39 protein-coding genes, 1 tRNA gene and 1 pseudogene (1 of these 41 running past the window's edge) are annotated in these 40,639 nt (G+C 67.6%); 25 read left to right on the top strand and 16 right to left on the bottom strand.

What is annotated here, in order from left to right; genetic code table 11:
* Window positions 1-832: 832 nt before the first annotated feature.
* Both ACH35V_RS17350 and ACH35V_RS17345 read right to left on the bottom strand, forming a co-directional pair.
* Complete coding sequence (locus ACH35V_RS17350; RefSeq protein ID WP_395973416.1) at window positions 833-1,450, bottom strand: pentapeptide repeat-containing protein; 618 nt, start codon at window positions 1,448-1,450, stop codon at window positions 833-835.
* A 31-nt stretch (window positions 1,451-1,481) separates the two neighbouring features.
* Window positions 1,482-2,273, bottom strand: coding sequence for a Fic family protein (locus ACH35V_RS17345; protein WP_395973414.1), 792 nt, complete (start codon window positions 2,271-2,273; stop codon window positions 1,482-1,484).
* Window positions 2,274-2,491: 218 nt separating this feature from the next.
* Here ACH35V_RS17345 and acs point away from each other — a divergent pair, with 218 nt between their 5' ends.
* From acs to ACH35V_RS17320, 5 genes are all read left to right on the top strand, one after another.
* On the top strand, window positions 2,492-4,459 hold the full coding sequence (acs, locus tag ACH35V_RS17340; RefSeq protein ID WP_395973413.1) for an acetate--CoA ligase: 1,968 nt from the start codon (window positions 2,492-2,494) through the stop codon (window positions 4,457-4,459).
* Window positions 4,460-4,723: 264 nt separating this feature from the next.
* Complete coding sequence (gene nhaA / locus ACH35V_RS17335; RefSeq protein WP_395973412.1) at window positions 4,724-5,962, top strand: Na+/H+ antiporter NhaA; 1,239 nt, start codon at window positions 4,724-4,726, stop codon at window positions 5,960-5,962.
* A gap of 15 nt (window positions 5,963-5,977) precedes the next feature.
* Window positions 5,978-6,409: a phage holin family protein gene (locus ACH35V_RS17330; RefSeq protein ID WP_131969717.1), complete on the top strand. Its 432-nt coding sequence runs from the start codon at window positions 5,978-5,980 to the stop codon at window positions 6,407-6,409.
* Between the two features lie 9 nt (window positions 6,410-6,418).
* Window positions 6,419-7,342 (top strand): alpha/beta fold hydrolase, encoded by a 924-nt coding sequence (locus ACH35V_RS17325; protein ID WP_395973411.1) that lies wholly within the window; start codon window positions 6,419-6,421, stop codon window positions 7,340-7,342.
* 108 nt (window positions 7,343-7,450) lie between these two features.
* Window positions 7,451-7,900, top strand: a complete 450-nt coding sequence (locus tag ACH35V_RS17320) for a DUF309 domain-containing protein (RefSeq protein ID WP_395973410.1) — start codon at window positions 7,451-7,453, stop codon at window positions 7,898-7,900.
* Here ACH35V_RS17320 and ACH35V_RS17315 read toward each other — a convergent pair.
* The 3 genes from ACH35V_RS17315 to nth form a co-directional block, all read right to left on the bottom strand.
* A complete protein-coding gene (locus ACH35V_RS17315; protein WP_395973408.1) occupies window positions 7,897-9,093 on the bottom strand; it encodes a MarP family serine protease in 1,197 nt (398 codons plus the stop codon). The two genes, ACH35V_RS17320 and ACH35V_RS17315, sit on opposite strands and share 4 nt — an antisense overlap.
* 147 nt (window positions 9,094-9,240) lie before the next feature.
* Window positions 9,241-9,855, bottom strand: coding sequence for an NUDIX hydrolase (locus ACH35V_RS17310; protein WP_395973447.1), 615 nt, complete (start codon window positions 9,853-9,855; stop codon window positions 9,241-9,243).
* A 115-nt stretch (window positions 9,856-9,970) separates the two neighbouring features.
* Window positions 9,971-10,711, bottom strand: a complete 741-nt coding sequence (nth, locus tag ACH35V_RS17305; protein WP_395973407.1) for an endonuclease III — start codon at window positions 10,709-10,711, stop codon at window positions 9,971-9,973.
* A gap of 103 nt (window positions 10,712-10,814) precedes the next feature.
* Here nth and ACH35V_RS17300 point away from each other — a divergent pair, with 103 nt between their 5' ends.
* Complete coding sequence (locus tag ACH35V_RS17300; protein ID WP_395973406.1) at window positions 10,815-11,741, top strand: SDR family NAD(P)-dependent oxidoreductase; 927 nt, start codon at window positions 10,815-10,817, stop codon at window positions 11,739-11,741.
* Window positions 11,742-11,806: 65 nt separating this feature from the next.
* Entirely contained in the window at window positions 11,807-12,292 is a 486-nt protein-coding gene (locus ACH35V_RS17295; protein ID WP_395973404.1) for a carboxymuconolactone decarboxylase family protein, read from the top strand.
* 35 nt (window positions 12,293-12,327) lie between these two features.
* Here ACH35V_RS17295 and ACH35V_RS17290 read toward each other — a convergent pair whose 3' ends face one another.
* On the bottom strand, window positions 12,328-12,954 hold the full coding sequence (locus tag ACH35V_RS17290) for a TetR/AcrR family transcriptional regulator (protein WP_395973402.1): 627 nt from the start codon (window positions 12,952-12,954) through the stop codon (window positions 12,328-12,330).
* 229 nt (window positions 12,955-13,183) lie between these two features.
* On the opposite strand from ACH35V_RS17290, the gene ACH35V_RS17285 reads away from it, so the two are divergent.
* Window positions 13,184-13,870, top strand: a complete 687-nt coding sequence (locus tag ACH35V_RS17285; RefSeq protein WP_067483689.1) for a Crp/Fnr family transcriptional regulator — start codon at window positions 13,184-13,186, stop codon at window positions 13,868-13,870.
* Window positions 13,871-13,973: 103 nt separating this feature from the next.
* On the opposite strand, the gene ACH35V_RS17280 is transcribed toward ACH35V_RS17285, so the two are convergent.
* The 5 genes from ACH35V_RS17280 to ACH35V_RS17260 form a co-directional block, all read right to left on the bottom strand.
* Window positions 13,974-14,756: an MBL fold metallo-hydrolase gene (locus ACH35V_RS17280; protein ID WP_395973445.1), complete on the bottom strand. Its 783-nt coding sequence runs from the start codon at window positions 14,754-14,756 to the stop codon at window positions 13,974-13,976.
* Between the two features lie 154 nt (window positions 14,757-14,910).
* Window positions 14,911-15,804: an NUDIX hydrolase gene (locus tag ACH35V_RS17275; RefSeq protein ID WP_395973401.1), complete on the bottom strand. Its 894-nt coding sequence runs from the start codon at window positions 15,802-15,804 to the stop codon at window positions 14,911-14,913.
* A gap of 77 nt (window positions 15,805-15,881) precedes the next feature.
* A complete protein-coding gene (locus tag ACH35V_RS17270; RefSeq protein ID WP_395973398.1) occupies window positions 15,882-16,343 on the bottom strand; it encodes a RidA family protein in 462 nt (153 codons plus the stop codon).
* 10 nt (window positions 16,344-16,353) lie between these two features.
* Window positions 16,354-16,512 (bottom strand): DUF4177 domain-containing protein, encoded by a 159-nt coding sequence (locus tag ACH35V_RS17265; protein WP_021591512.1) that lies wholly within the window; start codon window positions 16,510-16,512, stop codon window positions 16,354-16,356.
* 85 nt (window positions 16,513-16,597) lie between these two features.
* The gene (locus ACH35V_RS17260; RefSeq protein ID WP_395973397.1) at window positions 16,598-17,098 is read right to left on the bottom strand and encodes a MarR family winged helix-turn-helix transcriptional regulator; all 501 of its coding nucleotides are present in this window, start codon (window positions 17,096-17,098) and stop codon (window positions 16,598-16,600) included.
* An 87-nt stretch (window positions 17,099-17,185) separates the two neighbouring features.
* On the opposite strand from ACH35V_RS17260, the gene ACH35V_RS17255 reads away from it, so the two are divergent.
* Window positions 17,186-18,553: an MFS transporter gene (locus ACH35V_RS17255; RefSeq protein ID WP_395973395.1), complete on the top strand. Its 1,368-nt coding sequence runs from the start codon at window positions 17,186-17,188 to the stop codon at window positions 18,551-18,553.
* 45 nt (window positions 18,554-18,598) lie between these two features.
* Here the strand turns inward: ACH35V_RS17255 and ACH35V_RS17250 are convergent, their stop codons facing one another.
* A complete protein-coding gene (locus tag ACH35V_RS17250; RefSeq protein ID WP_395973393.1) occupies window positions 18,599-19,675 on the bottom strand; it encodes a slipin family protein in 1,077 nt (358 codons plus the stop codon).
* Between the two features lie 244 nt (window positions 19,676-19,919).
* Between ACH35V_RS17250 and ACH35V_RS17245 the strand changes: the two genes are divergently transcribed.
* Window positions 19,920-20,915: an ArsA-related P-loop ATPase gene (locus tag ACH35V_RS17245; RefSeq protein WP_395973391.1), complete on the top strand. Its 996-nt coding sequence runs from the start codon at window positions 19,920-19,922 to the stop codon at window positions 20,913-20,915.
* A 145-nt stretch (window positions 20,916-21,060) separates the two neighbouring features.
* Window positions 21,061-22,221, top strand: a complete 1,161-nt coding sequence (locus ACH35V_RS17240; RefSeq protein WP_395973389.1) for an ArsA family ATPase — start codon at window positions 21,061-21,063, stop codon at window positions 22,219-22,221.
* Here ACH35V_RS17240 and ACH35V_RS17235 read toward each other — a convergent pair.
* Window positions 22,198-23,178 (bottom strand): DUF418 domain-containing protein, encoded by a 981-nt coding sequence (locus ACH35V_RS17235; RefSeq protein WP_395973387.1) that lies wholly within the window; start codon window positions 23,176-23,178, stop codon window positions 22,198-22,200. The genes ACH35V_RS17240 and ACH35V_RS17235 overlap by 24 nt on opposite strands.
* Before the next feature lie 186 nt (window positions 23,179-23,364).
* On the opposite strand from ACH35V_RS17235, the pseudogene ACH35V_RS17230 reads away from it, so the two are divergent.
* Window positions 23,365-23,521 (top strand): annotated as a pseudogene (locus ACH35V_RS17230) (IS256 family transposase); the annotation flags it as partial.
* 50 nt (window positions 23,522-23,571) lie between these two features.
* On the top strand, window positions 23,572-23,883 hold the full coding sequence (locus ACH35V_RS17225; protein ID WP_395973385.1) for an antibiotic biosynthesis monooxygenase family protein: 312 nt from the start codon (window positions 23,572-23,574) through the stop codon (window positions 23,881-23,883).
* Between the two features lie 1,614 nt (window positions 23,884-25,497).
* Here ACH35V_RS17225 and ACH35V_RS17220 read toward each other — a convergent pair.
* Window positions 25,498-25,809 carry a WhiB family transcriptional regulator gene (locus tag ACH35V_RS17220; RefSeq protein ID WP_131969361.1) on the bottom strand — a complete coding sequence of 104 codons (312 nt, stop codon included), beginning with the start codon at window positions 25,807-25,809 and terminating at the stop codon, window positions 25,498-25,500.
* Window positions 25,810-26,139: 330 nt separating this feature from the next.
* On the opposite strand from ACH35V_RS17220, the gene ACH35V_RS17215 reads away from it, so the two are divergent.
* Window positions 26,140-28,464 carry a penicillin-binding protein gene (locus ACH35V_RS17215; RefSeq protein ID WP_395973383.1) on the top strand — a complete coding sequence of 775 codons (2,325 nt, stop codon included), beginning with the start codon at window positions 26,140-26,142 and terminating at the stop codon, window positions 28,462-28,464.
* A 656-nt stretch (window positions 28,465-29,120) separates the two neighbouring features.
* Here ACH35V_RS17215 and ACH35V_RS17210 read toward each other — a convergent pair.
* Window positions 29,121-29,573, bottom strand: coding sequence for a GatB/YqeY domain-containing protein (locus tag ACH35V_RS17210; protein ID WP_395973381.1), 453 nt, complete (start codon window positions 29,571-29,573; stop codon window positions 29,121-29,123).
* Window positions 29,574-29,643: 70 nt separating this feature from the next.
* On the opposite strand from ACH35V_RS17210, the gene ACH35V_RS17205 reads away from it, so the two are divergent.
* The 11 genes from ACH35V_RS17205 to dbpB (ACH35V_RS17155) all read left to right on the top strand — a co-directional run bounded on the left by ACH35V_RS17205 (window position 29,644) and on the right by dbpB (ACH35V_RS17155) (window position 38,904).
* Complete coding sequence (locus ACH35V_RS17205; RefSeq protein WP_395973380.1) at window positions 29,644-30,549, top strand: metallophosphoesterase; 906 nt, start codon at window positions 29,644-29,646, stop codon at window positions 30,547-30,549.
* On the top strand, window positions 30,549-31,148 hold the full coding sequence (locus ACH35V_RS17200) for a class I SAM-dependent methyltransferase (RefSeq protein WP_395973379.1): 600 nt from the start codon (window positions 30,549-30,551) through the stop codon (window positions 31,146-31,148). Before ACH35V_RS17205 ends, ACH35V_RS17200 begins: the two co-directional genes overlap by 1 nt.
* Window positions 31,149-31,223: 75 nt before the next feature.
* Window positions 31,224-31,297: transfer RNA gene (locus tag ACH35V_RS17195), tRNA-Pro, on the top strand.
* A 600-nt stretch (window positions 31,298-31,897) separates the two neighbouring features.
* On the top strand, window positions 31,898-32,602 hold the full coding sequence (queC, locus tag ACH35V_RS17190) for a 7-cyano-7-deazaguanine synthase QueC (RefSeq protein WP_395973377.1): 705 nt from the start codon (window positions 31,898-31,900) through the stop codon (window positions 32,600-32,602).
* 7 nt (window positions 32,603-32,609) lie between these two features.
* On the top strand, window positions 32,610-33,248 hold the full coding sequence (gene queE / locus ACH35V_RS17185) for a 7-carboxy-7-deazaguanine synthase (protein WP_395973375.1): 639 nt from the start codon (window positions 32,610-32,612) through the stop codon (window positions 33,246-33,248).
* A complete protein-coding gene (queD, locus tag ACH35V_RS17180) occupies window positions 33,248-33,604 on the top strand; it encodes a 6-carboxytetrahydropterin synthase QueD (protein WP_395973374.1) in 357 nt (118 codons plus the stop codon). Before queE ends, queD begins: the two co-directional genes overlap by 1 nt.
* On the top strand, window positions 33,601-34,401 hold the full coding sequence (gene folE2 / locus ACH35V_RS17175; protein ID WP_395973372.1) for a GTP cyclohydrolase FolE2: 801 nt from the start codon (window positions 33,601-33,603) through the stop codon (window positions 34,399-34,401). The genes queD and folE2 overlap by 4 nt, the downstream gene beginning before the upstream one ends.
* 3 nt (window positions 34,402-34,404) lie before the next feature.
* The gene (locus ACH35V_RS17170; protein ID WP_395973370.1) at window positions 34,405-35,385 is read left to right on the top strand and encodes a hypothetical protein; all 981 of its coding nucleotides are present in this window, start codon (window positions 34,405-34,407) and stop codon (window positions 35,383-35,385) included.
* Window positions 35,385-36,533: a DGQHR domain-containing protein DpdB gene (dbpB, locus tag ACH35V_RS17165; protein ID WP_395973369.1), complete on the top strand. Its 1,149-nt coding sequence runs from the start codon at window positions 35,385-35,387 to the stop codon at window positions 36,531-36,533. Before ACH35V_RS17170 ends, dbpB (ACH35V_RS17165) begins: the two co-directional genes overlap by 1 nt.
* The gene (gene dpdA / locus ACH35V_RS17160) at window positions 36,530-37,795 is read left to right on the top strand and encodes a tRNA-guanine transglycosylase DpdA (protein WP_395973368.1); all 1,266 of its coding nucleotides are present in this window, start codon (window positions 36,530-36,532) and stop codon (window positions 37,793-37,795) included. Before dbpB (ACH35V_RS17165) ends, dpdA begins: the two co-directional genes overlap by 4 nt.
* Window positions 37,792-38,904 (top strand): DGQHR domain-containing protein DpdB, encoded by a 1,113-nt coding sequence (gene dbpB / locus ACH35V_RS17155; RefSeq protein WP_395973367.1) that lies wholly within the window; start codon window positions 37,792-37,794, stop codon window positions 38,902-38,904. Before dpdA ends, dbpB (ACH35V_RS17155) begins: the two co-directional genes overlap by 4 nt.
* 203 nt (window positions 38,905-39,107) lie before the next feature.
* Here dbpB (ACH35V_RS17155) and dpdD read toward each other — a convergent pair whose 3' ends face one another.
* Window positions 39,108-40,639 carry the 3' portion of a protein DpdD gene (gene dpdD / locus ACH35V_RS17150; protein ID WP_395973366.1) on the bottom strand. Its footprint extends 511 nt past the window's final position, so the window shows 1,532 of its 2,043 coding nt (coding positions 512-2,043); its start codon lies off the right edge, out of view; it ends in the stop codon at window positions 39,108-39,110.

Raw genomic sequence — 40,639 nt, 5'->3', positions numbered from 1 at the left:
TGGGTGGGGGGGGGGGGGGGGGGGGGGGCCCCCCCCCCCCCCCCCGCCGCTAACGACTGGGCGACCCCCGCCGGGGGGGAGAGCGGGGGTCGCCGGGCGGTCCGGCTCCGGGGGGGTAGAGCCGGCCCGCTTTCCCAAGAAAGTCTCGGGGGAGTTCGGGCTAAGCCGTACGCAAGTTCGCTCTATAGGAGAGGCAAACTCACTGACTCCAGTCTAGGCAGATACAACATATGCTGCCCGATCGTTCAGAGTTCCGTCGAGGCGCAAACTCGTCCGACAGGTGACGATTTTTCTCACCTGGTTGGGACGATCCGCTCGACGTGTGACGGTGCGGTGCCGCAAGGCGCCGTGCCGCCCCTCGACAGGGCACCCGAACCCCCGCACAAGGAGTGCATCGGGACGGGAGTGGGAGCGTACAGGAGAACTAAAGATCTTTCCGGCCGCACCGCCGGATCGACTGTTCACAATGGAAATAATCACGGTGAGTGATCAATTTCGGAACCGTCTCTGAGTTCCGGTTAGTCCGAAATAGGGGCGTCCATCCCAAGTTGGCCTCATGTGACACCCGCGTCCCCGCCGGCACCGCTCTCCCCGGCCCTGCGAGTTTCCCGAAGAGGGGCTTGTCAACTGGGCAAATGAGGCGTACACAGGTCCTACGGACCACGTGTCCGCGCACGGCAGCCGGGCACCCACGCGCGACCAGCCGCGGGAGGCGCGTCGAGACGGGCTTGACCCGGTCCGACGGATATGAGGTGCACGCTTGGTAACCCGGTGTGACGTGCTTGGCGGCGGCGTCCCCTAGAGGGGCGCCGTTCGCTTTGCGAGTAAGGCGTTAGTCGCGGACGTCCAGCCCTAGTGCGGTTGCCAGGACGACCGCCTGAAACGGATCGATCACCGCGCGCCGAAGTTCGACGGTGAAGGGGTCTATCGCCGAGATGTCGCTTCCGCGTAGATCGCAGCCGGAAAAGTCCGCCTTGTGCACCACCGAACCCGACAAGTCGACGTCACGAAACTCGGCACCGGCGCACCTCGCACCAGTGAGATCGGTCTCACGCATGCGCACCTCTGTGAACGACGCACGGCGCAGGTCTGCTCCTGGGAGACCCGTGAATGACCAGTCGCCGCCCTTCACCTTCAACAGGTCATAGGTGCATCCATCGAACATGCTGCCGACGAGCTTGCATCCCGTGAAGGTGGTGTCGAAGAATCCGCAGCGGACGAACGTGCAGTTCACGAACGCGGCGTCGGTGTGGGTGGACGCGTTGAACCGCGCACCGCGGAACGTGCAGTCGGTGAACACGGCGCCGACGCCGCTGGCCTCGGTCATGTCGGCATCCACGAAGAGGACGTTGGCGTGGTTCTCGCCGGTCAGGTCCCGGGAGTCCCAGTCCGCTGACGAGATGGTGGTGTCGGTGGGAGCCGCGGGTCGTCCGTACATGCGCTCGGCCATAGGCCAAGCATGGACCACCCCACCGACAGCGTCAGCCGCGCATGAACGCTTCGCAGATGGCCTGCGAGTCCCGGGCCGCGGCGGCCACGGCGGCGGAGCAGTGTCCGATCCACTGGGCGACACCTTCGGGGGTGCCGGACGAGTAGGCGCGGAGTGCGTCGGCGTAGTCGGACGCGAGTTCCAGGTGCCCGACCTCTGGCGCGACTAGCGATTTGGGGTCGAGTCCGCGGGCCACGAGGGTGAGTCGCTGGGCGGCGCGGGCGACGACCCCGTCTCCCCAGCCGAACGGTCGCAGAGTCAGCAGTTCGCCGTGCACGATAGCCGCTACCACCAGGGCCGGCGCTTTGGTTGTCTCGGTCAGCAGGCCGCTGAGTGCGTCCAGGCGAAGGGCCACCTCGGACGGCGACGGCGCGGCACCTAGGCCCGACGCGTCGTTGACAAATCCGTCGGTTGAGCGCGGGCGTCCTAGATCGGCGCTTTCGACTGCGTCCGCTGCAGCCAGGACGTGGAGCCGGGCGAGGGCCTGCCGGGGCGCCTTCCGCCATGTCTCCGTCAGAGTTCCCAGTTCGGCCGACACACGGAGAGACCCCTGGACGACGGGATCGGACGGGTTCTCAGTGGTGCGGAGTTCGTCCAATGTGACGGTGGCCCCATCAAGGACGGCCGAAGCTCGGGCACCACGCAACGCGGACTCGGTGGAAACCTCCGCACTGCGGCGCCGCAAGATGCGGTGGCCTAGCAGCCGGTCTACGGCGGAACGCGCGTCGTCTACCGCACCGGCGACGCCGGGCAGATTCGCTACATCAGCAAGGGCATCGGTCACGGCCCGACCTTATGCGGCTACCAGTAGCGCCTATGCCCAGCCCCCGATGCACACAGCGATTCTCTGACCGCAGACTGGGAAGGGCTGGTGTGTTGGGTGTCACACGACACCATCCGGATCCACGACATCCAAGAACGCGGCCTTGTGGGACCGAGGACCTTCCTGGTGAAGTGGGGATACCGGGCGACCCCCAGCTTCAGCTAGCAAGGAGTTTCGCGTTGAGCCAGAGCCAAGAGACACTGTCGAACCTTCTGCAGGAGACGCGCCGCTTCTCCCCGCCCGCAGAGCTCGCCGCGTCGGCCAATGTCAAGGCCGAGGCGTACGAGCAGGCGGCCGAGGACCGCCTGGGGTTCTGGGCGGAGCAGGCGGATCGGCTGTCCTGGACGAAGCGCTGGGACGACGTCCTCGACTGGAGCAATCCCCCGTTCGCGAAGTGGTTCGTGGGCGGCGAGCTGAACGTCGCCTACAACTGCGTCGACCGCCATGTGGAGGCCGGTCGTGGAGCCAAGGTCGCGTTCCATTGGGAAGGCGAACCGGGCGACAGCCGTACCCTCACCTACGCCGACCTCCAGCGCGAGGTGAACAGGGCAGCCAACGCCCTACTGGAACTGGGCGTCCGCAAGGGCGACCGGGTCGCGATCTACCTGCCGATGATTCCCGAGCTGCCGATCTCGATGCTGGCGTGCGCGCGCATCGGCGCTACCCATTCGGTCGTGTTCGGCGGGTTCTCGGCGGAGGCGCTGCGGACCCGCATCGACGACGCGCAGGCCAAGCTGGTCATCACGGCGGACGGCGGGTTCCGCCGCGGTAAGCCGTCCGACCTGAAGGGCATCGTCGACGAGGCCGTCGCGCAGACGCCGACGATCGAGAACGTGCTCGTGGTGCGCCGCACTGGGGAGCAGGTCGCCGAGAACGAGCGCGACCTGTGGTGGCATGACGTCGTCGAACGGCAGAGTGAGCAGCACACTGCCGAGCCCATGGACTCGGAGCACCCGCTGTACATTCTGTACACGTCCGGTACGACGGGTAAGCCGAAGGGCATCCTGCACACCACTGGCGGGTACCTGACGCAGTGCGCGTACACGCATTACGCGGTTTTCGACCTGAAGCCGGAGACGGACGTCTACTGGTGTTCGGCCGACATCGGCTGGGTGACCGGTCACTCGTACATCGTGTACGGGCCGCTCGCCAACGGCGCGACCAGCGTCATCTACGAGGGAACCCCCGACACCCCCAATCAGGGCCGCTGGTGGGACGTCATCCAGAAGTACAAGGTGACCATCTTCTACACCGCGCCTACAGCGATCCGTACTTTTATGAAGTGGGGCGACGACATCCCTGCGCGGTACGACCTGTCGTCCCTGCGCGTCCTGGGGTCGGTGGGTGAGCCGATCAACCCGGAGGCGTACGTCTGGTACCGCAAGCACATCGGCGCCGACCGGACCCCGGTCGTCGACACGTGGTGGCAGACGGAGACCGGCGCCATCATGATCAGCCCGCTGCCAGGGGTGACGCACGGGAAGCCGGGCGCGGCGATGCGCCCGCTGCCCGGCATCGCCGCGGACGTGGTGGACGACCAGGGCCAGTCCGTGCCGGACGGCGGCGGCGGGTTCATGGTGGTCAGGGAGCCGTGGCCGAGCATGCTCCGGACGATCTGGGGCGACGACGAGCGCTACGTCAAGACGTACTGGTCGCGTTTCGAGGGCCTGTACTTCGCAGGCGACGGCGCGAAGAAGGACGCGGACGGCGACATGTGGCTGCTCGGCCGCGTGGACGACGTCATGCTCGTGTCCGGCCACAACATCTCCACGACGGAGGTGGAGTCGGCGCTGGTCTCGCACCCGAAGGTCGCCGAGTCGGCGGTCGTCGGCGCGACGGACCCGGTCACCGGGCAGGCCATCGTCGCGTTCGTCATCCCGCGCGGGGACGCCGGCGGGGACGTGGAGGGCGAGGAGTTCCTGCGGGAGCTGCGCGACCACGTGTCCAAGGTGCTCGGCCCGATCGCCAAGCCCCGGCAGATCATGATGGTGCCGGAGCTGCCGAAGACCCGCTCCGGCAAGATCATGCGGCGGCTGCTGCGGGACGTCGCCGAGAACCGCAGCATCGGCGACGTGACGACGCTCGCCGACAGCACGGTCATGGACCTGATCTCGGAGAAGCTTCCGAGCGCCAAGTCCGAGGACTGACCACCCGCAAGGACGACCCGCAAGGACCCGCAAGGACCCGCAAGGACCCGCGAGGACGGCTCGCGACACGGCCCGCGCCCGGTGCATGCCATCGGGCGCGGGCCGTCGCATGACCGTTGTGCACCCGCCCGCAGGCGCAGCGGCGGTGATCGTGCAGGTAAGGTCGTTCGTGGTGCGCCGGGAAGTCTGGTCGGCAGCGTCGCGGCCCGTTGTGTAGCGGGCCGGGGCCAGTCCAGACGTTCGCCACCTTCCCGGGGGTTTTCCATGGCGCGCCCAACCGTGCGGCGTCGCGTTGCTGCGACGTGGCCGTTCCGTCCCACCGTCCGCTACGGGACGCAGGTCGCAGTGGCCTTGCGGACGGAGACGATCGGCGGCGTGGTCATGCTGCTCGCGGCGGTCGCCGCGCTGGTGTGGGCCAACACGCCGTGGGCGGACGCCTACAAGAGCCTGCAGACTTTCGAGATCAGCCCCCACTGGCTGCACATCGGGCACATGGACGTGCAGCATTGGGCGTCCAGCGGGTTGCTCGCCGTGTTCTTCTTCATCGCCGGCCTAGAGCTGCGTGAGGAATTGACCCACGGAGAGCTGCGCAATCCAAGGGACGCGGCACTGCCCGTTCTCGCCGCCGTGGCCGGCGTGGCCGTGCCGGCACTGATTTTCCTGGCGGTGAGCGTGGGCGAACCAGGGGCGTCCAGCGGATGGGCTGTTCCAACGGCGACGGACATCGCGTTCGCGCTCGCCGTGCTCGCCGTGACGTTCACGGCATGCCCAGCGCCTCTGCGCGCTTTCCTGCTGACCCTGGCCGTGGTGGACGACCTCATCGCCATCACCATCATCGCGTTGTTCTACACCCACGAGATGCATTGGACGCCGCTCGGCCTCGGAGCGGTTCTGATCGGCGCGTACGGGTGGCTGCAGCACAGGAGCGTCCGATCGCCGTGGGTGTACGTGCCTCTAGCTGTCCTCGCCTGGTACTGCCTGCAGCGGAGTGGTGTGCACGCCACCGTCGCCGGTGTCGCCCTGGGAATGCTCACCAGCCCGAAGGAAACACCGGACGGACGGCCGACGAACGCGGAACGCGCCGACCATGCGCTGCGTCCGTTCTCGGCAGGAGTGTGCGTGCCGGTTTTCGCGTTCGTGTCGGCGGGCGTAGGGCTCGGCGCGTCTCAACTCGGTGCGGTGTTCACCGACCGGGTGGCCCTCGGTGTGGTCGCCGGTCTGGTGATCGGTAAGTTCGTGGGCGTCTTCGGTGGGGCCTGGGCGGCCGTCCGGCTCGGCTGGGCGAGCCTCAGCGAGGATCTGCACTGGCATGAGATCGCCGGGGTCGCTTTGCTCGCCGGGGTGGGTTTCACCGTTTCGCTGCTGATCGGCGGTTTGGCCTATACCGACCCGTCACAATTCGAGAGAGTGACGACTGCGGTCCTGATCGCGAGCGTTCTCGCCTCGGCGGCCGCGGCCGTCGTCTTCCGGAGAAGGGTGCGTCTGCGCGCGCGCCGGGACTGAAGGGGAATTTTCTATATGTCCGAGGCACTACCGGGCGATCGCGTCGAGGACAAATCGCTCGGCGATCTGGCCACGCTGGCGTTGAGCGAGATGTCGGACATCATCAGGCTGGAGATGGAGCTCGCCAGGGTCGAGCTGAAGGCCGACGCCAAGAAGGCGGCCGTCAGCAGTGTGATGTTCACCATCGCCGCGGTCATGGGCGGGATCGTCGTCATCCTGCTGTCTATCTCGTTCGCGTACGGGCTGATCGGACTTGGTCTCTGGCGCTGGCTGGCATTCCTCATCGTCGCCGTCGTGTACGTGCTGCTCGCGGGGGCGCTGATGCTGATCGCCAAACGGTTCATCAAGAAGATCGAAGGGGCGAAGCGGACCCGCAAGTCGCTGAAGAGCGACCTGTCGAAGCTGCGCCGCCGCGGCGATTCCGACACGCCAGAGCTGACGGGCTGACCGATCGCCATGTCCGGGCACGACGCGTCCCTGGTCGAGGTCGACGGACCGTGGACCCACCGGCAGATCAGCGCCGGCGGGACGCGGTTCCACGTCGCCGAGGCCGGTGACGGGCCGCTCGTCCTGCTTCTGCACGGTTTCCCCGAGTTCTGGTGGTCATGGCACAACCAGCTGGTGTCGCTGCCGGCGGCCGGTTACCGCGCCGCCGCGGTGGACCTGCGCGGCTACGGCGGGAGCGACAAGCCGCCGCGCGGCTACGACCTGGTGACGCTCGCCGGGGACGCCGCAGGTCTCGTCCGGGCACTCGGTGAGGCGAACGCGATCGTCGTCGGGCACGACTGGGGCGGGCTCCTAGCCTGGACGATGGGCGTCTACCACCCGAAGGTCGTCCAGCGGCTGGCGGTGGTGAGCGCGCCGCACCCGCTGCGGCTGCGGCAGGCGATCGCCGGTGACCCGCGCGGGCAGGGCTGGGCGACACGCCACACGTTCGGTTTCCAGTTGCCGGTGTGGCCTGAACGGCGCCTAGTGCGGGACGACGCAGCACTGGTCGGGAAGCTACTGCACGACTGGTCAGGCCCGGGTTGGCCGGACGAACGCACTGAGCGCCTTGTCCGGAGAGCAGTACAGATTCCTGGGGCGGCGCATAGCGCGCTGGAGTATCACCGTTGGCTCATCCGTTCACAGGCCCGCCCGGACGGAATCCGCTACGCGCACCGCATGCGCGCACCCATCCACGTACCGACGCTCCAATTGCACGGTGCGCTCGACACGTGCACTCTCCCCGGCAGCGCCCAGGGTTCCGGCCGCTACGTGACGGCCCCTTACCGCTGGAAGCTCATCGACGGCGCCGGTCATTTCCCACACGAGGAACGTCCCCGCACGTTCGACACCCAGCTTCTCGGCTGGCTCGCCGATCCCGAACCCGAGCTATGACCACCCGAACCCGAGCTATGACCGCCCGAACCTGAGCTATGACCGCCCGAACCCGAGCTTTGACCGTCCGCCGGTAGGGCGCGTGTGGGACGGGCGTAGCGTGGAGGGATGCGGGATCGGGACGAGGCCGGACGGCCACGCAACGCACGTCCACGCGACGCCTTCGGACGGCCGCTACCCCATGACGCGACCGGCATACCCACGATGCCGGACGACATCGACCTGCCGCCCACCGAAGCCTTGGTAGAAGCGCAACGCCTCCTGGACGCCGACCGTCCGTTCCATGCCCACGAGGTACTCGAAGCAGTCTGGAAGGCCGCACCTGAACCCGAACGGGAACTGTGGAGAGGTCTCGCGCAGGTCGCCGTAGGAATAACCCATCTCCGCCGCGGAAACACGCGCGGTGCTGACGCGCTCCTAAGCCGCGCAGCCGAACGTCTCGTCCCGTATGAGGTTGACCCTCCGCACGGCATCGACGTCCAAGGAGTCGTTCAGCGGGCACGCCATCTGGCCGGGCATCCCCAGGAGGGCCCGATAACCGTTCAACTGGTGAGTTAGTCGGAGCAGCGTTCCGTCGACACCGGTGTCGTCGCGTTGGCGCTCGCGCGCACGTCCGGGGCGACCTCTTCCGCGGTCAGCGCGTAGCCGGTGGACGGCGAGTCCAGTGCGGCGGCGAAGATGACGCCGTAGACGCGGCCGTCCGTGGACAGCAGCGGGCCGCCCGAGTTGCCCGGCTCGACCTTGCCGCGGATGGCGTAGATCTCGCGGGTGACCTGGCCGGAGTGGTAGATGTCCGGGCCCCGCGCCGTCTGCCGGGCGCGGATCCGGGCGGCGCCCGGCGTGAACGGCTGGTTCTTCGGGAACCCGGCGATGATCGCGCTGTCGCGGACGCGGGCCTCCCCGGCGAACTTCAGCGCCGGCGCGTCCAGCCCCGGCACGTACAGGACGGCGACGTCGCGCTTCGGGTCGTACAGGACGACCCGTCCGCGCGCGGTCTCGCCGTTCACGGTCGCCACGCCGGACGTCCCGCGCGCGCCCGCGACGACGTGCGCGTTCGTCATGACGTGCTTCGGCGCGAACACGAAGCCGGTGCCCTCGATCCGCCGCTGGCACTGCGGCGCCGTGCTGACGATCTTCACGATGCTGTCGCGGGCGGCGCGCAGCCCCTTGGTGTTCAGCACGGACTCGTCCGGCGGCGGCACCTGCACCACCGACTCGCCGCCGAGCCCGTTGAAGACCTGCGGGAACTCGCTGCTCTTCACGAAGCCCTGGAAGGAGGTGAACCAGGTCTGCGCCTGCGGCGGCATCACGTCGTTGATGCCGTTGATGATGGACGAGCCCTTGACCTGCGTCCGGACGGGCTGGAACTCGGAGTTGGCGACCAGGCTCCCGAAGAACCAGGCGACGATGAGGAGCGACAGGGCGCTGACGAAGGTGCCGCCGACCGCGTCCACGGTGCGGGCGTTCAGGCCGGTCACCCGGTTGCGCAGGACGGCGCCGAGCGAGGACGCGACCAGCTGTCCCATGGTCGCGGCCAGGAACGCGATCACGATCGCGAGGAGCGCCTGCTGCGCGGCGCCGTCCACCGCGGCCTCGGCGATCGGCGGCGCGATCAGCACCCCGGCGACGCCGCCGCCGACGAAGCCGACGAAGCTCAGCAGGCTCACGATGAAGCCCTGCCGGTAGCCCGAGACTCCGAACAGCACGACGAGCACGAGCAGGATGACGTCGAGAACGTGGTCGTGCAGCACCGCTTCACCGTATAGTGCCGCACCGCTGCTTAACGTCCCCTCGATGTACCAGATTGGGGTCCACGGGGTAGCCGTCCGGTGTGACGTATATGCCCCGCTGTCGTCGGCCGGAATGACAACAGCGGCCTGACCTGCGACGGCGGATGTTCAGTCGCGGGATGCGAGGTTCAGGGTCTCTGGCGGCAGGTCTTCGACGTGGTTCGCGTCCCACGGACGGTTCCAGCCGCCCGCGTCCAGGACGCGGATGAGCAGCGCCGCCGTGAACCCCCACACGAGCATGCCGCGGACGCGGAACGCGGGCCCCATCCTGAGCCCGGACGGATGCCGGATCATCAGCCGGTTCGCCGGGTCGACCAGCTCCGCGATCGGGACGCGCGCGACCGTCGCGACCTCGCCGGGATGGCCGGGCGCGATGTCCGACGGCTCCCGCCACCAGCCGGCGACGGGCGTGACGCGATGCCTGCTGTGCGCCAGGTACAGCTCGGGGAGCGTGCAGACGACGTCCACGCCGGACGGTTCGACGCCCGCCTCCTCCCACGCCTCGCGCAGCGCCGCCGCGACCGCGCCGCCGTCGTCGGAGCCGATGCGGTCGTCGGGGTCGATGCGTCCGCCGGGGAACGCGGGCTGCCCGGCGTGGCTGTTGAGCGTGGGCGCGCGCTCGGTGAGCAGCACGTCAGGGCCGTCCGGACCCTCGCCGAAGAGGATCAGGACGGCGGCGGCACGCGCGTCCGGCACGGGCCGGAACATCGGCGGCACCGTCATCCGCGGCCCCTCGGAGCAGAAGCGCTGGAGCCAGGGCGGGCCGGTGGGGGCGATGTCGGTCACGTCCGTCCCAACTCCGGAACGCTCGTGATCCTTCCCACAGCGCGGGCGAGGGTCATGAGAAGGGGCCGGGTTTGACGAGCTTGCGCGCGGTGTCCTCGTCGGTGGGTCCTTCGCCGAACGACGGGCACAACTGGGCGAGCGGGCACGCCCCACAGGCTGGACGGCGGGCATGGCAGATACGGCGGCCGTGCCAGATGAGCCTGTGGGAGAGCATCGTCCAGTCCTTGCGCGGGATGAGCGTGCCTATCTCCTGCTCAACCTTCACTGGGTCGTCTTCGTTCGTCCATGCGAAACGGCGGGCCAGACGGCCGAAGTGAGTGTCGACGGTGATTCCCGGCACGTCGAACGCGTTGCCTAGGACGACGTTGGCCGTCTTACGTCCCACCCCAGGGAGAGTGACCAGGTCTGCAAGGTTCCCTGGGACCTCGCCTCCGAACTGGTCCCGCAGTGCGGCGGACAGGCCCATGACCGACTTGGTCTTGGCGCGGAAGAACCCGGTGGGTTTCAGGATCTGCTCGACGTCTTCGGGGTTGGCGGCGGCGAGGTCCTCCGGCGTGGGGTACTTGGCGAAAAGGCCCGGCGTGGTCAGGTTCACCCGCACGTCGGTGGTCTGCGCCGACAGGACGGTCGCGACGAGGAGCTGGAACGGCGTCCCGAAGTTCAGCTCGCAGTGCGCGTCCGGGTACGTCTCGGCCAGGACGCGGTTGATCCTGCGCGCCCGCCGCACAAGCCCGAGCCGCGTCTCGTTCTGCCATTTCCGGGCTCGCGGCCTTCTGGACGCCTCCGTCGCCATACCGGCCAGCCTAAAGCCTCAGCGCCCGGCGCTCGGCCGGAGCGGAATCTCGGCGCCCCGTCTCAAAAAGACGATGATGTTCATTTATGTTACGCTCGCCCGCATGATCCTCGACTCCTCCCGGTGGACCGCGACGCTCGCCGGGCGGCGCGTCTTGATCACAGGAGCGGCGCGCGGCATCGGCGCGGCCCTGGCCGTCCGGCTGCACGAGCGCGGCGGCCGGGTGGCGCTCGCCGGCTTGGAGCCCGACCACCTCGCCTCCGTCGCGGCCGACTGCGGCTCCGCCCCCTGGTGGACGTGCGACGTTACCGACCGCGACCGGGTCGCCGAGGTCGTGGACGCCGCCGCGGACGCGCTGGGCGGCGGCCTGGACGTCGTCGTCGCCAACGCGGGAGTGGCCGCGCAGATGCCGATCATCGGCGGGGACCCGTCCGTGCTGGAGCAGAGCCTCCGGGTGAACGTGCTGGGCGTCCACAACACCCTTCGCGCAGCGGGGCCTTACGTCTGCCATGAGCGCGGTTATGCGCTGGCTGTGGCGTCCTTGGCGGCGGCCGTCCACGCGCCTCTGCTGGGTGCCTACAGCGCGTCCAAAGCCGCTGTAGAGGCGCTTGGCAACACGCTAAGAGTCGAGCTGCGGCCATGGGGAGCCAGGGCAGGAGTCGCGTACTTCGCCGAACTCGACACCGATATGACGCGGCGAGGGTTCGACACCGAGGCGGCGCATGCCCTGGTGCATTCAGGACGCGCGAGCAGCCTCGTCTCAGCGGTCACGCCACTGCGCGTAGGGATCGACGCCCTGGAGCGCGGAATCGCCCGGCGTTCCAAGCGGATCGTCGCACCCTGGTGGGTCGGCGGGGTTCTGCCGGTCAGGATGGTCGCGCAACCCGTCGTCGACCGTGTCGTCCAACGAAAGCTGCGCGAAACCCTGGGAATCGCGCAGAACGAGCGGGTGGAACTGACCACGCCACAGCCAGGGCTGACCACGCCACAGCCGGAACGATTGCCCTCGCAGCCGGAGCCTCAACGATGACGGCCGCGCCTAGCGGCACCCCTGGGCCGCGTGCCACGCCCGGCGGAATCCGGGACGTAGGGGTCGTGAACTGGCTCATCTGCCGGGTCGCGGGCCGAGCCACCGGGACGGGCCCGCCGAACCTTTTCCTGACCCTGGCGCGCCGCCGTGGCCTGTTCCGCGGCTGGCTGTGGTTCGCCGGACGGCTCATGCCAGGCGGCACCCTCCCGCGCAGGGAGACGGAACTGGTGATCCTCCGCGTCGCCCACCTGCGCGACTGCCGCTACGAGTTCGACCACCACGTGCGCATCGGCCGCCGTGCGGGCGTCCGGGAACGGGACGTCCAGCGCCTCAAGGAGGGACCGGACGCGGTCGGCTGGAACCCGCGCGAGCGTGCGATCCTCGCCGCCACCGACCAGCTCCACGACCGGCGCGACCTGGACGACGAGACCTGGAAGCGGCTCCGCACCCACCTGTCCGAGGGACAGTGCGTCGAGCTGACCATGCTCGCCGCCCACTACGAGATGCTCGCCACCGTGATCGGCACGCTCCGCGTCCAGCCAGATCACTGACCCAGCTCAGGGCGCGTGAGTATCACCACAGCGTTTCAGCTGCTCAGGACCCCGGAGCGCAGGAGAAGCCGGACGTGTTCGACCACCGGAGGCCCGACCGCGCGCAGCGCCGCCATGTCGCCCGCCGCCACCGCAGGCGTCACCATCGCGCCGACCGCAGACACGACGATCTGGCAGGCGAACCGGGCCGTCTCCCCGGTCGCGCCCATCATCTCGGCGAGAGCCGCCGCCAGATCGTGCTGTATCTCGGAACGCCGCTGGATGGCCTCCGGCCCGGCCGCGTAGACCTCCACAAGGAACAAGCGCGCGTAACCCGGTTCCGACGCCAGCGCCTCCAGATAAGCGGTGAAGGCACGCTCGAACCGTTCCGACGGGTCGCCCCCGCCCTCCACGGCGCCTTCCAGCCGTCGGCGGAGCACTTCGGTCGCCTGGTCGAACGCCGCCATGAAGCAGTCGAGCTTGGACGAGAACAGCCCGTAGAAGCTCTGCCGGGAAACCCTGGCCCGTTTCAGGACGTCCTCGACCGACGTCCCCACGTACCCCTTCTCGGTCATCGCCGCCGCCATCGCCGCGCAGAGACGGTCGCGATGCACCCGCTCCACCTCCGAGCGGGACAGCGCGTGCCGCCCCCGCGGAAGGCGGCGCGGCGAAGCCTGGGACATCCGATCAGATTAGGGCACGACCGCTACCACGCCTGGACGTCCGCTAAAGGGTGATGAGACCGGTGTGATGGCATTCACCCAACGGTCCGTACACTGGGCGAACGGGACCGCGGCGGCCCGGGGAGGACGGAAAGCCAGGTCCTCCGTTTCGGCGCGCCGTGACCCAGCCTTCACGTACGCGGTGGGACGTACGTCACACTAGGCATGTCGGTGTTGGAGGAGGAGAAGCGTGACGGATCGCGACGTGGACGTTCTGAGCAGAGCCCCGCTCTTCGAGGCCCTCGACGAGCAGGGCGCCAAGGCGCTGCGCGCCAACGTGACCGAGGTGCGCCTCGCACGCGGTCAGACGCTGTTCAACGAGGGGGAGACGGGGGACCGGCTGTACGTCGTCCTCGAAGGCAAGATCAAGCTGACCAGGACGGCGCCGGACGGCCGGGAGAACCTGCTGAGCGTGCTCGGCCCGAGCGAGATGTTCGGGGAGCTGTCGCTGTTCGACCCGCGTCCGCGCACCGCGAGCGCCATCGCGGTGACCGAGTGCCGCCTGGCCGGGCTCGGCCACGACGACCTGCGGCCCTGGCTGACCGGGCACCCGGAGGTCGCCGTCCAGCTCCTGCGCGCCCTGGCGCAGCGGCTGCGCAAGACCAACGACGTCATGGCCGACCTGGTGTTCACCGACGTGCCGGGCCGTGTCGCCAAGGCGCTGCTCGACCTGGCCGAGCGGTTCGGCCAGCCGTCCGAGGCCGGGCTGCACGTGCACCACGACCTCACGCAGGAGGAGCTGGCCCAGCTCGTCGGCGCGTCCCGCGAGACCGTCAACAAGGCGCTCGCCGACTTCGCGCAGCGGAACTGGCTGCGCATCGAGGCCCGCGCCGTCGTGATCCTCGACATCGAACGCCTCCGCAAGCGCTCCAAGTGACCACCCGCCCGGCACGCTGAACGCCCGTCCACCTCACCCAACGCCGTGCGAACGCCGACGGGCGCGGAGGCGGGCGCGGGCGTTGCGGCGGGCTGCGCGGGGGTCAGCGGCCGTTCAGGTAGTCGAGCTGGGCCTGGACGGACCATTCCGCCGCGGGCCAGAGGGACTTGTCGACGTCCGCGTAAACCCGCTCGACGACCTCGCGGGCCGTGCGCGCACCCGCGGCGACGGCGGCCTCCACCTGCGCGAGCCGCTCCCGCCGGTGGTCGATGTAGTGGTCGAGGACGGCGATCGGGTCGTCCAGCTTCGGCCCGTGACCGGGGAGGATCGTGGCGGCCTCGACCTCGGTGGAGAACGCGCGGAGCCGGTCGAGCGAGCCGAGATAGTCGCGGAGGCTGCCCTCCAGGACGGTCGTCCCGTACCCGAGGACGGTGTCGCCGGTGAGGACGGCGCCGTCCGCCGGAAGCCAGAACGTGAGCGAGTCGTCGCTGTGGCCGGGCGTCTCCATGATCCGCAGCTCCAGACCGCCCGTCGTGACGACGTCGCCCTCGCCGAGCCCCTCGTCGCCGAGCCGGTGCCGCGGATCGAGCGCCCGCACCTTGACCGACCCCCCGGCCAGCCGCGCGAACTTCCCCGCCCCGGCCGAGTGGTCGGGATGGCCATGCGTGAGCAGGACGAGACCGACGCGGCGTCCCTGCGCCTCGACCGTTTCCAGGACGCGCCGCAGATGCTTGCCGTCCTTCGGCCCGGGGTCGACGACGACGGCCTCGTCGGAGCCGGGCTCGGCGATGATCCAGCTGTTGGTGCCGTCCAGGGTCATGGCGGACGGATTCGGAGCCAGCACGCAGGTAGCCCGTTCAGTGCCCATTCCATCGATCTCCGGCATGTCCCCCATCTTCCCCGAGGCCCGATCCGGGTGACGGACCGGGTTCCAGCCCAGCCGGTCGAGATGCCGCAACGCCGACGTCCCCGCCAGCCGGTACAGGAGCGCCTTGGAGACCGCGTCCCGCCGCCGCCCGCTCACCTCGCCGCCCTGCCCGTCACCGGTAGTGCTGGGCGATGGAGTCCGGGAGGACGAGGTACGCCTCGCCGTCGATGATCTCCGCCGTGGGCTCGTACGCGACGATCTCGCGGGGCGCGGCCAGCGCGTCCGCGACCGTCTCGAACTCGGCGAGCTCGGCGAGCGTCGCGATCGTCGGCGGGAGCATCGTCCATTCGCCCGTGCTCCCGCGCTCGGCGGCCTCCGCCGGACGCACCCAGGACGCCTGGTCCGCCTCGGTGCTGACGTCCCGGGCCCGCTGCCCCTCCGGCATCCCCGCGACGAAGAAGCGCGTGTCGTAGCGTTTCGGCTCGACCTTCGGGGTGATCCAGTGCGCCCAGGGGCGGAGCAGGTCCGCGCGGAGGACGAGACCGCGCCGGTCGAGGAACGCGCCGAACGACTGGGTCCGGTCCAGGAGGGCCTGCCGGTCGGCCTCCCATCCGTCGCCGCGCGTGTCGTCCACGACCGTCTCCGCCGTCGGGCCCGCGAGCAGGACGAGGGTCTCCTCGAACGTCTCCCGGACGGCCGCGCACACCAGCTCGCGCGCCAGCGTCTCGTCGGCGTTGAAGGCCCGTCCCCACTCGGCCGGCGCCGGGCCCGACCAGGCGAGATCCAGGTCCCCGTCGCGCGGGTCGACCCCGCCGCCCGGGAACACGTACGCGCCGGGCGCGAACTCCATGGACCGGACGCGGCGGAGCAGGAACGCCTGCAGCCCGTGCCTCTCATGATCGCGAAGCACGACGACCGTGGCCGCATGACGGGCCGGGACGGGCTCGGCTCTCCCGGCCCGGATGTCCTCGACCCGGCCGCGGAACGACTCCGGCAGCCTGAGCGCGTTCACCGTCGTCCCACCGTCCTCCAGCCCCCTGACCTTCATGGCGGCCAATTCGGACATACCGAACGCCATTCCGTCAACCCCGGACACCGGCGCCCGCCAACGGCGCCGAAGCCAGGGTGCGGCCGCGGCTACGGCTAGGCGATTTCGGCGATCAGTTCGACCTCGACCGGGACGTTGCGCGGCAGGACGGCGACGCCCACGGCGCTGCGGGCGTGCTTGCCCGCGTCCCCGAACACCTCGACCAGCAGATCGCTCGCACCGTTGATCACCTGCGGCTGCCCGTCGAAGTCCGGGGCGCTGGCGACGAAGCCGACGACCTTGACGATCCGCGCGATGCGGGACAGCTCGCCGACCTCGGCCTTGAGCGCCGCGATCGCGTTCAGCGCGCAGATCCGCGCCTGCCGGGCGCCCTCTTCCGGGCTGACCTCGGCACCCACCTTCCCGGTCACGCCCAGCTCGCCCTTGACCAGCGGGATCTGCCCGGCCGTGTAGACGAGCGACCCCGTCCGGGCCGTGGGGACGTACGACGCGACCGGCGGGACGGCCTCCGGCAGCTCCATGCCCAGCTCGCGGATCCGTTCTTCAGGCGTGCTCATGACCATCCCCCTAGGACTGCACTTCGCGCTTGAAGTAGGCCACGAGGTTCTCCGGGTTCGGCCCCGGCAGGACGGTGACGAGCTCCCACCCGTCTTGTCCCCAGTTGTCCAGAATCTGCTTGGTCGCGTGCACCAGCAACGGAACGGTCGCGTACTCCCACTTCTTCATGCGCCTCACACTAGCGATCGGCCCACCCGAACCCCGCCGGAACCCACCCGTTCAACGCACCAGCAGAAGTGCCCCCGGGCCTGGGTCAGGGGTGCTCGGCGCGGATCATGACGCGGCGGAGGAGGTCGGAGAGGGTGCGGCGCTCGTCCGCGCTGAGGGCGGCGAGCAGCCGGTACTCCTCGTGGCCCACGCGGTCCATCGCGCCCAGCCAGGCGGCCCGCCCCTCGTCGGTGAGCTCGACGACGACCCGGCGGCGGTCGGTGGCGGACGGCGTCCGGCGGACGAAGCCGCGGCGTTCCAGCGCGTCCAGCCGTCCGGTGATCGAGTTCGGCGCCATGCCGAGGTCGGCGGCGAGCTGCGAGGGCGCGGCCGAGCCGTGCCGCCCGGCGAGGGCGTGCAGCGTGTCGTACTCGTGCCGCTGCAGGTCGGAGGCCACGAGCGACCGGTCGCGGACGTGCTTCAGGTGCTCCACGAGGTAGACCATCCGGGTGACCGCGCCCTCGATGTCCGGATCAAGGTCGGACAGGATCGGCGTCCACCGCGCGACGTGATCGTCCGTCCGGTCCCGTGCCGTCTCGCCGCCCATGACCAGGATCGTAGCGGCCGACCCGTGCCACTTCGACATCGAATAATTCGTTGACGAATAATTCGACACCGAATTAGATTGACCGGCATGGACCACCGTCCGCCAGCCCCGCCCCACCGCCGATCAGCCGAGCGTCGCTCCGCCCACCACCATTCAATCGACGAGCTTCGCTCCGGCCATCCGCTGCGCGGCCGGGACTTTCGGCTGCTGTTCGGCGCGCGCGTCCTGTCCCTGACCGGCGACGCCGCCGTGCCCGCCGCGCTCGCCCTCGCCGTCCTGCGCGCGACCGGCTCCACGTCCGCGCTCGCCCTGGTGCTCGGCTGCGCGATGGTGCCACGCCTGCTCCTCCTGCCGATCGGCGGCGTCGTTGCGGACCGCCTCAACGCGCGAGGCGTCGCGCTGGGCACCGACCTCGTCAGCTGCGCCGCCCAGCTCTTCGCCGGCATCGAGCTCCTCAGCGGACAGCTCCAGCTCTGGCACCTCGCCATCGCCCAGGCGATCGGCGGCACGGCCTCGGCGTTCCAGACACCGACCATCTCGCCGCTGGTCGCGGGAACCGTCGAGCCGTCCGGCCTCCAGAAGGCGAACTCGCTGCTGGGCGCGACCAACGGCGCCACCCGGCTTGTCGGGCCCGCCCTCGCCGGGACGTTCGTGCTGACCGTCGGCCCCGGCTGGACGTTCGTGCTCGACGCCGCGACCTTCGCCCTCAGCGCTGTGCTGCTCGCGATGACGCGCGTCCGGCACGTCCCGATCCCGGAGCGGCCCGGCGGCGATGGCCGACGGGCAGGCGCGTTCGGACGGCTAGTCGGTGACCTGAAGGAAGGCTGGTCGGAGGTCCGCTCGCGCGACTGGTACTGGACGAGCCTGATCGCACACGCCATGTGGAATGGCGCGTCCGCCGTGCTGCTCACCCTCGGCCCGGCTATCGCGATCGAACGGCTCGGCGGCGAGGAAATGTGGATCGCGACCGTCCAGGTGGGGGCCGTGGGTCTCGTCGTCGGCGCCCTGCTGGCCGCGCGCCTGCGGCCCCGGCGGCCCGTCCTCGTCGCGAATCTCGGCCTCGCCGTCTTCGCCCTGCCCCTCGCCCTGTTCGCCGTCGCCGCGCCCGCCCCGCTGGCCATCGGCGCGTACGGGCTGGCGCTCACCGGGCTGGGCGTCCTCAACCCGTCCTGGGAGACGGTCGTCCAGATGACCATCCCGCCGCACGCGCTGGCCCGGGTGACCTCCTACGACTGGCTGCTCTCCCTGGGCGCCGCACCCCTCGGCTACGCGCTCGCGCCCTGGGCCGCGTCCGTTTGGGGGACGTCCACTCCCCTAATGGTCACGGCCGTTCTGGTAGCCGCGTCATGCCTCGCCACAGCGGCAGTACCCGGCGTCCGAAACCTGTCCATGCCCACTGCAAAACCACCACACCCAGCACCGACGCCACTCCCCAACACCAAGCCCGCCCACTAGCCCCCCGGCAGCCGCGATCAGTCGCCGGGGGACCTCGCTCCTGAGCTACGCACCGCCGCCCGTCTGTGTTTCGTCGCCAGGCTGCGTTTCGTCGCCAGGCTGGGGTTTGCCGCTCGTGATGCCGTGCTGCTCGCCGGACGGCGGCCGTACGGCCTGCGCTTCGTCGCGCGGCTTTGGCTCGTCCAGCCCGATGACCGGCGGGACGTCCTCGGCGGACTGCAGCGCCGACGGCGTCTCCGCCGCCTTCGCCAGCTCCTCCTCGGCCTTGGCCAGGCGCGCCCCGAGGTCGAGCCTGGCCTTCTCGCCCTCGCCGTCACCCTCGCCGGACTTTCCAGGACCGCCCGCGGCGCGCTCGAAGAACCGCAGGATCTCGACCGGCAGCGGCATGACCAGCGTGCTGTTCTTCTCGGCGGAGACCTCCACGACCGTCTGCAGCAGCCGGAGCTGGAGGGCCGCCGGGTCCTGCGACATGATCTCCGCGGCGGCGGCGAGCCGCTTGGACGCCTGGAACTCCCCGTCCGCGGTGATGATGCGGGCGCGGCGCTCGCGCTCAGCCTCGGCCTGCCGGGCCATCGACCGCTTCATGCCCTCCGGCAGCGAGACGTCCTTGATCTCGACCATCTCGATCCGGATGCCCCACGGCCCCTCGGTGATCTCGTCGATGATCGCCCGCAGCCGCGTGTTGATCTTCGCGCGCTCGCCGAGGAGCTCCTGCATGTCCGCCTGGCCGATGACCGACCGCAGCGACGTCTGCGCCACCTGGGAGACCGCGTAGCCGTAGTTCTGGACGTTCACGATCGCCTTCACCGGGTCGATCACCCGGAAGTACACGACGGCGTCGACGCGGACGCTCACGTTGTCCTGGGTGATGCCGTCCTGCCCCGGGACGCCCATCGTGACCGTCTGCCGGCTGACCTTCTGCATCCGTTCGACGATCGGCACGATCGCCGTGATGCCGGGCGCCCGGACCGCGCCGGGGCGCAGCTGCCCGCCCCGCTGCACCTGCCCGAACCGGAACACGATGCCGTGCTCGTACTGCTGGACGATGCGGATCGACGACGCCAGGCCCATCAGCCCGCCGACAAGAACGACGAGCAATATGACAAGGACCACCGCTTCCATCACGGCCACCTTTCTCGCGCGGTGGACGGGGCCGCGGGGAAGCACCTCTGGCCCCGGCAGTTCTGAACTCGTGAGGTTCAGACGGAACCACCCGGAGGACGGTTCACGTTTCCCAGCTAACCGCGCGGGCAGGCCGAATGACAGTGCCCGCGCGAACGATCTTGGACGAACCGTGTCAGGGATCACTTGCATAGGGACGGACGCACTCTGAAGTGTTTGCCGAGTGAACGATATGGTCGATCGGGTGAGCGCGAGAGACACCGACTGGGACGGCGTACGCCTCCACGTGGTCACAGGCAAGGGCGGCACCGGAAAGACGACGGTCGCCGCCGCACTCGCGCTCGCCCTGGCCGCCGGAGGCCGCAAGGTCCTGCTGGTCGAGGTCGAGGGACGGCAGGGCATCGCCCAGCTGTTCGACTGCCCTCCGCTGCCGTACGGGGAGCGCCGCGTCGCCGTCGCACCGGACGGCGGCGACGTCTACGCGCTCGCCATCGACACCGAAGAGGCGCTCATCGAGTACCTCGAAATGTTCTACAACCTCAAGCGCGCCGGGAAGGCGATGACCAAGCTCGGCATCGTCGACTTCGTCACCACCATCGCGCCCGGCCTCCGCGACGTGATCCTCACCGGCAAGACCAGCGAATCGGTGCGTCGCAAGAAGAAGGACGGCTCGTTCATCTACGACGCGGTCGTCATGGACGCCCCGCCCACAGGCCGCATCACGAAATTCCTGAACGTCAACGACGAGGTATCAGGGCTCGCCAAGGTCGGACCAGTGCGCAACCACGCCGACACCGTGATGAAGGTCCTGCGCAGCCCTGAGACGGCCGTGCACTTCGTGACTCTCCTGGAAGAGATGCCCGTCCAGGAAACGATGGACGGGATCCGCGACCTCACCGAAGTCGGGCTGCCCATCGGCGGCGTCGTCATCAACATGGAGCACCAGCCCGTCCTGACCGAGGACGACCTCGCCGCGGCCGCCGCCCGCGCGCTGGACACCGACGAGATCGTCCGGGGCGTGAAGGCCGCCGGCCTGGAACACGACGCCGAGACCATCGCCGCGGAACTCGCCGCCGAGGCCGGCGACCACGCCCGCCGCACCGCGCTCCAGCGCCGCGAGAAGGAACGCCTGGAGTCGATCGACCGCCCCCGCTACACGCTCCCGCTCCTCTCGGACGGCATGGACCTGGCCGGCCTCTACGACCTGGCCGCCGCCCTCCGCACCCAGGGCGCCGCATGACCGGGCGCCGCAAGACTGGACGGCCTGCCCGGAACCACGCCCCCCTCGCGCACTGGCCCCGGACGGAAAAGGCAAACCCTGCGCACTGGCCCCGGACGGAAAAGGCGAACCTTGCGCGCTGGTCCCGGACGGAGAAGGCGAACCGATGAGCCCGACCGGCAAGACCCCGCCCGCCCTCGACGTCGACGCGCTCCTCGACGACCCCCGCACGAAGATCATCGTGTGCTGCGGCTCCGGCGGCGTCGGCAAGACGACGACGGCCGCGGCCCTCGGCGTCCGCGCGGCGGAGCGCGGCCGGGACGTGGTCGTCCTCACCGTGGACCCGGCCCGCCGCCTCGCCCAGTCGATGGGCCTGTCCGAGCTGGACAACAACCCCCGCAAGATCGAGATCGACGGCGACGGCGAGCTGCACGCCATGATGCTCGACATGAAGCGCACCTTTGACGAGATCGTCGAGGCGCACGCCGACCCGGACCGGGCCAAGCAGATCCTCGCCAACCCCTTCTACCAGTCGCTGTCGTCCAGCCTGTCGGGCACGCAGGAGTACATGGCGATGGAGAAGCTCGGCCAGCTGCACCGCTCCGGCGCCTGGGACCTGATCGTCGTGGACACCCCGCCGTCCCGGAACGCGCTCGACTTCCTGGACGCGCCCGAGCGGATGGGCCGCTTCCTCGACGGCCGCTTCATGAAGATCCTCGCCGCCCCCGCCAAGACCGGCGGCCGCTTCGGCGTCAAGGTGATCAGCGCCGGGTTCGGCATGTTCACCGGCGTCATCAACAAGGTCATCGGCGTCCAGCTCCTGCGCGACGTACAGACGTTCGTCGCCGCCTTCGACACGATGTTCGGCGGCTTCCGAGAACGAGCCGAGAAAACCTTCAAACTCCTGCAGACCCCAGGCACCGCGTTCCTAGTCGTCGCGGCCCCAGAGCCAGACGCACTCCGCGAAGCGTCCTACTTCGTCGAACGCCTAGCGGAGGAACGCATGCCGCTCGCAGGGCTGGTGGTCAACCGCGTCCACGAGTCAGCGGCCGACACGCTCTCCGCCGCCCGCAGCCAGGCCGCCGCCGAGACGCTGGAGGAACGCGGCGAGCACACGCTGACCGCGGCGCTGCTCCGCATGCACACCGACCGCATGCAGCTCGCCGCCCGCGAAGAGCGGCTGCGCGACCATTTCGCGTCCACGCACCCGACCGTCCCGGTCACGGCGGTCCCCGCGCAGGCGGAGGACGTCCACGACCTGGACGGCCTGCGCCAGGTAGGCGAAGACCTAGCCGCCCCCACTTCACCCCCGACCGCCGCCGCCTGAGCTGCGGCCACCGAGCGGTTCGCGCTGACCTCTGATCGGCACGACGTCCCACCAGGTGAGGCAACGCCACACCCACTCCAAGGGCCCGTACCGGGCATGACGCAGCCACAAAGTACTGAACGCCAATTCAGCCAGGAACACGCCTATCCCCAAGGCGACGGCCGTCCCATAATCGGACACCTCAACAAAATAATCGACCGCCCAAATAATCAATGTGGCGCCAATATACCCAGTCAACGCCATCCGCCCAACCGGCGCCAACACCCCCAACAAACCCCGAGCCCGCCAGCGCAACAGCAACAAAATCGCGATCACATAAGTCGCCGCCGTCACCACTCCGGCAACCGCCGCGAGCCGCGCCCCCACCCCAGAGCCACTACCAACCTGCCAGACATTCAACACAACAGCACATAGAAAAGCACCCACAAAAACGACAACCAAACGCTTTCGGGCCAGCTCCAGAAACCCCTCGACCCCGCCCCGCTGCACCCCATATCCGAACAGGAACAGCCCCGGGATCAGCAGGCTGCCACCCCCTGCGACCAGCACACCAGCCGCCGTGGCCACACTCCCCAGCGCCAGGACGACCCGTCCCGAAAGAAACGACGCAGGCACCAGCACGACCACACCGACAACAGCATAACTAAGCAGCACTTCATCAGGCTGGAGCACCCGATGCAGAGCACCAAACAGCATCAGAAACCCAAGCCGAGCCAGCATAACCACCCGCGGACGACGACTCCTCTCCCCGACAGCATCCAAGAACAACCCAAAACTAACCCCGAACAGAAACGAGAAGATCGGAAAGAACCTCTGATGCAAGAGAGTCTCATACCCCCAATAAACCGCACCGTCCCCAGCCCCAGCCGCCCCACTACCCTCAACGGCGTTCACAACCGAAATACCAAAGAGGGCAAACCCACGAAGTACGTCCACCTCGACAATACGAGCCACCACGCCGAACCCTCCCTCTCAGAGCCCGAGCCAGCAGACCCACCACATCACGCCCAACCCACCCAGACGACCCACATGGGGATACCTCAGCCACCCAACGGAAACGGACGGCACGACCGCCGAGAACCGCCTCACGCAGACCGCATCACTCCATGCAGCTGCCCTAGGGCAACGTCCCTGACAGCGTCCTCACGAGCCGCCAGCCTGGCCATGGCCTTCAGCCCAAGCCCGGTGGCGCGCGATCAACGCACCCCACCTCGTTGCCCTGGTCCGCGCCGGAGCACGGTTCGAGCGCGGCAAACTGATCGAGCGGGAAGCCATCGACAGCGACGCCAAGTTGGCCTGAGATCTGAGATCAGGCCGGCCGCCGAGAACAAAGAAGGTCAGGTGCAACGCATGATCGCGCGGATATGGCGAGGATGGGCCTCAACAGCGACGGCCGACGACTACCAGCACCACTACGAGTCCGAGGTAGCCGAGCATCTCCAGCAGGTCACCGGCTTCTGCGGTGCCCGCCTGCTTCGCCGCCACGACGAACAAGAGGTGATGTTCACCTCCATCACGTTCTTCACCAGCATGGAGGACGTACGCGCGTTCGCAGGTGAAGACCCAGAGCAGGCCGTCGTCGAAGACACAGCCCGCCGCGCTCTGACCCGATGGGACGAACACGTTACTCACCACGAGGTCACAGCCGACCTCCGACGGTGACCAACCAACCCGATCCACAGGCCTCGACAATTGCTCCGCCGGCACGGCGGTGCGGCGTAGTGCGATGCGGCACAACACGGCCTAGTACGGTGCCGTGCGGCATCGTGCGGCACGGCGCATTGCGGCGGCGTGCGCGGCGTACGGCCGAGCAGTGCGGCACAGTGCAGTGCGGTGCCGCTACTGGCGGCCGTACTAGGAACTCCTGCACGCCGGATGGGAGCGCGCCAAACGCCGTCAGCGGCCTGTGCAGGGTTCCTGAACGGTTGCAGCGCAGCCAGCGCGGCGCGGCACACACAGTGCGGTGCGGCACGGCACGGCGTCGTGCTGGCCAGTGCGGCACGGCGTCGTGCCAGCCTGTGCGGCGCGGTGCAGCGCAGTGCGAGGCGGCACGGCGCAGTGCCGGGCAGTGCGGCGGAGTGCGGCACGGCATGGTGTCGTGCCGGGCAGTGCGGCGCGGTGCAGCACAGTGCGAGGCGGCATAGTGCACCGCGGCACAGCGTGGCGTGGTGCCGAGCAGTGCGGCGGGGTGCGACACAGCGCGAGGCGGCACGGCGCAGTGCCGGGCAGTGCGGCGGAGTGCGGCACGGCATGGTGTCGTGCCGGGCAGTGCGGCGCGGTGCAGCACAGTGCGAGGCGGCATAGTGCACTGCGTGGCATGGTGCCGAGCAGTGCGGCGAGGCGCGGCACAGCGCCAGGCGGCGCGGCGCAGTACCGGGCAGCGCGGCGGGGTACGGCACGGTGTCGTGCCGGCCAATGCGGCGCGGTGCAGGACAGTGCGAGGCGGCATAGTGCACTGCGGCACAGCGTGGCGTGGTGCCGAGCAGTGCGGCGGGTGCGACACAGTGCGAGGCGGTGCGGCGCAGCACGGTGGGGGCAGTGCGGCGTAGTGGGGTGGGCCTGTGAGGAGCATTGCGGGCGAAGGGTCGGGGAGCGGTGGTGGTGATGTCGGAGGCGCTGAATTCGCCTGCGCGGTCCCGCTCTGGTGGCACATGCAGTGGTGTGGCGAACGGTGGGCTCCGTGCGGGGCGGCGGTGGGCCGGGCCGGGACGGCGTCGTCGCGCGGGAGGTGGTGTCAGGGGGTGGGTTGTGTGGCGGTCGCACGTAGGTGTGCCCTGTTGCCCACTGGCGTCCTGCGAACGGGATCTGGGATCGGCGGGTGGCGGCCGGGCGCATCGCATGGTGCTTGGTCGTCTTGAGCGGCGAGGGCGCCATTGACCCGCTTCGACTTCGTCGTCCGAGTCCGGGTGATGTGGGGTTTGACCTGCGGAGATGAATGGTGGCGGGTGATCGTGCGATTGCGATTCGTGGTCAGGGCGACGGCGCTGGCCGACCGGTCGGGTCCCGTGGTGGGCGTGAGCTGCGGATTTGGTTGATGCGATCAGGTGGTCGCGGATTGCCGGACGGGCGTGCGATCACAGCGGAACGCCCACACCCGGCAGGACGAGCGGCTCGAGCCGCTCGTAAGACGATCAGGAGCGTGCTGGCAGGCCCGCACCCATCAAGGTGCGGGCCTGCCACAACGCTTTATTCGGCCGTGCTGGTTCTTGAAAACTCTGCCGTACGGGCCGCTCCCACGCCCGTGGCAGCTGGACGATCGCCTTCCGGCGGATCGGGTCAGCTGGCGACGAGTTCCTGCTCGTCAATGTCGACCGACCGCTCGTACTCCTCCTTCGCGGTCTCCAGCAGGTCGCGCCACGATCGCACGTCCGGCCGCCGGCGTAGCAGTGCACGGCGCTCACGCTCGGTCATGCCACCCCAGACACCGAATTCGATCCGGTTGTCGAGGGCGTCGGCGAGGCACTCCGTGCGCACCGGACAACCGCGGCAGATCATCTTGGCCCGGTTCTGCGCCGCTCCCTGCACGAACAGGGCGTCCGGATCCGCGTTACGGCAGGCGGCGCGGGCGGTCCAATCCGTGATCCACATCTTGGCCCCACTCCCCTAGGGTCTGTGTGTCGATTTGCGCTCCTTGGCCGGACGGGCGCGGACGTCAGGCCGCCAAACGAAAGCCGTGGGGAAGAACTTACGGAAGCGAGGGACGTTTCAACAGCCCCCGATGGGCCCATTCTCGATATAGCCCACCAGGGCCATATCACCGGAACGGACTAGTTACCTGTAGTTGACGCGCCAGACACGGCGCGGGTTGTCATCTTGAGGGCATAACGGACGAACGTCCCGGGCATCCCCAGGCCCGGATGGTACGGCTACGGGAGCCCTGTCCCGAATGCACTGGTCATCCCGCGTACCCTAGACCCCGTGCGCGTTGCGAATACGGATCGGATGAAGGCGGCGTCGACGCTGTTCAGGCTCCTCGGCGCCGGGATCGTCGCGGGCGTCCTGGTCGCGTTCATCGCGCTGCCCGCCGTCGGCAGCGCCGGGCTGACCGCGCGCGACGCCGCGAACAACTTCGAGGACATGGACAGCCATCTGAAGACGACACCACCGTCCGAGAAGACGGTGGTGTACGACTCCGGCGGCAAGCAGATTGCGACGTTCTTCGACAAGTACCGCGAGTCCGTCCGGCTCGACCAGGTCGCGCCGATCATGCGGCAATCGATCATCGACATCGAGGACTCGCGCTTCTACGAGCACGGCGCACTCGACCTGAAGGGCACCATTCGCGCACTGGCGTCCAACGTGGAGTCCGAGCAGACGCAGGGCGGCTCGACCCTCACCCAGCAGTACGTCAAGAACCTCCTAGTCGACGCGGCCAAATCGCCCGAGGAGTACCGCGAGGCCACCGCGCCCACCGTAGGACGCAAGCTCCGCGAACTCCGCTACGCGCTCGACATCGAGAAGCGCATGTCGAAGGACCAGATCCTTGAGGGCTACCTCAACATCTCGTACTTCGGCGCCGGCGCTTACGGCGTCCAGGCCGCGGCCAAGCGGTACTTCAGCGTGCCAGCGTCCGAACTGACCCTCGGCCAGGCCGCGCTGCTCTCCGGCATCACGCAGAACCCGACGGCCTACGACCCCATCCGCAACCCGACGGACGCGCGTAAGCGGCGCGACGTCGTCCTCTACCGGATGGCGCAGCTCGGGCACATCACCAAGGCCCAGGCGGACGAGGAAGCCAAGAAGCCCATCGAGTTGAACCGCACCGACCCGGTCGGCGGCTGCGAGTCCAGCACGGTGCCGTACTTCTGCGAGTACGTGAAGTACGACCTGCTGAACATCCTGTCGGACGGCAAGTACTGGCAGCTCGACCCGAAGGAGCAGCAGAACGTCGTCAACAAGCTCAACCGGGGCGGATACACGATCCGCACCACTCTCGACATGCGGAAGCAGCGCGCCGTTGACAGGGCGCTGCGTTCGACCGTCCCGCCGGGTGGCAACCGGGTCGCCGCGGAGGCGATGGTGGAGCCCGGCACCGGCAAGGTCAGGGCGATCGGGCTGAGCAAGCGTTTCGGGCCCGGCAAGGGCAAGACGACCATCAACCTCCCGGCCGACTCGGCGCACGGCGGCGGCAACGGCGTGTCCGCGGGCTCGACGTTCAAGATCTTCACGCTGGCCGCCGCGATCGACCAGGGCATCCCGGTCAGCACGACGATCAACTCGCCCGAGACGACGACCATCGGCGGCTTCCAGCCGTGCAAGTACACCGGGATGTACCAGGGCAAGAAGGTCAAGGACGCGATGATCGGCGGCGGCCCCTGGACGGTGTCCAACGCCGGCGATAGCGAATCGGGCAACTTCAACCTCAAGACCGGCACCTGGCACTCGGTCAACACCTTCTACGCGCATCTGGAGAAGCGCGTCGGCGTCTGCAACGCGGTCAAGATGGCCGAGAAGTTCGGCATGAAGCAGGGCAACGGGAACCCGCTGCTGCCGATCGCGTCCCAGGTCCTCGGCGTCAACGACGTCGACATGGTGCACCTCGCCGCCGCCTACGCCGGATTCGCCGCCCGCGGCAAGTACTGCGCGCCGGTCTCGGTGACGGAGGTCGTCGACCCCGAGGGCAAGCAGGTCAAACTGCCCAAGCAGGACTGCCACCAGGCCCTGGACGTGGACGTCGCCGACAAGGTCAACTCGATCCTGCAGGGCGTCCTCAGCAAGGGGACGGCGGCTGGACGCGGCATCGGCCGTCCGGCCGCGGGCAAGACCGGCACCTGTGAAAGCCACTCCTGCGCCGTGTTCGCCGGCTTCACCCCGAACCTCGCCGCCGCCACCGCCTACTGGGACTTCCGAGGCCCCTGGCAGTACAAGGTGTACGGCGTGTACGGCGCGGGCATCCCCGGCGGAATCTGGCAGCAGAGCATGCAGAGCGCGCTCGCCGGAGACCCCGCGCCCGGCTTCCGGACCCCGACCCGCGACTTCGGCGACACCACCCGCGTCCCACAGGTGAGGGGCGCGACGGTCGCCGCCGCCACCGCCGCGCTACGAGGCGCCGACCTACAGGCGCGCGTGGCGCCCGCGTCCATCCGCTCGAACCAGCCGAAGGGGACGGTCGTCTCCACTTCACCGTCCGCCGGCAGCCAGGTCCCGCCAGGAACGACTGTCATCCTCTACGTGAGCAACGGCAAGGGCCGCGGAGGCAACACCGGCCCAGACAACCCCTGGCCCCCCTGGGGCGGCGACTAACCCCTCACCCGCCCCCGGAACGGCTGGCTCGCGCCCCATTGCCCGACGACTGATGCCCGCCCACTGGCCCCTCCCTGGCCAGCTTTGCCCGCAGCTCCCGTCCCCTGGGCAGCTCGACTACGGCCCCACGCGGCGGCGGCTGACGGCTAGCTCGCAACCCTTCGCCGCCGGACGACTTGCCCCGGCTCCTGCGACCAGCGACTGACAACTCGCCCGCGCCCTCGCCCCTAGCTGGGGCGGCGCCTGACGGCTCGCTCGCGCCTCTCGCCCCTGGCTGGGGCGGCGGCTGACGGCTCGCCCGCGGCTCTCTTTCCCCTGGGACAGCCTCGCTTCGGCTGCCGATCTCGATCCACACCAAGGGCTCGGCCCGGCCGGACCCGGCAACGGCCTCGGCGGCGAACGCGGCACCATGCCGTGCGCACGCGGCACCATGCCGTGCGCACGCGGCGCCGTGCCGTGCGCACCATCCGTCCACGAGCGGGTTGTACGGGTCGGCCCGCGCTCGCGGCGGACCGCGATCCGTCCGGCGACCGACGCGCCGAGCCGGTCGTCTCCCGGCCAGGTACCGGCGCGCGGCCCGACCATGCTTCCTGCGGGCGCGACTGACGACTCACCCACGGCGCTTCGCCGCCGGACGGGTTCGCCCGCGCCCTTCGCTACTGGGCGAGTTGGCGCTTGACCTCGGCGGCGACGCGTCCGCCCTCGGCGCGTCCCGACACCTTGGGGTTCACGACCTTCATGACCTGTCCCATCGCGCGCGGGCCCGCCGCACCGGTCTCGGCGATCGCGTCCGCCACCAGCGCCGTCAGCTCCTCGTCGCCGAGCTGCGCCGGAAGGTAGTCCTCCAGCACCTCGCCCTCGTCCCGCTCCGCCTGGGCCTGCTCCTCGCGCCCGGCGTCACCGAACGCGGCCGCCGCCTCGCGCCGCTTCTTCGCCTCCCGGGTGAGCACGCGGACGACGTCCTCGTCGGACAGCGTCCGCGACTGCTTGCCGGCGACCTCCTCGTTCTTCACCGCGGTCAGCGCCATCCGCAAGGTGCGGGTGCGCACCTCGTCACGCGTCTTCATCGCGGCGGAAAGGTCGGTCTCCAGCTTCTCCTTCAAGGTCATGCACCACATCATGCCCGTACCGCACCGGAAGCCTCATCGGGATTACCGCGCGGTGCAATTCTCTGGAAGCATGGGAGGCGTGCGAAAGTTCTACGCCGTGCCCCTGGCACTCGTGGGCGCGGGCGCCGCGACCTTCGGGTACGCCTCGGTGATCGAGCGGAACTGGTTCCGCCTCCGCCGCATGGACGTGCCCGTGCTGCCGCCGGGCCGCCCGCCGGTGAAGATCCTGCACATCTCCGACGCGCACCTCACGCCCGGCCGGTCCCGCCTGATCCGCTGGGTCCGTTCGCTGGACGCCCTGGAGCCGGACCTCGTCGTCAACACCGGTGACTCCATCTCGCACCGCGACACGATCGGCCCTTTCCTGGACGCGCTAGGCCCCCTCCTCGACCGTCCAGGCGTCTTCGTCTACGGCTCCAACGACCTCTTCTCCCCGATCTTCAAGAACCCCCTTCGCTACATCTGGCGGACCAGCAAGTCCGACTACGACCGGCATCGCCGCGAGCCCGACCTCCCGTACCGCGAGTTGGGCTCGTCCCTCCAAGCCGCCGGCTGGCTCGACCTGAACAACCGCATCGGCCGCCTCAAGGTCGGCGAGCTCGACATCGAGTTCGGCGGCATCGACGACTCGCACATCAACCGCGACCACTACGACAAGATCGCCGGTCCGGTCGACCCGCAGGCGGACGTCCACCTCGGCGTGATGCACTCCCCCGAACCCCGCAACCTCGACCGCTTCACCGCCGACGGCTACGACCTCCTCCTCGCCGGCCACACGCACGGCGGCCAGGTCTGCGTCCCCTTCTACGGCGCCCTCGCCACCAACTGCGGCATCGACCGTCCCCGCGTCAAGGGCCTCCACCGGCACCGCGGCTCCTGGCTCCACGTCTCCGCCGGCCTGGGCACGTCCCCCAAGGCCCCCATGCGCTTCTGCTGCCCGCCCGAGGCCTCCCTCCTCACCCTCGTCCCTCGCTGATGGACCTGCGCGACCGCTGGAAGACCGACCGCCTCTCAGCCGCGCTCTACGACTTCGCCGTCCAGAACCGCCCCCTCTCCCGCCTGGGCGCCCGCGTCCTCTGGAACTACGACATCACACACCTCCGACAATCCATCGCCGCCGCACCCGCCGACGCCCTGACGCTCGACATCCCCTGCGGCGGCGGCCTCGCCGTCCGCGACAACCCCCGCCACGTAGCCGCCGACCTCTCCTGGACGATGCTCACCCGCGCCCGCCGCAAGACGAAGACCCTCCTCCAGGCAGACATCTACGCCCTTCCCTTCGCAGACTCCACCTTCGACCTCTGCCTCACCTACAACGGCCTCCACTGCCTCCCCGACCCGGCCGCCGCCCTGCACGAACTGAGCCGCGTCCTCCGCCCAGGCGGCACCCTCCGCGGCACAACCCTCGTCCGAGGCACGTCCCGCGACCGCCTCTACAAACTCATGAAGCGCCTGGGCGTCTTCGGCCCCTCCGGCACCACCGCAGACCTCCGCGACTGGCTCACCTCCGCCGGCCTGACCTCCATCGCCCTCACCCCGTCCGGTGCCGTGACCGGCTTCACCGCCCGTAAATAGGGACGCACCACCCCCCGCCATCCGCTAGGGTGTACTAGGCGCCGGGAGCCCGTACGACTCCCGGGCAGCCACCACCGGGGTGTAGCGCAGCTTGGCAGCGCGCTTCGTTCGGGACGAAGAGGTCGTGGGTTCAAATCCCGCCACCCCGACAGAAAACGCCAGGTCAGAGGCCGGATCTCCACACAGGAGACCGGCCTCAAGATCTTTCCTCCGCCATTCGTCCGCGAACTCCGCCGCCACCCACGGACACTGTCCGCCCCCGACCAGCACCGAGCGGACCACCACCAACCGCAGGTTCCGATCCGCAACCCATCCGCCCGTCGTCTGCACCCACTCACCAGACGCACCGCATCACCCAGCCGAACGGGCCTCCCGGAAGAATCGGGAGTTGCTCGGCAGGCTCCTGAACACCAAGTTGCAGTTAGGTCCGGGCTGCCCGAGGGCCTTGCAGATCCTAGGGGTTCCATCACTCTGTGTTGCTGATCGCCGGTTCGCCGCCGCTCACCTGTAATCGCACCGTTGCCACTAAGTGCACTCACCTCGCCCCAACAGTCGATGCAGTTTCAGTCGGTCGCCGCGTCGCTACATCCCGACTCTCCACGGCGCTCACTCGCAGGGCTTCGCACGTAAGAGACATTCGAGATCAAAGCGCACGGCGAATTGCCGATGCCCTGCGCGCGAAACTACACTCAGACGCTTACGCATGAGGCTGCAGTTTCCGCGCAGCACGCAGGATGGGGGAGCGACAGGTGAGCACGGAGAAGCGCAAGGCAGTGGTCCTCCTGAGTGGTGGCCTCGATTCGACGACGGTGTTTGCGGTCGCCCGCGCAGAGGGATACGAGACATACGCCCTCAGCTTCCGGTACGGACAGCGGCACACCGAGGAACTCGACGCGGCGAAGAAGGTGGCTCACGAACTGGGGGCTGCCGAGCACGTGATCGCTGACATCAACCTTGCCGTCTTTGGTGGCTCGGCGCTGACTGACGAATCCCTCGATGTCCCTCACCACGCCAATGCGGACGAGTTGGGCGAGGAGATCCCGATCACCTACGTGCCTGCGCGAAACACCGTCTTCCTGTCGTTCGCGCTCGCCTGGGCCGAGACCCTGGGCTCGTCGGATGTGTTCATCGGTGTCAACGCCATGGACTACAGCGGCTACCCCGACTGCCGACCGGAGTACATCGAGGCGTACGAACGCATGGCGAACCTCGCCACCAAGGCCGGCGTCGAAGGCACTCAGAAGCTCAAGATCCACACCCCGCTGATCGATCTGACCAAAGCTCAGACCATCGAGCGGGGTCTGTCCCTCGGCGTCGACTACGGCTGGACGCACAGCTGCTATGACCCCATCGACGGCCGCGCATGTGAGACGTGCGACTCGTGCCTGCTTCGCAGCCGAGGATTCGCCGAGCTCGGCCTTGTCGATCCCTCCTTCACGCCAGCGAAGGCTTGACGGCCCTATGTACCGGGTCAAAGAGATCTTCTACACGCTTCAGGGCGAAGGGAGCCACGCGGGGCGTCCTTCGGTGTTCTGCCGTTTTACCAGCTGCAACTTGTGGACCGGCCGCGAGAAGGACCGCCATAGGGCGATATGCCAGTTCTGTGACACTGACTTCGTCGGAACCGACGGCCCAGGCGGCGGCCGGTTCCAGACAGCCGCCGATCTCGCTGCGGCTGTCGCCAAGACCTGGCAGGGACGCGCACACCCGCGCAGTCGCCCCTACGTGGTCTGCACAGGCGGCGAACCGCTCCTGCAGCTGGACCGTGAGGCTGTGGACGCCCTCCACATCGAAGGATTCGAGGTCGCGATCGAGACCAACGGGACACGCCCAGCCCCGGAGGGTCTCGACTGGATCTGTGTCAGTCCCAAAGCCGGCACCGAGATCGTGCTGACCTCGGGAAATGATCTGAAGCTGGTCTATCCCCAGGTCGGTGCCGAGCCCGAACGCTTTGAAGATCTTGCTTTCGACCGGCTGCTCCTGCAGCCGATGGACGGTCCTGACCTCGTCGCCAACACACAGGCGGCGATTGACTACTGCCTCGCCAACCCGCAGTGGCAGTTGAGCGTCCAGACCCACAAGACCCTGGGAATCCGCTGATGGAGATCTTCCGCGAGTTCACGTTCGAGGCTGCCCACCGGCTGCCGAACGTGCCCGACGGCCACAAGTGCGCTCGACTACATGGCCACAGCTACCGCTTCGAGGTGCACGTAAGCGGCGAAGTCGACCCGGCCATGGGGTGGCTGATGGACTTCGCGGAGATCAAGGCCATCGTCAAGCCACTGGTCGCACAACTCGACCACTACTACCTTAACGAGGTGCCAGGGCTGGAAAACCCGACCAGTGAGGTGCTTGCTAAGTGGATTTGGGACAGGCTGGTCGACAAGTTGCCACTCTCGGCCGTCATGGTGCGTGAAACCTGCACTTCCGGCTGCGTCTACCGGGGGGAAGAGTGATTCTGCAGGACGTTCAGGCCACGCCGGACTCGCGTGGTGTCCCGCTTGACGAGGTCGGCGTGGAAGGGCTTCGTTATCCCGTCCTGGTCGCCGACGGTCAGGGCGCCAAGCGTGAAACCGTCGGCACCGCCGCCATGTCGGTCAGCCTCGGCCCAGAAGTCAAAGGAGCGCACCTTAGCCGCTTCATTGAGGTGCTGCACGAGGCTCGTGAGCAACTCAGCCTCAGCAGCATCGCCACCCTCGCCGAGGACCTGCGGCAACGTATGTCCAGTCCCACAGCGCGTGTCAGCCTCGACTTCTCCTACTTCCTTGAGCGCTCTGCCCCGGTGACCGGGGCGCGCGGCTTCGTTGACTATGCGTGCTCACTGGCCGCCGTCAGCGCCCCCGAGGAAAGCCGGGTCACGATGGCCGTCACGGTACCTGTGACCAGTGTCTGCCCATGCAGCAAGGCCATCAGTGATCGGGGCGCCCACAACCAGCGTGGCCACATTACGATCGTGGTTGAGCCGATCGACCCACAAGGCGGTCTCTGGTTTGACGACCTGATCGACATCGCGGAGAAGGCGGCGTCCTCGCCCGTCTACGCCGTCCTCAAGCGGCCGGACGAGCGCCACGTGACCATGGCGGCCTACGACCATCCTGTCTTCGTTGAGGACATGGTCCGCAACGTGGCCCAAGTCTTGAGGACGTTGGAGACCGTCGCCGCGTACCGGATTCGGGCACTCAGCGATGAGAGCATCCACAACCATGCCGCCTACGCAGCGGTGTCCTGGACCCGTCGAGCCAGCGAAGCATAGGCGATGGGCGACAACACGAGCACTCCAGGCGAACAGTCTGTCCACCTGGTCGTCACCTGCGCTAACCGCAAGCGAGGCTCGCTTTCCTCCACGCTTCGGGCACGCGAGCTCCCCCAGAACCAGGACACACAAGCGCGTTGCCACGACTGGATCCGCCGCATCGCCACCGGAGCAGCAGCCACCCGCGCAGCCGACCTGTACGCCGGCGAGTATTGGCAGGTAGTGAAACAACTTGGAGCAGTGGTTGGCCCCTCTGCTTCGATGTGGGTTTGCTCCGCCGGCTACGGGCTGATGCCGGAGGACGCGCCCATCGCTGCCTATGCGGCCACCTTCACCTTCGGACAGAAGGACTCTGTCGCCTCCACAACCGACGATGCCCGCATGTGGTGGGGAGCCTTGGCCGAGTGGACTGGCCCCGCCCCCGGTGCTCCTCGGACGTTCACCGACCTCGCCGCCAGCAACCCAGACGCTGTCGTCATTGCCGTCATGTCGGACGCCTATCTGAGGCCATGCGCTCACGATCTTCAGCGGGCGGCCGAGAAACTAGCCGATCCGGACAACTTCGTCATCATCGGGCCGGGCTACCGGTACCCAGGGCTGGAGAACTTCATCGTGCCTGTCACTGCAGCGGTCCAGCCTGCAGTAGGCGGGAGCCTGCTCTCCTTGCATGCACGGGCCGCCCGCCGCGTGCTGGAGATGGCCAGAAAGCAGCAAAAGCCGTTCACGCGGCCGACACTGGCCGCCCTCATGAAGGAACTAAGGGAGTCGGCTCCCCCAGTAATCTCCCGAGTTCCGGGTGCCAGGCTTAGCGACGATGAGGTGTTCGCCTTCATTCGCGCAGCCATAGTGGAGGAAGCGGGGCCCGTCTCTGCGACCAGGTTGCTGCGCCGGCTACGCAGTTCTGGGCGGTCTTGCGAGCAGGCCCGCTTCAAGGGGCTGTTCCAGAAGATCATGCAGGAAGACGCGCTCAAGGACTGGTCCTGATGTCCATGCCCAGAAGCGAGCCTTCCATCGAGGTGCGAGCGCTTCGGATCATCCAAGTCAAGGACTATCCGCTCTACATCTTCATGTTGAAGGCCGAGCAGGTCCTAGAGTTCGCCGACATCTCCCGCGTGAGCCGCGATGAGGCAGGCAAGCTGATCGGTTATCAGCGCCCCCAGGTGCGCAAGCACATCCAGGAGATCGTCGAGTATCTGGACAGCCCGCTGCCGATCTTCCCTAACCCGATCATCATGGCACTCTCGCCTGAAGTCCGTTTCAAATCCACCCGCGGCGGCAACCGGCTACCGGACGACGGCGCCTCCGACACTGGCCGGTTGTTCCTTCCTTTGCCCAGGGAGGAGAAGCCAAAGCCCGCCTGGATCGTCGATGGACAGCAACGCGCGTTGGCCCTAGCGCGCGCTAAACGCAGGGACTTGCCAGTGCCCGTTACGGCGTTTGTCGCTGACACGGTGAGTTTGCAACGCGATCAGTTTGTACGCATCAACAATACGCGTCCGCTCCCTCGCGGTCTGGTCACCGAGTTGCTGCCCGAAGTGGACAGCCCTCTACCAGCCCGGTTGGCGGTACGTAAGGCTCCATCAAGCCTGTGCGATGTGCTGAACACCGATAACAAATCTCCTTTGCACGGGATGATCAAACGGGCCTCCAGTGCCGGGAGCCGCCAGCCCGGCGCGGTAGTTACGGACACTGGTGTCGTCGACATGATCCAAGAAAGCCTCACCTCCCCTTCCGGCTGCCTGTTTCCGTATCGCGACATCGGTCGCGGCGAAACGGATTACGATGGAATAATCCAGGCTTTGATCATCTATTGGACGGCTGTCCGAGACACCTTCCCAGAAGCATGGGGCAAACCGCCAGAAAAAAGCCGTTTGATGCACGGTGCCGGAATCAAGGCAATGGGTCGCCTCATGGATCGCATCCTCGGTACTATTGACCCTCAACGCGATGATGCCTACGAGCAGATTCGCCGACACCTCGAACTTATCGCTCCACACTGTCATTGGACCACTGGGACCTGGGAGGGCCTTGGGCATCGCTGGAACGAGATTGAGAATGTGGGAAAGCATGTTCAAGAGCTTTCCAACTATCTGATCCGTCTGTATCAGAGCGCACGCAGGGAACTCCATTGAAGTTTTTCTTCCCAGATAGCCAAGACCAGGTCAGCCCGACCTTCGACTTCCGCAGCGAGGAATACTCTCCGTACCGTGTACGGCAGCGCGATGACAAGTACGCGCATGAGGTTCTAGCAGAGCGCCCTTACCACGGGATCCTGGTCAGTAAAGCTATTGTTGACGGCTCGGTGCGAGGATCCGGGAAGTACACGATGCCGCAGCGAGAGCGGCTTTACAGGTTGGGCGTACAGAAGTACTTCAGACTCCCGGAGGGCCTCACCACTCTAGGCGATTGTGGTGCCTTCAACTATATTGACGAAATCGAGCCTCCCTACAGCGTCCCCGACGTCGTTGATTTCTATGAACGCTGCGGATTTGATGAGGGCGTCAGCGTTGACCACGTGATCTTCCACTACGACCGAGATGCTACGGAATCCACCGTTGACCCAAAGTGGGCTGAACGCCGCAGGACCACGCTTAAGTACGCGCGTGATTTCCTCGATGAGGTAGAGAAGCGGAAGCATCCCATCGTCCCGGTGGGTGCTGCCCAGGGTTGGAGTCCCGCCAGCTACGCTGACAGCGTCCACCAACTAGAGGAGATGGGTTACCAGCGCATCGCGCTCGGAGGAATGGTGCCTTTGCGGACCGAGGACATCTTGGACTGTCTCTACGAGATAGACAAGGTGCGGGAGAACTCACAACTACATCTGTTGGGGATCACTCGGGTCGGCACCATCGAAAGGTTCGCCACTCTCGGGGTGACCAGCTTCGACAGCACATCGCCTTTTCGTCAGTCGTTCATGGACGACAAGAACAACTACCACACCGCCCATGGCGCTTACATGGCGATCCGGGTGCCTCAAGTGGACGGCAATCCGCCTCTGAAGCGAAAGGTGCTGGCTGGCGAAGTGTCGCAAGCCGAAGCGAAGCGCCTCGAGCGCGAGACACTTCGCCTGCTGCGAGCATACGACGAAGGTAGCAACAAAGCCCCCCTGGAGAAAGTACTAAATGTCCTCCGCGACTACGAGCAACTGGTGGAGGGGGACAAGTTGGATCCGAAAAGGAAGGGCGCAAAGAAGTCTCGCATCCCCAACTATGAGATGCTTCTCCAAGAGAAACCATGGAAGACATGCAACTGTGGACTGTGCAGCAATCTTGGCATTGAGATAGCCATATTTCGGGGCACAGAACGGAACAAGAGCCGCGGCTTCCACAACCTTGCTATCTTCGCTGCCAAGATCCAGCACATCGGCCGTGCGCCTAGTCAGGGGAACCAATGACCGACCAGCACACGCTTCGTCTTCCGGCGCTGGAGGTCCGGCAGGGTGATCGCCGCATCTATTGCTTCGCCGTTGACGGTAAGCGTCTGCATGAGTTCGCGGCTGTGTCCCGAATCCGACGTGATGACCAGGAGGAGTTGCACGGCTATCAGCGCCCGGAGGTAGCCAACCACATCAAAGCGATCAAGCGCTATCTTGAGTCACCCTCGGCAATGTTGCCGAACGCGATCGTGCTGGCGTTCGACAGCAGGGTGAAGTTCGAGGCCGGGACAACCCCTGAGACAGGGGAAGGCTACGCGGTGCCCGGAGAACTCGTCATTCCCGTTGACGAGGAGCTTCCTGAGGACCAGAAACCTGCTTGGCTGGTGGACGGTCAGCAGCGCAGCGCTGCCATCAGGGAAGCAGAGATCGACACGTTTCCCGTTGCGGCCGTAGGCTTCATCGCCGACAACGAGGCTGAGCAGCGAGCCCAGTTCATCCTGGTCAACAACACCAAGCCGCTGCCCAAGGGCCTGATCCACGAACTGCTCCCCAACACCAGAGGTCACCTGCCGCCGGCATACGCCCGCCGCCAGTTGCCGGCGGTGCTCATGACTCGGCTTAACGGGACCGCCGCCGGCCCGTTCTACAAGGCGATCGCTACCCCCACCTCACCTGACGGCTACATCAAGGACAACAGCGTCCTGAAAATGATCGAGAACAGCATGTACGAGGGGGCGCTCTATCAGTACCGCGATGAGCATGGCGGCGGAGACGTCGAACGTATGCTGCTCCACCTCAACACGTTCTGGGGCCTCGTCAAGGAGATCTTCCCGGACGCTTGGAGCAAGCCGCCTCGCATGTCGCGGCTAACTCACGGCGTCGGCATCCAGGCCATGGGTTACGTAATGGATAAGCTCACCGAAGACGAACCGGCCGAGGGACTAGACCGCCAACACATCCTTCAGAAGCTGAAGAACATCAAGGTCGTAGCGGCCTGGACCGAGGGAAGCTGGCACTTCGGCAGGGACGATGAGCGCAAATGGAACGGCCTGCAGAACACCCCTAACGACGTAAAGTGGCTGACCAAAGGCCTCCTCGTCGTGGTCGACCAGGACCCGCTGTTCTGAACCTTAACGAGCTGTTCAGCGTGCTGCGGTTTCGCGAAATGGCAGGGTGTAAAGATTTCGGCGGGATTGCTCGAGCGGTGAGAGCAGCAGCACAGCTTTCGCAGGATTCTCCCCCGACTTAAAACGCGGAGCATTACATAAACAATCCTCAAATGGCCTAGATTTCCGATTTGCCAACGAATTTATCAAGGCTGCACCGAACCTTAGCGCCGTCGCTGTGGAGAAAGGTTCTGCTGCCGGATTGCCAAGTCGTCCAGAGCACTGATAGCTGCGTGAGTTACGGATGCCGAACCTGCACCCCGGGGATACACGACTTCCTTGGCGTACTGTCCAATGCAGTGGGTCGCCGCATGTGCGGCGCACTGCGTGATCATTACACTGAAGTCTGAGTTGCGCGCTGCCTCTTTCAGGCGCCGAGACGCGACCTTTTCTGCCGAGAGCATTACCTCAACCTGGGGGAACCAATGGATTATACGCTTCTGAACGCGTTGAAGTACACCTTCATCCAAGCCATAAATGAGGATCTGCGCCGCTCCTACAACGGGTTTATCCTCGACGCTTTCCGATGAGGCCCATTCCGGCCATCCCAAGCTCAGGCCGAGTTCATCACTGAGGGAACGAGCAGTGGAGAGGTACGCCTCATCGAGGCGTCGCGCTTGGCCGAGGAGAGGGGCTAGCAGCATCTGGGCCGTCTGAGTGCGGATCTCTGGCGCAGGTGAAGCAAAGGCCGCCAGTCGGTCAACAAAGTCGAGGGCTTGTCCGGCAGTCTCCGGTGCCACCCACTGGCCAAATCCGATGCTCATTTGTTCCAGAAATTCCGTGTACTCTTGAGCGTTCGGAGCGGTACGGAGAAACAGTTCCAGAAGCAGGTCGAGGACAGCGAGGTTCGCTGGGTCGCAGCGCTGGTTCACAATGCTTCGCATTACCGTGGTCAGCGCTTGCGGGTAGAAGGCCTCTGAGCGGGTGATTTCTTGCAGAAACGGCCCGAGCGCATACTGCCACACGGCTTCGTACTCGGGATCGCTGAGGTCAGCGAAAACGCCTGCTATTTCTGCGTCAGGCACCGCCTCCACCTGGATTGAGATGTCACTTCGGCGGACGTCCATTCTGCGACAAAGTTCGAAGGCAGTCCTGTCGCCCTGGGCGACAGCCTTGACTATTTCTGCCCATGTGTTGAGCGGCGCCTTGCCCGGCGTCTCTTCGGGCTCGGGCTCCGTAGTGGCTACCGACTCGAGCTCGGCCAACTCCGCTGTCACGGTGTCTGCATGCACCGACTGGGGGCGATACGAGGCCAGCGCCTCAGGGAGGATGTCACCGCGGCCCTCGGCGTCAAGCAATGCGACGCTGCGGGAGAGTTCCGCCCCATCACCTCGTCCGTGCATGCCAACGAGCAGCACCGTGACGGCCTGCTCGCTGAGGGCCAGTAGGTCTCCGTCTGCCAGCAACGAGAACTGGCTGTCGGGCGCCTCTAGCGCGTCTACGGCGCGAGCCAGGTCCCCTTCAGCAAGCGCAGGTTCAACGTACGCCGTGTAGAGAGCCGACAGCACCATATCCTTCACTGGAACCGGCGGGTCCTGTAGCAGCACTTCGCGCAGCCCGCGCAGTGCCAGGACCTCGTTTGCTCTTCCCTGCGCGGTAAGAAGTCTGATCTCAAGATGTTTGACATTGGTCGGCGAGAGGCCGCCCTGGCGGTCGATCTGCTGAAGAAGAGTCTTGGCAGTCTGTGGTGCACCGC

This window comes from Actinomadura sp. 1N219 (assembly GCF_044326405.1).
Taxonomy (GTDB): domain Bacteria; phylum Actinomycetota; class Actinomycetes; order Streptosporangiales; family Streptosporangiaceae; genus Spirillospora.
This window is presented reverse-complemented; position numbering and strand designations above follow the sequence as displayed.

What these genes read in the sequence shown, in the direction of transcription:
- ACH35V_RS17350 (WP_395973416.1), bottom strand. Translation starts at nt 1,450, where the DNA reads ATGGCCGAGCGCATGTACGGACGACCCGCGGCTCCCACCGACACCACC.
- nhaA (WP_395973412.1), top strand. Translation starts at nt 4,724, where the DNA reads ATGGCGCGCCCAACCGTGCGGCGTCGCGTTGCTGCGACGTGGCCGTTC.
- ACH35V_RS17330 (WP_131969717.1), top strand. Translation starts at nt 5,978, where the DNA reads ATGTCCGAGGCACTACCGGGCGATCGCGTCGAGGACAAATCGCTCGGC.
- ACH35V_RS17325 (WP_395973411.1), top strand. Translation starts at nt 6,419, where the DNA reads ATGTCCGGGCACGACGCGTCCCTGGTCGAGGTCGACGGACCGTGGACC.
- ACH35V_RS17320 (WP_395973410.1), top strand. Translation starts at nt 7,451, where the DNA reads ATGCGGGATCGGGACGAGGCCGGACGGCCACGCAACGCACGTCCACGC.
- ACH35V_RS17310 (WP_395973447.1), bottom strand. Translation starts at nt 9,855, where the DNA reads ATGACGGTGCCGCCGATGTTCCGGCCCGTGCCGGACGCGCGTGCCGCC.
- nth (WP_395973407.1), bottom strand. Translation starts at nt 10,711, where the DNA reads ATGGCGACGGAGGCGTCCAGAAGGCCGCGAGCCCGGAAATGGCAGAAC.
- ACH35V_RS17300 (WP_395973406.1), top strand. Translation starts at nt 10,815, where the DNA reads ATGATCCTCGACTCCTCCCGGTGGACCGCGACGCTCGCCGGGCGGCGC.
- ACH35V_RS17290 (WP_395973402.1), bottom strand. Translation starts at nt 12,954, where the DNA reads ATGTCCCAGGCTTCGCCGCGCCGCCTTCCGCGGGGGCGGCACGCGCTG.
- ACH35V_RS17280 (WP_395973445.1), bottom strand. Translation starts at nt 14,756, where the DNA reads ATGCCGGAGATCGATGGAATGGGCACTGAACGGGCTACCTGCGTGCTG.
- ACH35V_RS17275 (WP_395973401.1), bottom strand. Translation starts at nt 15,804, where the DNA reads ATGTCCGAATTGGCCGCCATGAAGGTCAGGGGGCTGGAGGACGGTGGG.
- ACH35V_RS17270 (WP_395973398.1), bottom strand. Translation starts at nt 16,343, where the DNA reads ATGAGCACGCCTGAAGAACGGATCCGCGAGCTGGGCATGGAGCTGCCG.
- ACH35V_RS17265 (WP_021591512.1), bottom strand. Translation starts at nt 16,512, where the DNA reads ATGAAGAAGTGGGAGTACGCGACCGTTCCGTTGCTGGTGCACGCGACC.
- ACH35V_RS17260 (WP_395973397.1), bottom strand. Translation starts at nt 17,098, where the DNA reads ATGGGCGGCGAGACGGCACGGGACCGGACGGACGATCACGTCGCGCGG.
- ACH35V_RS17255 (WP_395973395.1), top strand. Translation starts at nt 17,186, where the DNA reads ATGGACCACCGTCCGCCAGCCCCGCCCCACCGCCGATCAGCCGAGCGT.
- ACH35V_RS17250 (WP_395973393.1), bottom strand. Translation starts at nt 19,675, where the DNA reads ATGGAAGCGGTGGTCCTTGTCATATTGCTCGTCGTTCTTGTCGGCGGG.
- ACH35V_RS17240 (WP_395973389.1), top strand. Translation starts at nt 21,061, where the DNA reads ATGAGCCCGACCGGCAAGACCCCGCCCGCCCTCGACGTCGACGCGCTC.
- ACH35V_RS17225 (WP_395973385.1), top strand. Translation starts at nt 23,572, where the DNA reads ATGATCGCGCGGATATGGCGAGGATGGGCCTCAACAGCGACGGCCGAC.
- ACH35V_RS17220 (WP_131969361.1), bottom strand. Translation starts at nt 25,809, where the DNA reads ATGTGGATCACGGATTGGACCGCCCGCGCCGCCTGCCGTAACGCGGAT.
- ACH35V_RS17210 (WP_395973381.1), bottom strand. Translation starts at nt 29,573, where the DNA reads ATGACCTTGAAGGAGAAGCTGGAGACCGACCTTTCCGCCGCGATGAAG.
- ACH35V_RS17205 (WP_395973380.1), top strand. Translation starts at nt 29,644, where the DNA reads ATGGGAGGCGTGCGAAAGTTCTACGCCGTGCCCCTGGCACTCGTGGGC.
- ACH35V_RS17200 (WP_395973379.1), top strand. Translation starts at nt 30,549, where the DNA reads ATGGACCTGCGCGACCGCTGGAAGACCGACCGCCTCTCAGCCGCGCTC.
- queE (WP_395973375.1), top strand. Translation starts at nt 32,610, where the DNA reads ATGTACCGGGTCAAAGAGATCTTCTACACGCTTCAGGGCGAAGGGAGC.
- queD (WP_395973374.1), top strand. Translation starts at nt 33,248, where the DNA reads ATGGAGATCTTCCGCGAGTTCACGTTCGAGGCTGCCCACCGGCTGCCG.
- ACH35V_RS17170 (WP_395973370.1), top strand. Translation starts at nt 34,405, where the DNA reads ATGGGCGACAACACGAGCACTCCAGGCGAACAGTCTGTCCACCTGGTC.
- dbpB (WP_395973369.1), top strand. Translation starts at nt 35,385, where the DNA reads ATGTCCATGCCCAGAAGCGAGCCTTCCATCGAGGTGCGAGCGCTTCGG.
- dbpB (WP_395973367.1), top strand. Translation starts at nt 37,792, where the DNA reads ATGACCGACCAGCACACGCTTCGTCTTCCGGCGCTGGAGGTCCGGCAG.